This is a genomic window from Bradyrhizobium liaoningense, from assembly GCF_018130955.1.
In the GTDB taxonomy this organism is placed as follows: domain Bacteria; phylum Pseudomonadota; class Alphaproteobacteria; order Rhizobiales; family Xanthobacteraceae; genus Bradyrhizobium; species Bradyrhizobium liaoningense_C.
Genome location: NZ_JAFCJM010000024.1, coordinates 55,681 through 99,575, shown reverse-complemented (window position 1 = coordinate 99,575; position 43,895 = coordinate 55,681). Strand labels below are relative to the sequence as shown.

Annotated in this window: 45 protein-coding genes and 1 tRNA gene (1 of these 46 running past the window's edge); 25 read left to right on the top strand and 21 right to left on the bottom strand. The window is 64.7% G+C overall.

Annotation, left to right across the window (positions count from 1 at the left end):
* Positions 1-315: 315 nt before the first annotated feature.
* Together JQ632_RS20870 and JQ632_RS20865 are read right to left on the bottom strand one after the other, a co-directional pair.
* Positions 316-1,476 carry an acyl-CoA dehydrogenase family protein gene (locus JQ632_RS20870; protein ID WP_212404454.1) on the bottom strand — a complete coding sequence of 387 codons (1,161 nt, stop codon included), beginning with the start codon at positions 1,474-1,476 and terminating at the stop codon, positions 316-318.
* Positions 1,477-1,494: 18 nt separating this feature from the next.
* Entirely contained in the window at positions 1,495-2,559 is a 1,065-nt protein-coding gene (locus JQ632_RS20865; RefSeq protein WP_212404453.1) for an acyl-CoA dehydrogenase family protein, read from the bottom strand.
* A 248-nt stretch (positions 2,560-2,807) separates the two neighbouring features.
* On the opposite strand from JQ632_RS20865, the gene JQ632_RS20860 reads away from it, so the two are divergent.
* Positions 2,808-3,593 carry an SDR family NAD(P)-dependent oxidoreductase gene (locus JQ632_RS20860; protein ID WP_212404452.1) on the top strand — a complete coding sequence of 262 codons (786 nt, stop codon included), beginning with the start codon at positions 2,808-2,810 and terminating at the stop codon, positions 3,591-3,593.
* 170 nt (positions 3,594-3,763) lie between these two features.
* Here JQ632_RS20860 and JQ632_RS20855 read toward each other — a convergent pair whose 3' ends face one another.
* Positions 3,764-4,030 (bottom strand): GlsB/YeaQ/YmgE family stress response membrane protein, encoded by a 267-nt coding sequence (locus JQ632_RS20855; protein WP_212404451.1) that lies wholly within the window; start codon positions 4,028-4,030, stop codon positions 3,764-3,766.
* A 38-nt stretch (positions 4,031-4,068) separates the two neighbouring features.
* On the bottom strand, positions 4,069-4,662 hold the full coding sequence (locus JQ632_RS20850) for a YidB family protein (RefSeq protein WP_212404450.1): 594 nt from the start codon (positions 4,660-4,662) through the stop codon (positions 4,069-4,071).
* A 151-nt stretch (positions 4,663-4,813) separates the two neighbouring features.
* Between JQ632_RS20850 and JQ632_RS20845 the strand changes: the two genes are divergently transcribed.
* Complete coding sequence (locus JQ632_RS20845) at positions 4,814-5,818, top strand: 2-dehydropantoate 2-reductase (RefSeq protein ID WP_212404449.1); 1,005 nt, start codon at positions 4,814-4,816, stop codon at positions 5,816-5,818.
* A gap of 18 nt (positions 5,819-5,836) precedes the next feature.
* Positions 5,837-6,043 (top strand): hypothetical protein, encoded by a 207-nt coding sequence (locus JQ632_RS20840; protein WP_212404448.1) that lies wholly within the window; start codon positions 5,837-5,839, stop codon positions 6,041-6,043.
* A 147-nt stretch (positions 6,044-6,190) separates the two neighbouring features.
* Here the strand turns inward: JQ632_RS20840 and JQ632_RS20835 are convergent, their stop codons facing one another.
* On the bottom strand, positions 6,191-6,808 hold the full coding sequence (locus tag JQ632_RS20835) for a hypothetical protein (protein WP_212404447.1): 618 nt from the start codon (positions 6,806-6,808) through the stop codon (positions 6,191-6,193).
* Between the two features lie 208 nt (positions 6,809-7,016).
* Between JQ632_RS20835 and JQ632_RS20830 the strand changes: the two genes are divergently transcribed.
* From JQ632_RS20830 to JQ632_RS20815, 4 genes are all read left to right on the top strand, one after another.
* Entirely contained in the window at positions 7,017-8,039 is a 1,023-nt protein-coding gene (locus JQ632_RS20830; RefSeq protein ID WP_212404446.1) for an alpha/beta hydrolase, read from the top strand.
* Positions 8,040-8,181: 142 nt separating this feature from the next.
* The gene (locus tag JQ632_RS20825; protein WP_212404445.1) at positions 8,182-8,820 is read left to right on the top strand and encodes an RraA family protein; all 639 of its coding nucleotides are present in this window, start codon (positions 8,182-8,184) and stop codon (positions 8,818-8,820) included.
* An 18-nt stretch (positions 8,821-8,838) separates the two neighbouring features.
* Entirely contained in the window at positions 8,839-9,210 is a 372-nt protein-coding gene (locus tag JQ632_RS20820; RefSeq protein ID WP_212404444.1) for a cupin domain-containing protein, read from the top strand.
* Positions 9,211-9,264: 54 nt separating this feature from the next.
* The gene (locus JQ632_RS20815; RefSeq protein ID WP_212404443.1) at positions 9,265-10,221 is read left to right on the top strand and encodes a tripartite tricarboxylate transporter substrate-binding protein; all 957 of its coding nucleotides are present in this window, start codon (positions 9,265-9,267) and stop codon (positions 10,219-10,221) included.
* A gap of 99 nt (positions 10,222-10,320) precedes the next feature.
* On the opposite strand, the gene JQ632_RS20810 is transcribed toward JQ632_RS20815, so the two are convergent.
* Positions 10,321-10,614, bottom strand: coding sequence for a GYD domain-containing protein (locus JQ632_RS20810; RefSeq protein ID WP_212404442.1), 294 nt, complete (start codon positions 10,612-10,614; stop codon positions 10,321-10,323).
* A gap of 167 nt (positions 10,615-10,781) precedes the next feature.
* Complete coding sequence (locus JQ632_RS20805; RefSeq protein ID WP_212404441.1) at positions 10,782-11,135, bottom strand: VOC family protein; 354 nt, start codon at positions 11,133-11,135, stop codon at positions 10,782-10,784.
* Between the two features lie 159 nt (positions 11,136-11,294).
* Between JQ632_RS20805 and JQ632_RS20800 the strand changes: the two genes are divergently transcribed.
* A tRNA-Arg gene (locus tag JQ632_RS20800) sits at positions 11,295-11,371 on the top strand.
* Positions 11,372-11,589: 218 nt separating this feature from the next.
* Positions 11,590-12,729 (top strand): amidohydrolase/deacetylase family metallohydrolase, encoded by a 1,140-nt coding sequence (locus JQ632_RS20795; protein WP_212404440.1) that lies wholly within the window; start codon positions 11,590-11,592, stop codon positions 12,727-12,729.
* A gap of 60 nt (positions 12,730-12,789) precedes the next feature.
* On the opposite strand, the gene JQ632_RS20790 is transcribed toward JQ632_RS20795, so the two are convergent.
* On the bottom strand, positions 12,790-14,400 hold the full coding sequence (locus JQ632_RS20790; protein WP_212404439.1) for an ABC transporter substrate-binding protein: 1,611 nt from the start codon (positions 14,398-14,400) through the stop codon (positions 12,790-12,792).
* A 342-nt stretch (positions 14,401-14,742) separates the two neighbouring features.
* Positions 14,743-15,468, bottom strand: coding sequence for an alpha/beta hydrolase (locus JQ632_RS20785; RefSeq protein ID WP_212404438.1), 726 nt, complete (start codon positions 15,466-15,468; stop codon positions 14,743-14,745).
* A 160-nt stretch (positions 15,469-15,628) separates the two neighbouring features.
* On the opposite strand from JQ632_RS20785, the gene JQ632_RS20780 reads away from it, so the two are divergent.
* Positions 15,629-16,609, top strand: a complete 981-nt coding sequence (locus JQ632_RS20780; protein WP_212404437.1) for a helix-turn-helix domain-containing protein — start codon at positions 15,629-15,631, stop codon at positions 16,607-16,609.
* 132 nt (positions 16,610-16,741) lie between these two features.
* Here JQ632_RS20780 and JQ632_RS20775 read toward each other — a convergent pair whose 3' ends face one another.
* Positions 16,742-17,887 (bottom strand): acyl-CoA dehydrogenase family protein, encoded by a 1,146-nt coding sequence (locus JQ632_RS20775; protein WP_212404436.1) that lies wholly within the window; start codon positions 17,885-17,887, stop codon positions 16,742-16,744.
* A 126-nt stretch (positions 17,888-18,013) separates the two neighbouring features.
* On the opposite strand from JQ632_RS20775, the gene JQ632_RS20770 reads away from it, so the two are divergent.
* A complete protein-coding gene (locus JQ632_RS20770; protein ID WP_249152336.1) occupies positions 18,014-18,691 on the top strand; it encodes an alpha/beta family hydrolase in 678 nt (225 codons plus the stop codon).
* A 5-nt stretch (positions 18,692-18,696) separates the two neighbouring features.
* Here JQ632_RS20770 and JQ632_RS20765 read toward each other — a convergent pair whose 3' ends face one another.
* Positions 18,697-19,671: a ketopantoate reductase family protein gene (locus tag JQ632_RS20765; protein WP_212404435.1), complete on the bottom strand. Its 975-nt coding sequence runs from the start codon at positions 19,669-19,671 to the stop codon at positions 18,697-18,699.
* 167 nt (positions 19,672-19,838) lie between these two features.
* Between JQ632_RS20765 and JQ632_RS20760 the strand changes: the two genes are divergently transcribed.
* On the top strand, positions 19,839-20,636 hold the full coding sequence (locus tag JQ632_RS20760; protein ID WP_212404434.1) for an enoyl-CoA hydratase-related protein: 798 nt from the start codon (positions 19,839-19,841) through the stop codon (positions 20,634-20,636).
* A 13-nt stretch (positions 20,637-20,649) separates the two neighbouring features.
* On the opposite strand, the gene JQ632_RS20755 is transcribed toward JQ632_RS20760, so the two are convergent.
* Positions 20,650-20,904, bottom strand: a complete 255-nt coding sequence (locus JQ632_RS20755) for a hypothetical protein (RefSeq protein ID WP_249152328.1) — start codon at positions 20,902-20,904, stop codon at positions 20,650-20,652.
* Between the two features lie 154 nt (positions 20,905-21,058).
* Here JQ632_RS20755 and JQ632_RS20750 point away from each other — a divergent pair, with 154 nt between their 5' ends.
* From JQ632_RS20750 to JQ632_RS20735, 4 genes are all read left to right on the top strand, one after another.
* Positions 21,059-22,423 carry an FAD-dependent oxidoreductase gene (locus JQ632_RS20750; RefSeq protein ID WP_212404433.1) on the top strand — a complete coding sequence of 455 codons (1,365 nt, stop codon included), beginning with the start codon at positions 21,059-21,061 and terminating at the stop codon, positions 22,421-22,423.
* Positions 22,424-22,447: 24 nt separating this feature from the next.
* Positions 22,448-23,452: an ABC transporter substrate-binding protein gene (locus tag JQ632_RS20745; RefSeq protein ID WP_212404432.1), complete on the top strand. Its 1,005-nt coding sequence runs from the start codon at positions 22,448-22,450 to the stop codon at positions 23,450-23,452.
* A 112-nt stretch (positions 23,453-23,564) separates the two neighbouring features.
* Entirely contained in the window at positions 23,565-24,338 is a 774-nt protein-coding gene (locus JQ632_RS20740) for an ABC transporter ATP-binding protein (protein ID WP_212404431.1), read from the top strand.
* A complete protein-coding gene (locus JQ632_RS20735; RefSeq protein WP_212404430.1) occupies positions 24,331-25,155 on the top strand; it encodes an ABC transporter permease in 825 nt (274 codons plus the stop codon). Before JQ632_RS20740 ends, JQ632_RS20735 begins: the two co-directional genes overlap by 8 nt.
* Before the next feature lie 110 nt (positions 25,156-25,265).
* On the opposite strand, the gene gtdA is transcribed toward JQ632_RS20735, so the two are convergent.
* Complete coding sequence (gene gtdA, locus JQ632_RS20730) at positions 25,266-26,306, bottom strand: gentisate 1,2-dioxygenase (protein WP_212404429.1); 1,041 nt, start codon at positions 26,304-26,306, stop codon at positions 25,266-25,268.
* Between the two features lie 209 nt (positions 26,307-26,515).
* Here gtdA and maiA point away from each other — a divergent pair, with 209 nt between their 5' ends.
* Positions 26,516-27,148: a maleylacetoacetate isomerase gene (gene maiA / locus JQ632_RS20725; RefSeq protein ID WP_212404428.1), complete on the top strand. Its 633-nt coding sequence runs from the start codon at positions 26,516-26,518 to the stop codon at positions 27,146-27,148.
* Positions 27,138-27,650 (top strand): MarR family winged helix-turn-helix transcriptional regulator, encoded by a 513-nt coding sequence (locus JQ632_RS20720; RefSeq protein WP_212404427.1) that lies wholly within the window; start codon positions 27,138-27,140, stop codon positions 27,648-27,650. The genes maiA and JQ632_RS20720 overlap by 11 nt, the downstream gene beginning before the upstream one ends.
* A gap of 217 nt (positions 27,651-27,867) precedes the next feature.
* Here the strand turns inward: JQ632_RS20720 and JQ632_RS20715 are convergent, their stop codons facing one another.
* The 6 genes from JQ632_RS20715 to JQ632_RS20690 all read right to left on the bottom strand — a co-directional run bounded on the left by JQ632_RS20715 (position 27,868) and on the right by JQ632_RS20690 (position 33,340).
* Positions 27,868-29,481 carry a benzoate-CoA ligase family protein gene (locus JQ632_RS20715; protein ID WP_212404426.1) on the bottom strand — a complete coding sequence of 538 codons (1,614 nt, stop codon included), beginning with the start codon at positions 29,479-29,481 and terminating at the stop codon, positions 27,868-27,870.
* Positions 29,478-30,617 carry an FAD-dependent monooxygenase gene (locus tag JQ632_RS20710; protein ID WP_212404425.1) on the bottom strand — a complete coding sequence of 380 codons (1,140 nt, stop codon included), beginning with the start codon at positions 30,615-30,617 and terminating at the stop codon, positions 29,478-29,480. Before JQ632_RS20710 ends, JQ632_RS20715 begins: the two co-directional genes overlap by 4 nt.
* A 112-nt stretch (positions 30,618-30,729) precedes the next feature.
* On the bottom strand, positions 30,730-30,939 hold the full coding sequence (locus tag JQ632_RS20705) for a hypothetical protein (protein ID WP_212404424.1): 210 nt from the start codon (positions 30,937-30,939) through the stop codon (positions 30,730-30,732).
* Between the two features lie 140 nt (positions 30,940-31,079).
* Positions 31,080-31,922 carry a cysteine rich repeat-containing protein gene (locus JQ632_RS20700; RefSeq protein ID WP_212404423.1) on the bottom strand — a complete coding sequence of 281 codons (843 nt, stop codon included), beginning with the start codon at positions 31,920-31,922 and terminating at the stop codon, positions 31,080-31,082.
* Positions 31,923-32,089: 167 nt separating this feature from the next.
* Positions 32,090-33,091 (bottom strand): NADP-dependent oxidoreductase, encoded by a 1,002-nt coding sequence (locus tag JQ632_RS20695; RefSeq protein ID WP_212404422.1) that lies wholly within the window; start codon positions 33,089-33,091, stop codon positions 32,090-32,092.
* Between the two features lie 111 nt (positions 33,092-33,202).
* Positions 33,203-33,340: a hypothetical protein gene (locus JQ632_RS20690; RefSeq protein WP_212404421.1), complete on the bottom strand. Its 138-nt coding sequence runs from the start codon at positions 33,338-33,340 to the stop codon at positions 33,203-33,205.
* On the opposite strand from JQ632_RS20690, the gene JQ632_RS20685 reads away from it, so the two are divergent.
* Positions 33,324-34,622, top strand: a complete 1,299-nt coding sequence (locus JQ632_RS20685; protein ID WP_212404420.1) for a dicarboxylate/amino acid:cation symporter — start codon at positions 33,324-33,326, stop codon at positions 34,620-34,622. The two genes, JQ632_RS20690 and JQ632_RS20685, sit on opposite strands and share 17 nt — an antisense overlap.
* Before the next feature lie 9 nt (positions 34,623-34,631).
* Positions 34,632-35,558 carry an amino acid ABC transporter substrate-binding protein gene (locus JQ632_RS20680; protein ID WP_212404419.1) on the top strand — a complete coding sequence of 309 codons (927 nt, stop codon included), beginning with the start codon at positions 34,632-34,634 and terminating at the stop codon, positions 35,556-35,558.
* A gap of 210 nt (positions 35,559-35,768) precedes the next feature.
* On the opposite strand, the gene JQ632_RS20675 is transcribed toward JQ632_RS20680, so the two are convergent.
* Complete coding sequence (locus JQ632_RS20675) at positions 35,769-36,692, bottom strand: RimK-like protein (RefSeq protein ID WP_212404418.1); 924 nt, start codon at positions 36,690-36,692, stop codon at positions 35,769-35,771.
* A gap of 389 nt (positions 36,693-37,081) precedes the next feature.
* Between JQ632_RS20675 and JQ632_RS20670 the strand changes: the two genes are divergently transcribed.
* The 4 genes from JQ632_RS20670 to JQ632_RS20655 all read left to right on the top strand — a co-directional run bounded on the left by JQ632_RS20670 (position 37,082) and on the right by JQ632_RS20655 (position 41,419).
* Entirely contained in the window at positions 37,082-37,855 is a 774-nt protein-coding gene (locus tag JQ632_RS20670) for a ferredoxin--NADP reductase (protein ID WP_212404417.1), read from the top strand.
* A 373-nt stretch (positions 37,856-38,228) separates the two neighbouring features.
* Positions 38,229-39,107: a patatin-like phospholipase family protein gene (locus JQ632_RS20665; RefSeq protein WP_212404416.1), complete on the top strand. Its 879-nt coding sequence runs from the start codon at positions 38,229-38,231 to the stop codon at positions 39,105-39,107.
* Between the two features lie 340 nt (positions 39,108-39,447).
* Positions 39,448-41,073 carry an FMN-binding glutamate synthase family protein gene (locus tag JQ632_RS20660; protein ID WP_212404415.1) on the top strand — a complete coding sequence of 542 codons (1,626 nt, stop codon included), beginning with the start codon at positions 39,448-39,450 and terminating at the stop codon, positions 41,071-41,073.
* Positions 41,074-41,179: 106 nt separating this feature from the next.
* Positions 41,180-41,419: a PilZ domain-containing protein gene (locus tag JQ632_RS20655; RefSeq protein WP_212404414.1), complete on the top strand. Its 240-nt coding sequence runs from the start codon at positions 41,180-41,182 to the stop codon at positions 41,417-41,419.
* Positions 41,420-41,634: 215 nt separating this feature from the next.
* Here the strand turns inward: JQ632_RS20655 and JQ632_RS20650 are convergent, their stop codons facing one another.
* Entirely contained in the window at positions 41,635-42,930 is a 1,296-nt protein-coding gene (locus tag JQ632_RS20650; protein WP_212404413.1) for a hemolysin family protein, read from the bottom strand.
* Positions 42,931-43,258: 328 nt separating this feature from the next.
* Here JQ632_RS20650 and JQ632_RS20645 point away from each other — a divergent pair, with 328 nt between their 5' ends.
* Positions 43,259-43,895: the 5' portion of a sulfite exporter TauE/SafE family protein gene (locus tag JQ632_RS20645; RefSeq protein WP_212404412.1), read on the top strand. Its footprint extends 95 nt past the window's final position; the window shows 637 of its 732 coding nt (coding positions 1-637); it begins with the start codon at positions 43,259-43,261; the stop codon falls past the right edge of the window.

Sequence of the window (43,895 nt, the reverse complement as noted above, 5' to 3'; positions counted from 1 at the left end):
CTCGCCCTTCTCAACCGCCACCATAAAGCGCATCCGCTCGTCCACGGCACAGGTCTCCTTCCAACCCATCGGCAAAGCCCTCCTTGCCGACAGTTGACCTGTTACCCATGTCGCCGGTCTATTCTGTTACCCATGTAGCCGGTTAGGACCCGAAGAATCACCTCTCCCATGGGGAGAGGTCGGCGCGTAGCGCCGGGTGAGGGGTGCGGTCCCTCGATAAGGCATAGCCCCTCACCCGATTTGCTGGCGCAAATCGACCTCTCCCCATGGGAGAGGTGAACGGAGCGTGCGGCTGCAGCATCGTCCTCATTCGCGTTAGCGCAAACCAAGTCCGCGGGCGATGATGCCGCGGAGCACTTCGGTGGTGCCGCCCTGGATAGTGAGTTTCGGTGCGGTCTTGATGGCGAAATCAAGCTGCCGCTCCAGCGTCTCGCGGTTGGTCGCGGTCTCCTCGACGAAGGCGGCGAGATCGCGGACGCGGTGCGGCAGTTGTTGCTCCCACACGGTGCCGATGTCCTTGACGATGGAGGCTTCGACCACCGGCTCCTTGCCCGCCTGCAACATGCCGGCGACCGAGACCGACATGCGCCGCATGGTGTGGAGCTGCGCGACGAGGCGGCCGATGCCTTCGGCGCTGCGCGTGTCAGGGTTGGGGCCGACCGCGCGAACGAGCTCGGTCAGCACGTAGTAGGTCTCGAGGAAGCGCTCCGGGCCGCTTCGCTCATAGGCGAGTTCCGAGGTCGCCTGCTTCCAGGCGCCGTCGACCTCGCCGAGCACGTGGTCGTCGGGCACGAAGAAGTCGGTGAACACGACTTCGTTGAACTCGTACTGGCCGGTGATCTGGCCGATCGGGTTCACCTGGATGCCGGGCTGCTTCATCTTGACCAGGAATTGCGTCAGGCCGTGACGGCGGTTCTCCTTGGTCGGCGGCGAGGTCCGGAAGATCGCGATCATGTAGTCGGCGATATGCGCCGACGAGGTCCAGATTTTTGTGCCGTTGACGAGATAGCCGCCGTCGGTCTTGGTCGCGCGGGTCTTGGCCGCGAACAGGTCGGAGCCGGAATTCGGCTCGCTCATGCCGATCGCAAAGCAGATCTCGCCGCGGCAGATGCGCGGCAGAATGTCCATCTTGATGTGCTCGGGCGCGTATTTGAGCAGCACCGGCCCGCTCTGGCGGTCGGCGACGAAAAAGCGCCGCGTCGGCGCGTTGGCCACGCGCATCTCCTCGGTCACCACGTAGCGCTCGAGGAAGGAGCGCTCCTGGCCGCCATATTTCTTCGGCCAGGTCATGCCGAGCCAGCCCTTGGCGCCGACCTTGCGGGAAAATTCCGGTACGTCGGTGTCTTCGCGGTTGGGCTTGTGTGGATCGAAGGTGCCGGCGGCGATCTCCTCGGCGAGGAAGGCACGCACTTCCTTGCGCAGTTGCTCGCATTTTTCCGGCAGGCGGATCGGATCGAAACGGAGGGCAGCGGTCATCGTTGTCTCGTCCCCAAATCAGCGCGAAGCCACCAGCGGCCACAATTCATCGGCGCCGCGGTTTGCAACCAGCTTGCCGAGTTCGACCGCCCAATGGCTCTCGGAGCCAAAATCGTCGCGCCAGGCGAGCGCGCGCAGTGAATAGCGATGCAGGATGTGCTCGCTGGTGAAGCCGATCGCACCATGCACCTGGTGCGCGATGCCGCCGCCCTTCTCAGCCGCCTCCGCGCAGCGGATCTTTGCCGCAGCGGCTTCGAGGAACACTTCGTCGTTGAAGGAGGGCGCGTTCGCGATCGCATCGGCCGCCGACGTCGCGGCGGCGAGGGCCGCGGCGGACTCGCCGGCAAGGCGCGCGAGGTTGTGCTGCACGGCCTGGAATTTCGAGATCTTCTTCTCGAAGGCGACGCGCTCGTTGGAGTAGCGCACGGAGATGTCGAGCATCGATTCCAGCGCGCCCGCGATCTGCAGGCTGCGGGCGACACCGCCCATCAACATCAGCCGGGTCTGGTCAAAACCTCTCGGCGCCGGTTTGATCGTGATGGCGTGAGCCTTGTCCAGCGTCACGGTATCGCTGTGGTCATAACCGACATTGAGGCCGGCCTCGATACGCGCCTGGCCGGCATCGACCAGTACGATCGACACGCCGCCATTGCCGTGCGCCAGCACCGCAAAATGCTTTGCGACCTTGGCGAAGGGCACGCCGCGCGCGCGGCCGGAGAGCGAGCCGTCCGCATTCAGCGTGATCTTGTCCTTCGGGCTTGCCGGCAGCACGGTCATCTCGCCACCGGGCGAGGCGATCTTGACCTGGGCGAGCAGCCAGCCCGCGAGCATGGTCTCGGCCAGGGGAACCGCGACCGCGAAACGGCCGGCGGCGTTGAGCAGCGCAAAACCGTCGGCAAGGTCGGCGCCCGAGCCGCCGCAATCTTCCGGCACCCACGACAAGGGCAGGCCGGCATCGCTCAGCGCCTGCCAAAGCGGCGCCTTCCAGGCGTCCTTCTTGTCGTGATTGATGGTCTGCGGGTCGGCGAGATCGGCGAAGATTTTCTCCGCGGTCTCGACGATGATGTTGTCACTCTCCGCCACAGCGTTCCCCGTGTTTTGCTTGGGCAAGACCCGTCCGGCTGAAGGACGGGCATGCCAAGTCTTCTTAAGCAAGTCTTCTTGCGCCCGATGATCGGAAAAAGCCATCGTCCTGACAAGCGCTGTTCGCAAGCCCATCTGCGGCGGCGGCATGGGAAGAATTCCGCTTAGCGGAGTATGGTCGATTTGCAGGCGTCGCCAAACTCGCTAAACAAGGCGCCGCAAACAGAACAAGAGAGAGGATATCCCGGATGGCTAACGACGGCTTGTGCGCAATCGTGACGGGGTCCGCATCCGGGCTTGGGGCTGCGACCGCGGAAATTCTCGCCAGGGGCGGAGCGCGGCTTGTCATCAACTATTCGTCGAGCAAGAACGAGGCCGAGGCGACCGCCGAAGTCTGCCGCGGGGCGGGCGCGGCGGAAGTGCTCGTCGCGCAGGGCGACGTCTCGCGCGACGAAGACTGCCGCAGAATCGTCGCGGCGGCGGCCGGCTGGGGCCGGCTCGACGTGCTCGTCAACAATGCCGGCACCACCAAGCACGTCGCGCATGCCGATCTCGACGGATTGTCGGCGGAAGATTTCCAAAGGGTGTACGGCGTCAACACCATCGGCCCGTTCCAGATGGTGCGCGCCGCGCGCAGCCTGCTGGAAGCGGGTGCGAAGGCGTCGGGCCGGCCGTCGGCTGTGGTGAACGTGTCGTCGGTTGCCGGCATCAGCGGCGTCGGCTCGTCGATCGCCTATGCGGCGAGCAAGGGTGCGCTGAACACGATGACGCTGTCGCTGTCGCGCGCGCTCGCGCCCCTGATCCGCGTCAACACGGTGTGCCCCGGCTATATCGACACGCCCTGGTTCACCAAGGGCCGCGGCGAGGAAGCGGCAAAACAGGTACGCGACACCGTGGTTTCACGCGTACCGCTGAAGGTTGCCTCACAGGCCGAGGATATCGCGCAACTCGTCTGCTTCCTGGCGACGGCCGCCTCCAGCAACATGACCGGCGAGATCGTGCGCATGGATGCGGGGATGCACCTGATTACGTGATTGAACTCTCACCGTCGTCATGGCCGGGCTTGACCCGGCCATCCACGCGCCTCCGCGTGGGACGAAGAACGTGGATGCCCAGGACATCTAGCGCGAAGACGCGCTTCGCGCTTCTGCCCGGGCATGACGTTGGGAAGCAGCTTGCCGCTTCCCCGCGACGGCTTGCGCCGTCACCCCTTGATCACGCCGCTCGCTACCAGCCGGTGCCAGATGAACAGCACCACCACCGCGCCGATGGTGGCGGTGATGAAGCCGGCGCCCTGGTCGAGGCTGTAATGGCCGATGGCCTGGCCGATCCAGGTCGCGAGGAATGCGCCGGCGATGCCGAGGACGGTTGTGAGGATGAAGCCCTGGGGATTGTTCGGTCCCGGCGACAGCCATTTTGCGATGAGGCCGGCGACGAAGCCGACGATGATGATCCAGAGAATCCCGCTCATGTCCGCGCTCCCCTTGCTCTGATCAGATCGTATCTCAATCAGATTCTGCCCGACAGCTCGTTCTCGGTCGGCAGCCGTCCGTCCGGCGTCAGGTGGTCAACCACCTGCGGTAGATACTGGCTGAGACCGGCGAGCAGGTCGTCGCGCGACAGGCCGCTCTGCGCGGACAGGCTCTGAATCTGATCGGCGCCGAGCGCATTGGCGAGATCTCCCGGCGCGATCGCCTTGTTCTCGCCCTTGCCGACCCAGGTGCTAGCCGTGTCGCCATGGCCGCTCTGCTGCAACTGGTTGAGGAGATCGCCGAGACCGCCCGAGAGCACGCTGCCGGCCGCGCCGCCCGCGAGCAGGCCGCCGAGGCCGCCCTTGAGCAGGTCGCTCATGCCGCCGCCAGCCGCGACGGTCCCGCCGCCCGCATTCGCAGGTGTCTGCGGCGGCAGCGGAGAGCGTGGCTGCGGCGCAGCTTCGGGCTGGCCTGCTGTCAGATGCTTGAAGGCTTTCCAGGCGATCAGGCCGAGCAGCGCCATGGTCATCGGTGACATGCCGCCGGAGGATTCAGCTGAGCCCTGCGGGCTCGGTGCGCTCGGCCCGCGGGGGCCGTTCTGCATGCCGTTGAGGACGTCGAGTAGACCCATGGTGATCTCCTGCCGCTGAACATGCCCCTGGGACGAAAACATATTGGCCTCTCATGACGGTTACAAGGCGCCCTCTGGTACAACCGAACGATGGGCAGCAGGCACGACCTTTGCTATCGAAGTTGGGAACGACACCGAGGAGCAGGGACAGGTGGTGACGGATCGACCGATCGCGGTGGCGGGCGCGGGTGCCATCGGCTGCTTTGTCGGCGGCATGCTGGCCGCGCGCGGTCAGCGCGTGGCGCTCCTGGTGCGGCCGCGGGTCAAGACAGAGATCGAGCGGTTCGGGCTCCGGCTGACCGATTTCGACGGGTCCGAGCAAAGATTGTCCGCCGGCCGGCTTGCGCTGTCCGAGGATGCCTCGATCTTTCATAGTGTTGGCGCGGTCCTGGTCACCGTGAAGAGCGCCGACACCGCAGAGGTCGCCGACCTGATCGCGAAGCATGCGCCGCAGGATGCCGTCATCGTCAGTCTGCAAAACGGCATCGGCAATGTCGCCGTGCTGCGCGAGCACCTCCCGGGCCGGATCGTGCTGGCCGGTATGGTTCCGTTCAACGTCATCGCGATGGGCGAGGGGCGCTTTCACCGCTCGACCTCCGGCGATATCCATCTCGAGGGGGATGCGGCTGACACGGCGGCGCAGCTCTCGGTGCCGGGGCTCGCGATGCGCGCGAGCCAAGACATGGTCGGCGTGCAGTATGGCAAGCTGCTCATCAACCTGAACAACGCGATGACCGCTCTGTCCGACATGCCGCTGCGCGCGCAGCTCGCGAGCCGCGAATGGCGAAGATTGTTCGCCGACCAGATGGCGGAAGGCCTGGCCGTGTTGACAGCGGCCGGCATCAAGCCGGTGTCGTCGACGCCGATCCCGCCGGCCTGGACCCCGTTCCTGCTCAAGCTGCCCGATCCCATCTTCAACGCGATCCTGGGACGCACGATGAAGATCGACCCCGAGGCGCGCTCCTCGATGTGGCAGGACCTGAAACATGGCCGCAAGACCGAGATCGACTACCTCCAGGGCGCGATCATTGCGCTTGCAGAGCGGCATGGCGTCGACGTGCCGCTGTCACGCCGCATTGTCGCGCTGATCAGGCAGGCCGAGGAGGCGGCCCAGGGTCCGCCAAAACTGACGCCGCAGCAAATCCGGGGCGGTTAGGTCACGAGGAGACGTGCGATGAAGTTTCATCTGATCGCGTCGATGCTGGTCATGACGCTGGTGAGCGCACCTGCGCTGGTGCTGGCCGCGCCGCCGACGGTCACGCCGTCGCCCGGCTACGACAGGCGGCTGCAGGAGAGCCGCTCGGCGACGACCAGCATGCCGGCGACGGTCAATCCGGCGGTGACGCACCGCAAGTCCTCGAAGAAGAAGCACGCGAACTGAGCGATTGGTGCGTCGTTCGTGCCGATTGATCGGTGCGGTAGGGTGGGCAAAGCGAAGCGTGCCCACCTCATGCGTCTTCGATCCTTGAGCATGGCGGTGGGCACGGCGCTCCGCGCCTTTGTCCACCCTACGGCACCGTGCTGATGCTCAGCCCTTCTTCTTGCCCGAGGGCGGGCTGAACAGTTTCTTCAACTCGTTCAGCCCCTCGGACAGCCGCGGCCATTCGCAGGAGAACGAGCCCTTGGCGCAATTCTTCGGTCGCGGCCGCGCGTCGCTGCTTGCGGCGGGCTGTTGCTGCTGCTTGGGGCGCTCGACCGGCACCGGCACACGCTCGGTCTCGGTGCTGCGCAACGCGACTTGCTGGACCTGCTCCTGCTTTTGATGCTGCTGCTTCGCGGCGGCTTCCGCCGCGAGATTGCTGCGGCGCTCATTGCCGAGATAGCTGGCGTAGGATTCGTCGATCTTCTTCTGCTCTTCCAGCGTCGGATTGGGGCCGGCGATGTCGAACGTGCGATCCTGGAGGAAGTCGTAATAGGTGTAGCCGCCACCCACCTTGCGGCGGCCGGCATATTTCGCATTGCATTCAGCGAGCGCCGCCGTCTTCTCGGCTTTGGTCGGAGATTTTTCGGCGCGATCGGCGCAGTCCTCGAAATCGACCGGCGCGCGCTTCCACCATTGGGCATGGGCGTGCACAGGCAGCAGGACGAATCCCGCAGCCAAGCCAACAGCTAACGCAGTGCTACGCGATGCGATCACGGACGCCATTCACCAGATGCAAATGATATGGAACTCAACCCGAACTGAATCGGGCAAATTTTTGCCTGTTTCCCGGCGATTTGTCACCCATGGAACCGGTCTTTTTCAGGACTGTAGTGCTGACATTTTTTGCTTGACGTGGCCGCCAAGTCACAGCCGCAACCGTGGTCATGCGCATAGAGTTTGGAATAGCTCAAAGCGGCGGGGATTCTTGGACATGAGGTGGCCGACATATCTCGCATTCATCGCCCTGTTTGTCAGCCATGCTCAGGGCGCCGATGAGGACGCGCCCAATCGTAAGCCCGTGAAGGTCGTGGCGGATGCGCGGCTCGCGGTCGGCAGCCAGGGCATTCTGCCGCTCTATCTCTCCAGCGACTGGGCATTGCCGCTGCCTGCGATCTCGCGCGCCGTGATCGTGTTGCATGGCCGCCTGCGCAACGCCGACGTCTATTACCAGTCGGCCACGACGGCGCAATTCGCCGCGGGCGATGAGGGCAAGGCAACGCTCATGATCGTGCCGCAGTTTCTGGCGGAGATCGACATCGAGGCACACAAGCTGCCGGCCGATACGTTGCGCTGGTCGCTGGAGGGTTGGGAAGGCGGCGATGCCGCGCTCGCGCCGAACCCGGTGTCGTCGTTCGAGGCGCTCGATGCGATCCTGGCAAAACTGTCCGACCGGCGCATCTTCCCAAACCTCAAGCAGGTCGTGGTCGCCGGCCATTCGGGCGGCGGCCAGGTCGCGCAGCGCTACGCCATCGCGGGCCGCGGCGAGGCGACGCTGTCGCGCCAGCATATCGAGATCCGCTATGTCGTCTCCAACCCGTCGTCCTACGCCTATTTCAGCGCGGAACGGCCTGAGCGCGCGATCGCCGCATCCTGCTCGGGCTACAACAACTGGAAATACGGCATGGACGAACGGCCGCCTTATCTTGCGGACGCAACTCCCGCCGCGCTCGAGGCGCGTTATGTCGAGCGCGAGGTGATCTATCTGCTCGGCACGCTCGACACCAATCCGGAGCATCCGGCGCTCGACAAGAGCTGCATGGCAAAGGCGCAAGGCCCCTATCGCTACGCGCGCGGCCATGCCTATGCGGAAGCTATGGCCAAGCGCGACAAGGGCGCGCCCAATCACAAGCTCTGGGACGTCGCCGGCGTCGGGCACGACGGCGACAAGATGCTGACCTCGAAATGCGGGCTCGCCGCCCTGTTCGATCTGCCGGGCTGCACGGCGGATCGTTAGACCGGACGTACCTTGAAGGGACTGTTGCGGCTGTTACACTTCCGCCCGGTGTGGATGAAGGAAGCGCGCGCGTTTTTGCATTCTGCCGTCGACGACGCCTGCGCGCGCTGACTGAACGCTCGAACCCAAGGGAATTGCGTACATGACCATCACCATTGCGGCCACGAGCGTCGCAAAGCCGCAGAAGGATCTGCTCGAGGCCTTCCGGAGCGCCCCGACCTCGGTCATCTCTGACAATCTCGCGCGGCTGCCGGGCTGCGTGGGCTTGCGCCCCTTCCATCGCGGCGGGCCGCTGCTCGGCGTCGCCTTCACCGTCCGCACCCGCCCCGGCGATAATCTTGCGATCCATAAGGCGCTGGAGATGGTCGGGCCCGATGACGTCATCGTCGTCGATGGAGGCGGCGACGAGACGCGCGCGCTGGTCGGTGAGATCATGACCAATATCGCCCTGTACAGGGGCGCGGCGGGCTATGTCATCGACGGCGCGATCCGCGACGCCGGCGCGCTCGCGGCATCCGACTTTCCCGTCTATGCGCGCGCGGCGATCCATCGCGGACCCTACAAGAGCGGCCCGGGCGAGATCAACGTGCCGGTCTCGGTCGGTGGCTGCGTGATTGCACCCGGCGATATCATCGTCGGCGACGAGGATGGCGTGGTGTCGTTTCCGCAAAGCATCGCCGCAGGCCTGTTGGAGGCGGTGCGCGCGCAAGTCACGCGCGAGGAGGAGACGCTGAAGGCGATCCGCGAGGGCCGTTACCAGGGGTCTTATGGAAAATCCTGATCAGGAGGGGAGGACGCGGTGAGCCAGAAGGATGAATTCCACAATCTCGACAACCCCTCGGACGGCCTGTTCCGCGATCTCGCGCCGGGGCTCACCACGCGCATTTTCTCCGGCGAGCAGGCGATGCTCTCGGTGGTCACGCTGGCGCCGCACGCGGAAGGCACGCTGCATCATCATCCCGAGGAGCAATGGGGCGTGCTGCTCGAGGGTTCGGCGATCCGTGTCCAGGGCAACGAGGAGATTCCGGTGAAGAAGGGCGATTTCTGGCGCACGCCCGGCAACGTGCCGCATACGATGCGCGCGGGACCTGACGGCGCGCGGGTGCTCGACATCTTCAGTCCGCCAAGACCGGAATACAAGAAGGCGGGCTCAGGCTTCGGCACGGCCTGACGACAACGCTGCACAACAAGAACAACCGGCAGCAATCAAAAGGGGAGGGACGACATGACGATCACGCGACGAACCCTGCTGGCCGCGCCGGCCGTGCTGGCAATGCGGCCAGCTTTCGCGCAGGCGCCAAAAATCACGCTGGTGGTGCCGTTTCCGCCGGGCGGCTCGACCGACGCGCTGGCGCGGCTGCTGCAGACCAATCTGCAAACCAGGCTCGGCCGTGTCGTGATCGTCGAGAACAAGGCCGGGGCCGCCGGCGCGCTGGGTGCGGCGCAGGTCGCAAAAGGCCCGGCGGACGGCACGTCGTTCCTGGTGACCTTCGATTCCCATGCGGTGATCCCGACCATCCTCGACAAGCCGCCGGTCGACGTCGAGCGCGAACTGGTCCCGGTCTTCCTCGTCGGCACCGCGCCTTACGTGATCGCGGCGAATAGCGGCCGGCCCTACAAGAACTTTGCCGACGTGGTCGCGGCCTGCAAGCAAAGCCCGGGCGCGGTGAAATACGCCTCCGTCGGCATCGGCACGCTCGGCCATCTCGCGATGACGGTGCTCGGCAAGAAGGCCGGCGTCGAGATCCAGCACGTGCCCTATCGCGGCGGCGGCCCCGCCATGAACGACGTGCTCGGCGGCCATGTCGATCTGATCGCGGGCTCTGCGGCATTGGTCGCAGCCCAACTCGGGACCGGCCTGCTGCGCCCGATCCTGCAATTGGGCCGCGGGCGGCTGCCGAATCTTCCGGACACGCAGACCGCGATCGAAGCCGGCTTCCCGGATTTCGAGACGCTGGCGTGGTGGGGCATTTTTGCGCCCGCCGGCACGCCGACCGACATCACCTCGGCCATGGCAAAATCGGTGAAGGACATCTTGAGCGAGCCCGCGATCGCGGCCCAGCTCAAGGAAACCCAGCAGATGACGCTGCTGCTCGAGGACGCGGCCCCGTTCAAGGCCTTCTTCGACAAGCAGGTCGCCTATTGGGGCCAGGTCGTGCGCGAGAACAACATCAGGGCGTGAGGTGACGCCAGCCGCCAGCCCGGCTCAATCCCGATTCGTGCTCAGGCGTCGTCACGCGGCCGCCGACCGACAACGGGATCGGCCGCGCCGACGCGTCTCTTAGAGCATCTGGCCGACGATCTTAGTCATCTCCGGCGCCGAATAGGCGCGCAGCGTTTCGGTGCGAACATTGCCGAGCGCGCCGAGACTGAGGCTGAGCGACATGATGGATGCCTCATCCGGAGCCTCGACGAAGGTGACGACGTCATATCGCCCCTGTGTCCAGACGATCTCTTTCACCGTTGCGCCGAATGTCTTCGCCATCTCCCTGAAGGCGTCGGCCCGTTTCGGCGAGTCCTTGACGTTGCGGATTCCCTGGTCGGTGAAGTTCGCCAGTACGACATACGCTACCATGGTCGTCCTCCCTGGGTTGGACCTTGTGCAAACCGGCAAGAGGAAATCGTGGCGAGCTTGCCACAATTGCCGCGGCCGAGCCACGGAATCTCGGCGAAGGTCAGCGGGCGTGACTTATTCTGCCGTCCAGCAAGTATCGGGAGGGCGCGCAGCGAAAGCCGACCGCTTCAAGGCCGCAGGGGCCGCGCGAAGCTGAGCTCGTGGCCGTCGAGGTCGGTGAGGTGGAAGTAGCGCTCGCCCCATTCGGCGTCGCGCGGCGTCGTGCTCGGCTGCCATCCGGCCGCCAGAGCGCGTTCGTAGAGCGCATCGACATCGGCGACATAGAAGATGACGCGCCCCCACCAGGACCAGCGCTTGTCCGGCTGCACCGTCAGATTGAGATAGCCAGTGCCGGCGCGAAAGCTGGTGAAAGGCGCGGCTTCGCCGCCGTGCAGGATCTCGAATCCGAGCGAGCGGTAGAAGTGCACGGCACGGCGCATGTCATGAGTGGCGAATGTGATGGCGCTGATGCCCTCGATCATGATGGCGGCTCCTGGGCTGAGTTCGCACTCCGAGCCCATTGTATAATCGTCAAGCGCGGTATGACGATCAGCCGGCCGGCAGATAGCGGCCGGTCTTGCGACTGGCGATCCCAATTCCGCTCTGCTATGAGGGAGCCGAACCTGTCTCGCGGGTTCCGCGGTCCCGTAGCTCAGCCGGATAGAGCGACGGTTTCCTAAACCGTAGGTCGGAAGTTCGAGTCTTCCCGGGATCGCCATTTTCTTCATCGCATCGTCGCCACGTCCCGTCCTTTGGGCGGTGTTTCTCCGTTCTGCCAGCGAGTTCATTGTCCGGCTCCTGTGCCGTCGAATCCGACAAGCGCGGCGTTGCCGGTCGTTTGCTCGGCCGGTCCAAAACTTGCTAAAGCAAAGGCTCATTCCTTCCTGACGGTCGTTCGCCCGCCGTCCTGGCTCATTGCCGCACCCGGAGATGCTGATGCCTTTCGACTTGATCCTGCGCAGGGGACGCGTCGTCGACCCCTCGCAAAAGCTCGACGCGGTGACGGACGTCGCCTTTGCCGCCGGCAAGGTGGCCGCGGTCGGCAGCGGGCTCAAGGCGGATCCGGGCACGGAGGTGCGTGACGTCTCGCAGTTCATCGTGACGCCCGGGCTGATCGATCTGCACACCCACGTCTATTGGGGCGGCACCTCGCTCGGCATCGATGCCGAGGAGTTTTGCCGCAAGTCCGGAGTAACCACGGCGGTGGACACCGGCAGTGCCGGCCCCGGCAATTTCGCAGGGTTCCGCAAGCATGTGATCGAGCCGAGCCAGGTTCGGATCCTTGCCTATCTGCACGTTTCGCACGCCGGCATCTTCGGCTTCTCGAACCGTATCATGGTCGGCGAGAGCGAAGAGCTGCGGCTGATGAATCCGGTCGATGCCGCCGAGGTGGCGGACGCCAACCGCGACCTCATCGTCGGCATCAAGGTGCGGGTCGGCCTGCACGCCTCGGGCACGTCGGGCATCGTGCCGCTCGACATCGCGCTCGAGGTCGCCGAGGAGGTCGGCATGCCGCTGATGGCGCATATCGACCATCCGCCGCCGAGTTATGAGGAGGTGCTCGAACGCCTGCGCCCGGGCGACGTGCTGACACACGCGTTCCGGCCGTTCCCCAACACGCCCGCGACAGCGCAAGGCACCGTGAAGAAGGTGGTGCTTCAGGCGCGCGAGCGCGGTGTGATCTTCGACATCGGCCACGGCAAGGGCTCGTTCGCCTTCAAGACCGCGCGCGCGATGCTCGCCAACGGCTTCTATCCCGACACCATCTCGTCCGACATCCATCAGCTCTGCATCGACGGGCCCGCCTTCGACCAGGTGACGACGATGTCGAAGTTCCTCTGCATGGGCATGCCGCTGTCCGATGTGATCGCGGCCTCGACCGTCAACGCGGCGATGGCGCTGCGGCGGCCGGAGCTCGGCAGCCTCAAGCCAGGCAGCGTCGGCGACGCCACGCTGATCTCGGTCAGGGAAGGACGGTTCGACTATGTCGACGTCGTCGACGAGCATCTGAGCGGCGATCGCAAGATCGCCTCCGAAGGCGTCGTCATCGGCGGGCGCTGGTGGCATCCGAAGTAGGGGGCCGTCCACATATGGGTCCCGGTCTTCGCCGGGACGACATCGAGCGTGTGGTCGCAGCTACTCCTTCTTTTCGACATTCCAGAACATCGGCGCCGCCGGGCCGTCGATCACGCCGGTGAGCGATTTGCGCCATGCGCTTGGCGCCTGGAACTGGCCGAGCGGGATGTAGATCACCTGGTCGTAGGCTTCCTTCTGCACCTCGAGGGCGATCTTCTTCTGCTCTTCCGGTGAGGTGGCGCGCGCAAAGGCGTCGCGCAGCTCCTCGAGCTTGGGGTCCTCGGACCAGCCGAACCAGCCGCCATTCGTGCCCTTGCCGACCATCGCGCCGTTGACCAGTGGGTTCATCGAATCGGCGGCGCCCTGGTAGGTGAAGAACATGTTCCAGCCGCCTTCCTTGGGCGACTTCTGAATCGCCCTGCGGCTGACCACGGTCTGCCAGTCCATCGCCTGAAGATCGACCTTGAAGCCGGCCTCGCGCAGGAGCTGCGCGACCACGACCGGCTGCGCTTTCAGCAGGATCTGATCGGACGGTGCCAGGATCACGACGGGCGTGCCGTCATAGCCGGACTCGGCCAGGGCCTTCTTGGCCTGCGCCATGCCATTGCCCTTGACCAGGGTTTCGCCGCCCTCGTCGCTGGCGAGCGGCGTGTCGCAGATGAAGAATGCGCCGCAGAGCTTGTAATATTTGGGATTGCCGATCTGCGCGTCGAGCACGTCCTTCTGGTTGATCGCGAGCAGCGCGGCGCGGCGAATCTTCACATTGTCGAACGGCGGATGCAGAAAATTCATCCGGCCGAACGACTGGAAGCCGAACTTGTTCAGGATGGCGACGTTGATCTCCGGATTGGACTCGAGCATGGGCAGCAGGTCGAACGGCGGCGTCTCGACGAAATCGACATCGCCCGACTGCAGCGCGTTGAGCGCGGTCTGCGCGTCCGGCATCGTGATCCACTCGACACGGTCGACCTTGACCACCTTGCCGCCGGATGTCCACTCGGCGGGCTCCTTGCGCGGCATGTAGTCGGTGTTCTTGACGTAGACGGCCTTGACGCCGGGTTGGAATTCCGCCTGCATGAACTTGAACGGGCCGGAGCCGATCTGCTCCGGAATCTGCTTGTTGATCGGGGTCTCGGCGATGCGCTTGGGCATCATGAAGGCGCAGATCGACGACGGCTTGGCGATCGTCTCCAGCACCAGGCCATAGGGCTCCTTGAGCTTGAGCACGATCGTTTTGGCGTCAGGGGCTTCGATGCTCGCCGTAAAATCCATCAGCTTGCGGGCCATGCCGTCGACGCTCGAGCCCCAGCGCTTGAGCGAGGCAACGCAATCCTCTGCCGTTACCGGCGCGCCGTCATGCCACTTCAAGCCGTCGCGCAGGATGAAGCTGTAGGTCAGCTTGTCGTCGGAGATCTTCCAGTCGGCCATCTGCGGCCGCACCTTGAAGTTGGAATCGATGCCGAGCAGCGTGTCGTAGACCATATAGGCATGATGGCGGGTAATGATCGCAGTCGTGAAGCCGGGATCGGTGATGCGAAGGTCCGACTGCATCACGACGTTGAGGGTCTTGCCGGCGCTTGCGGCGAACGCGGGCCGCATCCGGGAGAGAGCGACCGCCGACGGCGCAACGGCAGCAAGCTTGAGAAGTTTCCGGCGTGAAACGTGATGCATTCGCAAGGCTCCTGACTTGACGCAAACGGGACCAGACGGTGACCGGCGATCGGGCACAGCCTACGGCCCGGTGTCACAAGCCGCAATACGAGCGTTGCTTCGCCAAGCCGATTTCGTTGTCGCCGTCGCCAAGCAAGCGCTGTGCCGCGTCGCGCATCGGATCAAACATGCGTCTTGTTGCATCAGGTCGCGCCGCTCTTTCAGCTCCACCGAGCGCCCTTGACAGTCATCGGGCCGTCGATCTTGATCCGGATGACAATGGGAGCTTCGCCACTCTCCTGGTGGCATTGTTCGGACATGCGCAGAGCATGCGCGCCGTCGCGTGGGCGGCGCGCATGAGGCTCAGTCGCGCCCCGCCTCCATGATCGCGTTGGCGAGCCGTGGCGGATCGGAGAAGCACAGCTCGTGGCTTCCCGACACCTGCACCAGGCGGAACAGGCCGAGCTTCTCCGACAGCCGGGGATGCCAGGGATAGCCATGCGGCAGCGCGGTATCCTCGGTGCAGTTGATGTAGGACTTTGCGATCTGCATCTCGGCCGGATTGGTCTTCAGCGCGATCGTGTCGCTGAAGGTTTTCAGCGGATGCGGATTGAGGATGTCGTAGGCGCGCTGTGCCAACTCCAGATCGGCGTCGTTGATGAAGGCCTCGCGCCAGATCGGGAAGGGCAGGACCACCGAACCGTCACCGCGCTCGGCAGCGATCATGTCGAACAGCCCGACATATTGCGGCGGCACCATGTCGTTGAGGCACTCGCCGTTGTTGGGCACGAAGGCGTTCCAGTACACGAGCCGCCGGATGCGCTCGGGCACGAGGTCGGCAACGCCGGTGATCACCATGCCGCCATAGGAATGGCCGAGCAAGATCACGTCCTTCAGATTGTTCTCGGCGAGATAATCGACAATCGACTGGATCGCCTCCTTCAAGCCCGTCGTCTTGGCGTCGCCGGGGCGATTGCCCCTGATGGTCGGCAAGTAAACCTGATGTCCGGCGGCGCGAATGGGGGCGGCGACGGGCTCGAGCTCGGCACCGGTATGCCAGGCGCCGTGGACGAGGACGTAGGTCGACATATTGTAGCTCCCTCACAGGAATGGTTAGATCAGCCCGGCAAGGGCCTCGCCGGGCTTGCCGACTTGATGTCGGTCGTTGTCCTTGTTGCAGCCATATTGAACCCATCGGCGGTTTGGGCGCTTGTCTGGCCCTGAACCGGATTGGTCTCGGAGCGCACTGATGGAGCAGGTCAATTCTGGAAGCCGGCCCCGCCACTTCATCTGGGATACCGGGGAAACACGCCCCGCCGAGCAGTTCTCCTATTATCGCGAGGCGATCTGCCAGGCGTTCATGAACCTGACGCCGGAATCGGCGACGACGTCTCGCTTTCCCGCCAAGGTCGAAACCATCAGGCTGGGCGCGGGCGCGATCAACCGCGTGGTGTTTCCCGAGCATACGGTCAACCGCTCGCGCGCCGATATTTCGGCGTCGACCGAGAGCTGCTTCTATCTCAACTTCAAGCTCGCCGGGCGCTGCCGCATGGTGCAGGGCGGACGCGACGTCAGCCTGTCGCGCGGCCAGGTCGGCATCTGCGACAGCGACCGGGAGGTGACGCTGCTGCACGATCGCGGGCCGACGCTCGAGGTGGCCTCGTTCTGGGTGCCGTCGCGCGCGCTGCGGGAACGGCTGCCGCCGTCGTTCGATTTTGGGGTCGAGCGCGTTTCCGACGATCCCTTTGTCGGCCACCTCATCGTCGAGACGGCACGCGCACTCAATGCCGGCGCGCTACGGATGACGGAGGACGAGGCCGTCGGCCTGTTCGGCGTGCTGCTCGACCTTGTCGCGCTCAGCCTGTCCCGCCGCAGCCGCGCGCAGACGGCGGAGGCCGCAGGCTTTGCCGATGCCACCGCGCTGGCGCTGCGTCGCGCCGTGCAGGAGCGGCTCTCCGAGCAGGGGCTCACGGTCGCGGCCGTCGCAGCAGTGGTTGGCATCAGCGAGCGCTACGTCCACAAACTGTTCGAGCGCGCCGGCACCACGTTCTCGGACTATGTGATGGACCGCCGCCTCGACGGCGCGGCACGCGACCTCAACGACACCGCGAAAACAGATCGCGCCATCGGCGCCATCGCCTTCGACTGGGGGTTTTCGGACCTGTCGCATTTCACAAGGCGATTCAAGCAGCGGTTTGGGTGCCGGCCGCGGGATTGGCGGGGGAGGTGAGCTACGCGTAAGACAGCCTCAGGCGCGACCACGAAAGTGCCAACCCCGATTCTTCGCCAAACCACTTCCTGTGGTTATGGGTCCCGGATCAGCGCTCGCTCTGCTCGCTTGTCCGGGACGACGAGTTGAGAGTTACAACGACCGCGCAATCAGTAGCTTCATGATCTCATTCGTCCCGCCATAGATCTTCTGGATGCGGGAGTCGATGAAGATACGCGAGATCGGGTATTCCTGCATGTAACCGTAGCCGCCGAACAGCTGGAGGCATTCGTCGGCGGTCTGGACCTGCTTTTCCGAGCACCAGTATTTCGCCATCGACGCCGTGACGGTGTCGAGGTCCTTTTCGATCAGGCGCTCGATGCACCAGTCGACGAACACGCGCGCGATCGTCGCCTCCGTCTTGCGCTCGGCGAGCTTGAAGGCGGTGTTCTGGAAATCCATCAGCGGCTTGCCGAAGGCCTTGCGCTCCTTGGTGTAGTCGGCGGTCAGCTTCACCGCGCGCTCCATCGAGGCGACGGCACTGACCGCGAGCGCGAGGCGCTCCTGCGGCAGTTGCTGCATCAACTGCACAAAGCCCTGGCCTTCCTCCTTGCCGAGCAGGTTTTCGGGCGGGACCGTGACATTGTCGAAGAACAGCTCTGACGTGTCCGAGGCGTGCAGGCCGATCTTGTCGAGGTTGCGCCCGCGCTTGTAACCATCAGCGCCTGCGGTCTCCACCGCGATCAGCGAGATGCCTTTTGCACCTAGCTCGCCGGTGCGGGCGACGACGATGACGAGGTCCGCGGCCTGGCCGTTGGTGATAAACGTCTTCTGGCCGTTGATGACGTAGGAATTGCCCTGCTTCCTGGCTGTGGTCTTGACGCTTTGCAGGTCCGAGCCGGTGCCGGGCTCGGTCATGGCGATGGCGCCGACCATCTCGCCCGACGCCATTTTTGGCAGCCAGCGCTTCTTCTGTTCCTCCGAGCCGTAGTTGAGGATGTAGTGGGCGACGATGGCGCTGTGCACGGAGACGCCGGTGGTGAGCTCCGGCACCGTGCTTTCGAGGTCCTCCAGCACCGCGGCGTCGTAGGCGAAGGTCGCACCTAAGCCGCCATATTCTTCCGGCACGCTCGCCAGCAGCGCGCCCATCTCGCCGAGCCCGCGCCAGGCGAAGCGATCGACCATCTTCTGCTCGCGCCATTTCTCCGCATGGGGTGCCAGGTCCTTGGCGAGATACTTTCGGAACTGGTCGCGGAAGACGTCGAGCTCTTCGGTCATCCAGGAGGAGCGGTAGGACATGGAAACCCCGGTCGTTGCTGCAATTTGCGTTGGTAAGCCAGCTCAAGCTGGCAATTATTGTGTTTTCAGGCTGCGCCGGTAAGGCTACCAAAGCAACCGGATTTGCAAGGCTCAGGGTGAGTGATTTTGACCGCCACGACGACAGAGCTCAAGATCGACATCGAGCGCATCGGCACGGTCTCCGCTATCCTGATGGAGCCGGCCAATCCGCGCGCCTGTTACGTGCTCGCGCATGGCGCCGGCGCCGGGATGCGGCATTCGTTCATGGAGAAGGCGGCGGCGGGTCTCGCGGCGCGCGGGATCGCGACGCTGCGCTACAACTTTCCCTACATGGAGAAGAAGCAGGGGCGGCCGGATACGCCGGCCGTTGCCCATGCCGCCGTCCGCGCGGCGGTGGCGGAGGCGGCGCGGCAATGCGCGGGGCTGAAGCTCATCGCCGGCGGAAAATCCTTTGGTGGACGCATGACCTCGCAGGCGCAGGCCAAGGCGCAGCTAGCCGGCGTGAAGGGGCTCGCCTTCCTCGGCTTCCCCCTGCATGCGGCTGACAAGCCGTCGATCGAGCGCGCCGATCATTTGGCTGAGGTCGGCATCCCCATGCTGTTCATCCAGGGCGATCGGGACAAGCTCGCCGACCTCGAATGCCTCAAGCCGGTGATCGCCGATCTTGGAACGAAGGCGAAATTGCACGTGATCGCAGGCGGCGATCATTCCTTCGCGGTCCTGCGGAAATCCGGTCGCAGCAATGACGAGGCGCTGACAGAGGTGCTCGATACACTCGCGGCATGGATCGACAAGCTCGCCTGAGCCGCTCAGCCCGCGTAAAGCCCCTTGTCGCGCGCCTTCTGGATCGCAAGCGCGGCCATCAAATCGAGCGTCGGTGTCGACAGGCGCGCGGCGCGGGCAAAGGCGGCCGGCGCCTTCACCAGCACGTCGATCTCCATGGCGCGGCCGAGCTCAAAATCCTGGAGCAGCGACGGCTTGTGGTTCGGTGCGGGACCGCTGCGCGTGACGCGCTTGACCTCGGGGATGTAGTGCTGCGCGATCTCGTTCGCTTCATCCAGCAAACGCGGGATGACATTGCCGAAGGTGGCATCGTCGCGCACGGCGCGTGCGGTTAGCCCGGTCAGGAGGCACAGCACCGACAGCGACATGTTGGTCAGGAGCTTTGACCAGATCGCCTCGCGAATATCCGAGATCGGCGAGGATTCGAGCCTGGCGTCGCTGAGCGCGGCGCGCAGCTCGGTGATGCGCTCGCTGGCGCGGTCGTCGCATTCGCCGATGACCAGCCGGTTGCGGTCCGGCGTCAGGTTTTGCACCACACCGGGCTCGACAATCTCGTTGGAGGAGAAGATCACCCCGCCGATGATCCGCCCGCGCGGGATCGCGGCGCGCAGGCGCCCGCCGGGGTCGAGGAAGGCAAGGTCCGGCGGCGCCGGATGCCGCTGCGGCAGACCGATATTGTACCACCAGGGAATGCCGTTCTGCGCGAACACGATGCCGGTATTTTCGTTCAGCAGCGGTGCAATGGCAGGGACGAGCCCCTGAAGGCCGGTTGCCTTCAGGGTACTGATCACGACGTCCTGCGGGCCGAGCTTCGCGGGATCGCCCGATGCGCGCACCTTGGCGGAGCACTCGGCGTCGCCGACGCGCAGCTTCAGCCCGTTGGCCTGTACCGCCTCCAGATGCGCCCCGCGCATCACGCAGGAAACGTCATGGCCGGCGCGCGCCAGCCGCACCGCAAGATGGCTGCCGACGGCGCCCGCGCCAAAGATGCAAATGCGCATGATGTGATGTCCCGTCCGAGGAAAAATCCCTGCCTTGGCCCGGCGCCAGCATGGCACAAGCCGCCATGCGATGGGCGCGACCGTCCCCACCGGAAAGATATGGATCAAGGCTCCGCGGTCTCGGTCATAGTGCGGCCTACAACGAACGAGCCATCGAGAGGAACGCCATGTCGGAAACCCCCGTCCTGTGGAGCCTTGACGAGCGCGGGGTCGCGACCGTCACGTTGAACCGCCCAGAGGTCAACAACGCCTATGACGGTGCGTTGATTGCCGGCGTGCTCGCGGCGATGGACGAATTGGGGACCAAGCCGAACCTGCGCGTCGTCGTGCTCAGGGGCAACGGCAAGCATTTTCAGGCCGGCGCCGATCTCAAATGGATCAATTCGGTGCGGCCGCAATCGGCGGAGGAGAACGAGGCGGCCTCGCGCGCCACCTTTGAGGCCGTGCAACGCCTCAACACGCTGCCCGTCCCGACTGTGGCGCTGGTGCAGGGCGGCTGTTTTGGCGGCGGCACCGGCGTGATCTCGGCCTGCGACATCGTGATCGCGGCCGACAATGCGCTGTTCTCGATCACCGAGGTGCGCTGGGGGCTGACCGCCGCGATCATCATCCCGCAGCTCGTCGATGCCATCGGCATCCGCCAGGTCCGCCGCTACGCACTGACCGGCGAGCGCTTTGGCGCCGAAGACGCGCGCCGCATCGGCCTCGTGCATGACGTCGTGCCGCTTGCGGAACTGGAGGCGGCCGGTGCGAAGACGGTCGACCTGTTGCTCGCCAACGGGCCTGAAGCCCTGGCGGAAACCAAGCGCCTCGCGCTGGAAAGCTCGTTCGGTGGCATGAGCGTCGATGACGCCGCCTATGCACGGCTCGTGCATCTGCATTCATTGAAGCGCCAGAGCGCGGAGGCGGCCGAGGGGCTCGCATCCTTTGCCGAGAAACGCGCGGCGAAATGGGGCGGCGGCTAGGCGGTGTTGTGGTTCAGCAGCCGCGGCAGATGCCGTTGATGCTGCGATAGACTGCCTCGTCGTCGCGCCGCATCTGCTGTAGCTGTTCGATCGTCTTGCTCTCGCTGGCCGGTTGCGGCTTGCGCTTGGCCGCAAGCTCGTCCTCCTGCCGCTTGTAGCAGGCCTCGCGATCGCCCTTGGCCTGGATGAAGCGGCAATTCTGCTCGATCGCCGCGGCGGGTGCGACGGAGATCATCAGGGCAACGAATGTGTGCAGAGCGTATTTCAAGAGCGTCAAATCCGTGTCGCCTGATCCGGCCCCGTTCTCGCAGGTCCGCATATCCCGAGCAACAGCCATGTTATGGCAGATGCGCCCGACAGGGGCTTTACATTGCCGATGCCTTTGACGAGATAGCGAAAACCCAATTGCCGGGGATGTCGTCGTGCCGCAAAAATCAATCCAGGAACCTGCCCGCGAGGTGCCGATCTACGGCGAATATGAAGTGGCCGTGCTCGGCGGCGGGCCGGCCGGCATCGCGGCTGCGGCGACCGCGGCGCGTGCCGGGAAGCGCACACTGCTGATCGAACGCTATGGCTTTCTCGGCGGCATGGGCACGGCTGCCGGTGTCACCAATTTCTGCGGCCTGCATGGCAACGTCCACGGCGAACATCACCGGCTGGTGCAAGGTATCGCCTCCGAGCTTCTGGCGCGGATCGACCGGCTCGACGGCTTGAACAAGCCGCACCTCATCCTCGGCAAGGTCTTTGCGCAGGCCTATGACACAGCGGCCTACAAGATCGCGGCCGACGATCTGCTCGCGACCCATAAGGTCGACATCCTCTTCCACGCGCTCGGCGCCGGCGTCGTGATGAGCGACGAACGCCGCATCGACGCGCTGATGGTCGAGACCAGGGCCGGCCGCCGCGCGGTGCGCAGCGAGATCTTCATCGACTGCTCCGGCGACGGCGACCTCGCCGCCTGGGCTGGCGTGCCCTTCGAGGTCGGCGACGAGCAGGGACATCCGCTCTATCCCTCGATGATGCTGCGCCTCAACGGCATCGATCCCGAAAAGGCGGGCGATGCCTGGCGCACCATTCCGCAATTGATGGAGCAGGCGACCGCTGCCAGGACGCACCGCTTTCCTCGCAGGAGCGCGATCGTGCGGCCGCAGCGTTCGGGCATCGAGTGGCGGGTGAATTTCACGCAAGTCGCGCGCGAGGACGGCCACGCCATCAACGGCATCGAGCCCGACGATCTCACCCGCGGCGAGATCGAGGGCCGCAAGCAGGCGCTCGCCGCGTTCGAGTTCCTGCGCACCGTGCCGGGCTTTGAAAAGTCCTACATTGTCGATCTGCCGCCGCAGCTCGGCATCCGCGAGACGCGCCGTATCAAAGGCGGCTACCAGCTCAGCGGCGAGGACGTGCTCGGCTGCGCCTCGTTCGAGGATTCCATCGGCGTCAACGGCTGGCCGATCGAGGCCCATATTCCCGGCGACGTCGTCTTCACCTTCCCGCCGATCCCGGAGTCGCGCGGCTTCAACGAATTGCCGTATCGCATGCTGCTGCCGGAGGGCGTAGACAATCTCCTGGTCGCTGGCCGCTGCGCCTCCATGACCCATGAGGGCCAATCGGCGGCGCGGGTATCGGGCGCCTGCTTTGTCATGGGGGAGGCGGCCGGTTCCGCGGCGGCCTTGGCGCTCGCCGGCAACCGGATGCCGCGTGACATCGCGGTCGAAAAGTTGCAGGAAACGTTGAACCAGCAGGGGGCTTTCATCGGGCGGGGCCAGGCCGTGCCCGAGGGGCTATAAGAGACGACAAACGGAGGATAGTGGATGGGTTGGGTTGGGCGGCTTGCTATTGCGAGCCTGATGGCGCTCTCGACGATCGGCGTGGCGAAGGCCGAGGACGCGCTGAAAGCCAAGATCGGGGTGCTGCGGCTGTCGTCGTCCGCGCCTGTCTTCATCGCGCAGGACAAGGGCTATTTCCGCGATGCCGGCCTCGACATCGAGCTGAAGTTCTTCGACGCGGCGCAGCCGATCGCGGTCGCGACCACCTCGGGCGACGTCGATTTCGGCATCACCGCCTTCACCGCCGGCCTCTACAATCTCGCCGGCAAGGGCACGCTGAAGGTGATCGGCGGCATGAGCCGCGAGAAGGCCGGCTATCCCCTGATCGGCTACTTCGCCAGCAACAACGCCTATGCGGCCGGCTTGAAGACGCCGAAGGATCTCGCCGGCAAGCGCGTGGCGATGACACAGGTCGGCTCCAGCTTCCATTATTCGCTGGGCCTGCTCGCCGACAAATACGGTTTCAAGCTCGCCGACGTGAAGATCGTGCCGCTGCAATCGCTGTCGAACGCGTCAGCCGCGCTGAAGGGCGAGACGGTCGACGCCGCGCTTCTGCCGATCTCCACCGCGCGAAAGCTGATGGACGAGGGTGGCGCAAAATTCCTGGGCTGGGTCGGCGACGAGACGCCGTGGCAGTTGGGCGCGGTGTTCGCCTCGCCAAAGACGCTTGCCAACAAGGCGCTGGTGACAAAGCTGCTCGGCGCGCTCGCCAAGGCCGACCGCGAATATCACGACGTCATCCTCGCCGCGATGAAGGACGGCGTGGCGCCGATCAACGACAAGACGAAGCCGCTGCTCGAGATCATCGCAAAATACACCAACCTGCCGGTCGAGCAGGTGGTCGGCAACTGCGCCTATATCGATCCGGACGGCAAGCTCGACGTGAAGAACGTCGACAACCAGATCAAATGGCTCCAGGAGCAGGGCTTTGCCGACAAGGGCTTTGACGCGGATGCGATCATCGCCAAGGAATACGTGAAGGCGGATTGATGTATTCTGTCGTTCCGGGGCGATGCGAAGCATCGAACCCGGAATCTCGAGATTCCGGGCTCGGTCCTGCGGACCGCCCCGGAATGACGAGCGGAGAGAGAGAAGAAGCCGAATGGACCTGATCGCCGACCACATCAGCCACCGCTTCGGCGAACTCGCCGTGCTCGACGACGTGTCGTTCACGGTGGGCAGCGGCGAGGTGGTGGCGATCGTCGGGCCGTCCGGTTGCGGCAAGAGCACGCTGCTGTCGATCCTCGGCGGGCTGCTACAGCCGACGTCGGGCGTGGCCGAGCTCCGCGGCGCACCGCCGGCCGACAGTCTCAATCCGCTGACCTTCGTGTTTCAGGATTTTGCGCTGCTGCCCTGGGCGAACGTGGAGGAGAACGTCGAATTCCCGCTGCTGCATACGTCTCTCTCGGCCCAAGCGCGGCGCGCGCAGGTCGACGATGCCTTGCGCCGCACCGGGCTCACCGATTTTCGCAAGGCCTATCCAAAACAGCTCTCCGGCGGCATGCGCCAGCGGGTCGGGATCTCGCGGGCGCTCGCGGTCAAGCCTGCGATCCTCCTGATGGACGAGCCGCTGTCGGCGCTGGATTCGCAGACCCGCGAGCTGTTGATGGAGGACTTCGTGCGCCTGCTCGCCGATGGCGCGATGGGCGCGGCCTATGTCACGCATAATCTCGAGGAAGCCGTGCGGCTTGCCGACCGCATCGTCGTGCTGTCGCGCCGGCCCGGCCGCATCCGCGAGGTCGTATCAGTCGCGATGACGCGCGCCGAGCGCGGCGAGGCGACGGCCCGCGCAAAGATGCTCGAGCTGCAAAACCAGTTGTGGTCGCTGATCCGGACCGAGGCGATCGACGCCGAGCGCGAGGTCCAGCATGCTTGACCGCGCCGCACAGGCCGGAACGCCAAAGGACGCCGCGACGCGGCGGGTCCGTTTCCGCGGCGCAGGCTTCGTTCCGGCGTCGAGCCGCTTCGGCGGCTGGATCGGGCTCGCGCTCGTCATCGCGGTCTGGCAGCTCGCCGGCAGCCTGCGCTGGGTCAATCCGCTGTTCTTGCCGGCGCCGTCGGCGATTGCAAAGGCGATCTACGAGCTCGCAATTTCCGGCGCGCTCTGGCAGCACGTGTCGGTGTCGCTGTTGCGCATCGGCGCCGGCTGGCTGCTCGGCACCGCGGCCGGCGTCGCGGTCGGCTTTGCCATCGGACTTTCCCGGATTGCACGCAGCGTCGGCATCACCTTCATCTCGGCGCTGTTCCCGATCCCAAAGATCGCGCTGCTGCCGCTACTCATTCTCTGGCTCGGCATCGGCGAAGAGCCGAAGATCGCGACGATTGCGCTCGGGGTGTTCTTCTCGACCGCGATATCGGTCTATAGCGGCGTCGATGCGGTGCCGCGCAACCTCATCCGCATGGCACAGAGTTTCAACGTGCCGTTTGCCACCATCGTGCGGAAGGTGATCTGGCCGGGTGCGCTGCCCTCGATCCTCGCTGGCTTCCGCATCACGGCGTCAGTGGCGCTGCTGCTCGTCGTCAGCGCCGAGATGATCGGCGCGCAATACGGTATCGGCGCCTTCGTGCTGCAGGCCGGCAATCTCATGCAGACGGATCAACTTTTGGCGGGCGTCGTGATCCTGTCGGTGTTCGGGCTGGCGGTTGGCAAGGTGATCAATCTGCTCGAGACCAAATTGCTACACTGGCGGTAGCCGCAATCGCCGCAGCCGTAGGGTGGGCAAAGCGAAGCGTGCCCACCATCTTTCCTCAACATATACAGAAGTGGTGGGCACGCTTCGCTTTGCCCACCCTACAAGATCGACTACGCATTCCCCCGATCTTCCCGGAACAGATCCAGCTTCTGCTGCACCGGTCGATCCGAAAAACTGAACAGCACAGCATCGGCATCGGCCTCGTGCGTGACCCAGTGCCAACTCGGCGCCACGAACAGGTCGCGCGGGCCCCACTCGAAAGTGTGGTCACCGATGCGGCTGCGGCCCTTGCCTTCGATGGCGCAGAACACGGTGGCGTCGGTCGAGCGGTAGCGCGCGGTCTTAAAGCCCTTTGGCAGGAGCTGGATGAAGGTGCCGATGGTCGGCATCGCGTAGTCGCCGGTTTCCGGATTGCTGAACTTGAGCTTGAGCCCGTGGCAGGCGTCCCATTCCTCGCGCAGCTTTGCCCTCTCCAGCGCCTCGCGCGTATGGGCGTAGGGATAGCTGAAGATCGGTGAGGTCTTTGAGGCCCGCTTAACGTCGACCGGCAGCAGGTTGTGACCGTAGCGCGCAAAGCTGTCGCCGGCGGGCTTTGTGATCTTCTGCTGGTCCTCCTTGGAGCCCTCCGCAAACGAGCAATCGAAGAACTGCACCAGGGGAATGTCGAGTCCGTCCAGCCAGAACATCGGCTCATCGGTCTCGTTGGAATGATCATGCCAGGTCATCGACGGCGTGATGATGAAGTCGCCCGGCTCCATCGCGGTGCGCTCGCCGTCCACGGCAGTGTGCGCGCCCTTGCCCTCCAGCACGAAACGCAGCGCCGACTGGCTGTGCCGGTGCGCGGGTGCGACATCGCCGGGCACGACCATCTGGACGCCGGCATAGAGCGACGTCGTGATTTTTGACTGTCCGCGCAGGCCGGGGTTCTCGAGCACCAGAACGCGCCGCTCGGCTTCCTTGGCGGTGATCAGCTTGCCTGCCTCGGTCATGTAGTCGCGGATAACGTCGAACTTCCACAGATGCGGCCGGCAGGCGCTCTTCGGCTCCGGCGTGATCAGGTCGCTCATCACCGTCCACAGCGCCGTGAGGTTTTCGCCGTCGATCTTCTTGTAGAACGCCTCGCGTTCCGGCGTCTTGGTCACGGCTTCCATCACGAGCCTCCCGTCATTCGTCTTTTGAGATTGACAGTATACTTACAATATAGGTAGCGTCAATCGACGTTGACACCGTCATTCCGGGATGGTCCGAAGGACAAGATCCGAAATCCTAGGATTCCGGGTTCTCGCTTCGCGAGCCCCGGAATGACAGACATGGCTAAACAAGACCTGGGGCAAACAACAAGATCCGAGGGAGGGTTCCGATGAAGCTGCACGGCTATTTCCGCTCCAGCGCGGCCTACCGGGTGCGGATCGCCCTGAACCTGAAGGGGCTCGCGGCCACGCACCTGCCGCATCACCTGCGCAAGGGCGAGCAGAGCGCGCCCGCCTATATCGCCATCAATCCGCAAGGCCTGGTGCCGGCGCTGGAGAACGATGCCGGCGCGATCCTGACCCAGTCGCTCGCCATTATCGAATGGCTGGACGAGACCCACCCCGCGCCCGCGTTGCTGCCGAAGGATCCGCTGTGGCGCGCAAAAGTGAGGGCCTTTGCGCAGGCGATCGCCTGCGACACCCATCCGGTGCAGAACCTGAAAGTGCTGTCGCGCCTGCGCGAGCTCGGCCTTGCCGAGGATAAGGTGCAGGAGTGGGCGGCCTGGGTTAATCGCGAAGGTCTCTCAGCTTGCGAGACGCTGGTGAAGGATGGGGCCGGCCCGTTCTGCTTCGGCGATGCGCCGACGCTGGCGGATCTGTGCCTGGTGCCGCAGCTCGGCAATGCGCGCCGCTTCGGCGTCGACGTCTCGGCCTATCCGCGCCTGCTCAAGGCCGAGGCGGCGGCCAAGGCGCTGCCCGCTTTCATCGACGCTGCACCGGAGCGGCAGCCCGATGCCGAGTAAGCCTCCGCCTCCGATCACGATGGACGCGGTCTATGCCGCGCCGGGCTATCTGTTCCGGCGCATGCAGCAGATCGCGGTGTCGATCTTCATGGAGGAGTGCCGCGACTTTGACCTGACGCCGGTGCAATACGCAGCCCTGGTCGCCATCCACACCCATCCTGGCATCGACGCCACGCGGCTGTCCGCCGTGATCGCCTTCGACCGCTCGACGCTCGGCAGCGTCATCGAACGGCTGCAAGCCAAAAACTACATCGAGCGAAAACCCTCGCCGGAGGACAAGCGGATCAAGCTGCTCTATTTGACGAAATCGGGTGCGGCGCTGCTCAAGGAGATCATCCCCGCGGTCGAGCGCGCCCAGGCGCGCATGCTGGAGCCGCTAAAACCCGCCGATCGCAAGACGCTGATGGCGCTGCTCGAACAGCTCGTCGATCTCAACAACGAAGCCTCGCGCGTGCCGCTGCGCGCGGAGGACGCGCTGGAGCATCTGGGGAAGGCGGGGTAGGAGCGACGCGTTGGATAAGTGGATGGATAAGCGCCTCACACTCCACTCGTCGTCCCGGACAAGCGCGCCCTAAGCGCGCGCTGATCCGGGACCCATACCCCCAGGGAGAAGTTTGGCGAAGACTCGGGGTTACCAGTCTCGCGCCACAACCACTCCCTGGGGTTATGGGTCCCGACCTTCGCCGGGACGACACTGCGAGTATGGCGGCGCCGTCATCTCACATCCTCAGCAACGCCTGCCGATCGATCTTCCCCGTGCCCGTCTTCGGCAGCTCGTCGATGAAGATCACCTCCCGCGGATATTTGTAAGGAAGCAGCTTGCCCTTGACGTAGTCCTGAAGCTTCCGCGTCGTCATGCCCTGATCGAAGCGGCGGTCGTTCATGACGACCACGGCCTTCAGCGTCATGCGGCGGTCGGGCAGCTCGGCGGCAAACACCGCGCATTCGCGGATTTCCGGGTGATCGGCAAGGCACAGCTCGACCTCCAGCGGATAGACCCACTGGCCGGAGATTTTTACGAGATCATCGGCGCGGCCACGGAAGAAGTGAAAGCCGTCGCTATCGCGGACGAAGCGGTCGCCGGTGTAGATCCAGCCGCCCTCGCGGATCGTCTCGGCCGATTTGTCCGGCCGGTTCCAGTACAGCGGCGTGTTGGAATCGCCGCGCACCCACAAAATGCCCTCTTCGTCGTCGCCGACCTCGCGGCCCTCCTTGTCGCGCAGCGCGACCTCGTAGCCGGGGACGCGCAGGCCGGCGGCGCCGAGCTTCTTCTTGTCGGGGCTGTTGCTGAGATAGATGTGCAGCACCTCGGTCGAACCGAGCCCTTCGACGATCTCGAGGCCCGTAAGCTTCTTCCAGCCGTTGAAAACTTCGGCGGACAGGACTTCGGCCGCCGAGAGCGCCATGCGCAGCGAGGAGAAATCGGTCTTGTCGGCACCTTCGGCCTTGGTCAGCGACGTATAGAGCGTCGGCAGGCCGAAGAAGACGGTGGGCTTGAAGCGTTCGATCGCCTGGAAAATCGTTGCCGGCCTGGGCTGGCCCGGCATCAACAGGGTCGCTGCACCTGCCGAGAACGGGAAGGTGACCGAATTGCCAAAGCCATAGGCGAAGAAGATCTTTGGCACCGAGAAGCAGATGTCATCGGGTCCGAGCTTCAGCACGTTCTTCGCAAAGGCAGCCTCGCTATAGGCCATGTCGTGCTGGAGATGCACGATGCCCTTCGGTCGTCCGGTCGAGCCGGAGGAGTACATCCAGAACGCCATCTCGTTGCGATGCGTATCGGCCTCAGCGAGCTCGGCCGAAAATTGCGCGAGCCAGCCGGCCGCGGCAATCGCCTGCGGCGCGGCGTGTTCACCCGCCTCGCCATTGACGACGATCAGCGTGCGCAGGCCCGTGTCCTTGCAGGCCTCCGCGTTGAAGCGCACGCAGAACTCGGCGTCCGCGACGGCCACGGCCGCGCCGGAATCGGCGAGATAGAATTGCAGCAGGTCCGGCGGCGTCAGCGTGTTGATGAGCAGCGGCACGAAGCCGGCGCGCACCGCGCCGAAGAACGCGGCCGGGTAGGCCGGCGTGTCGTCGAGGAACAGCAGCACGCGGTCGCCGCGTTTCAAGCCGAGCGATGTAAAGCCGTTGCCCCAGCGGCAGACCTCGGCGCACAATTCGGCATAGGTGCGCGTGCCGGCCGGGCCGAGCAGCGCGACCTTGTCGCCGCGGCCCTTGGTGAGGTTGTCGAACAGCACACGGCTTGCATTGTAGATCTGCGGAACGGCAAAGCCGATCTCGCGCGCGCCCGGGCTTTCCGCGGGCACCTGGTCTCGAATCTCCGCGCTCATGCCGCGCTCCCGCCGTTCTTCTCCGCTTCGTAGCGCGCCATGAAGGTGGGCGACATCGCGCGCAGCCGCGCATCGTCGATCCGTCCGGAGCGGGTAATGTAGCTGTAGGCAAAATCCATCAGGTCGAGCTTCATGTGCGCGGCGAAATGCTCGTACCAGCCGGCCGAGGTGCGGGCGGCGTCGACGAGCTTTTGCACAATCGGCTTGCGCTCGGCCTGGTAGCGGTGCAGCGCGGTCGCCAGATGCGCGTCGGACTCCAGCGCCTTCACCAGCGCAATCGCGTCCTCGATCGCGAGCCGCGTGCCCGAGCCGATCGAGAAATGCGCCGAGTGCAGGGCATCGCCGATCAGCACGATGTTCTTGAACGACCAATGCTCGTTCCACACCCAGGGGAAATTGCGCCAGACCGACTTGTTGGAGACCAGGCAGTGGCCGCCGAGCGTGTCGGCAAAGACCTCCTCGCACACGCCCTTGGACTGCTCCACGTCCTTGTAGGCGAAGCCATAGGCCTGCCAGGTCGCGTGGTCGCATTCGACCAGGAAGGTGCTCATGGTCGGCGAATAGCGGTAGTGGTGGGCGTTGAAGGCGCCGCGGTCGGTCTTCACAAAGGTCTGCGACAGCGTGTCGAAACGTTTTGAGGTGCCATACCAGACGAATTTGTTGGACGAATAGGACAGCGAGGTGCCGAAATCGCCCTCGAAGGCGCGCCGCACCAAGGAGTTCAGTCCGTCGGCGGCGACGATCAAATCGTGGCCGTTGAGTTCCTCGATCGCGTGGATCTGGGTGTCGAAGCGCGGTGTGACGCCGACGTCGATCGCGCGCTGCTGCAGGAGTTTCAGCAGGTCGAGCCGCCCGATCGAGGAGAAGCCGACGCCGTCGATGGCGACGCTGTCGCCGCCGAGATTCAGCGTGATGTTCTGCCAGCTCTCCATATGCGGCGCGATCGCGTCGACCGTCTCGGGGTCGTCCGCGCGCAGGAATTCCAGCGCCTGGTCAGAGAACACGACACCAAAACCCCAGGTCGCGTCGGCCGGGTTCTGTTCGAACAGGTCGACCTGGTCCTCGGGGTGGCGCCTTTTCCAGAGATAGGCGAAGTAGAGCCCGCCAGGCCCTCCGCCAATCACGGCGATCCGCAACGTCTGCCTCCCTTATTTGACAGTATACTTACTATCTGGGGCTAGACTAGTCTGCTCCGGCGGTTGGCGCCAGAGGAAATATTGGCAAGTCCGCCAACCAAGGTCCGTCAACTCAAACGCAGCGTTTGACCCAGACGCCGTCCACCAGCACGGTCGTGCACCTGACCGCGGGCACCGGCTTGCGCACCACGACGGCGGCGTTCGGTCCGGCGCAGCCGGCGCGATAGACGCCGCGGGCGCACACGACAGCATTGGCGTCGGTTGCAACCATGGTTGCGCCGAAGGCGAGGATCGCTGACACGATAAGCAGGAACGGACGCATGGCTTCCTCCCGGTCTTGACGTGATCGAAATCGAGATTTCGGAACGTGCTGCGGAGCGGCAAAAATGCGCATGCCATCATGTCATGCGCACGCCAGGAAGTCGACGCGCGCCGGGGCTGCCTACGCGGCGTCGCCAGGCCTCATCGAGCTGCAAACGGCGCCAGCACGTCCTTGCACGCGGGCGACAGCTTCGCGGCCTGGTTTGCAACGCATTGGATGATCCGGCCGCCGCCGGGCGCGACCCCGGCGCACAGCGTGCGGATGTCGGCGCTGCAGGCGGAGCGGATGATGAACAGCTCTTCGCGCGGCAGCAATGGACGCAGCACGATCACGGCCGGCTCAGCCGCCGGTGCTGCGGCCGGCGCTGCGCCTGCAGGCGCCGCTGTTGCTGCCGCACCGCCGCCACCTCCGGCCGCAGCGGTGACGGCCTTCTCGCAGGCCGGCGACAGTTTTGCCTTGTTCTTCTCCAGGCACTGCAAGGCCGGCGCGCCGCCTGGCGGCACGCTGGCGCAGACCTTGGGATAGTCGGAGCGGCATGCGCTCTTGACGGCCGAGATCTCCGCGCTGGTCGGCTGCTTGGCAGCAGCGGGTTTTTCGGCCGACGATTTGGGCGCCGCGGTGGTGGCGGCAGCGGGTTTGGCTGCGGGCTCGGCGGCCGGCGCCGTCGCAGCAGGCGTGGCCTCGGTCTTCGGCGCGGCCGGTGCGGCTTCGGTCTTCGGCGCCGCCGCCGGCTCGATCGCGCGCACCGCGCTCTGGCACGACGACGACAGGCTCGACATGTTCTTTTGCAGGCACTGCAACGCCTCCGCGCCGCCCGGCGGGACGCTCGCGCAATGCGACTGGTAGTCGGACCGGCACGCGGAGCGGATCGCGCTCTTCTGTGCATCGGTCGGCGCCTGCGCCAAAGCCGGTGCTGCAACTGCGAAGAGCGCCGCCGCCAGCAACGCCTGGCGCGTTGCGACACATTTCAACGTCTTGAACATCTGGGTGAGTTCCTGCCCTATCGGTGAAGCCCGGCAATTTGCTTCAAGGCTTCCGAAAATGATGCGCACGCAATCGTCGCGAGGGGATCTCGCGACGCGCATCATTTGCCGCTTTGGCCGCTACCGCAAGTAGAATAGGGTTTCGGCCGGATGTCGCGACGATGTCGTCAGAGCTTGACCATGCGCTTGCCGCGGTTTTCGCCGGCGAGCAATCCGATCAGCGCTTTGGGCGTGTTCGCAAGTCCGTCGATCACGTCCTCCTGCACCTTCAGCTTGCCCGACTTGACCCAGCCTTGCAGATCGGTGAGCGCGCGATCGTATTGTTTTGCGAAATCCATCACGATGAAGCCCTGCATGATCAGTCGCTTCACCACGATGAGGCCGGGCACCCCGCGCGGGCCGTGCGGGGATGGCGCGCCGTCATACTGCGAGACTGCGCCGCAGCAGGCGATGCGGCCAAAATTGGTCATCTGCGGAATGCAGGCTTCGAGAATGTCGCCGCCGACATTGTCGAAATAGACGTCGATGCCCTTGGGTGCGGCGGCGCGCAGCGCCTTGAACGTGGCGCCGTCCTTGTAGTCGACGGCGGCATCGAAGCCGAGCTCCGACATCAGCCAGTTGCATTTGTCGGCACCACCGGCGATGCCGACCACGCGGCATCCCTTGATCTTTGCGATCTGGCCGACGATCGAGCCGACCGAGCCTGCGGCCGCGGAGACGACCACGGTCTCGCCTTCCTTGGGCTTGCCGATCTCCAAAAGGCCGAAATAGGCGGTGAGGCCGGCGATGCCGAACACGCTGAGCAGATGCGTGAGCGGTTCGAGCTTCGGCATCTTGTTCAGGTGCTTTGCGGGCACGGCGGCATAGTCCTGCCAGCCGGTGTCGCCGAACACGATGTCGCCGGCCGCGAGCCCCGGCGCCTTCGAGCTGACGACCTCAGCGATGCCACCTCCCGCCATCACGCTGTTGGCTTCGACGGCAGAGCGATAGGTTGCGCCGTGCATCCAGGCGCGGTTGGCGGCATCGAGCGAGATGTAACGCACGCGCAGCAAGGCCTCGCCATCCTTCGGTTCCGGCACTGCGCCTTCCACCATCTTGAAGTGCTCGGGTCCGAGCTTGCCGCTCGGCTTTTCCACCAGAAGAATCTGGCGATTGACGGTCCCGCTCATGACGTTCCTCTCTGATTGCTTGATGATCTTTTGGCGATTGTTCTGGCGATTATCGGTGCAACTCGCGCGCGGAAAACGAGCAAGCTGCATTTGTTGTGCGCTGCATGAAGGCTAGATCGCCTGTTCCCATTTCGCAACGGAAACATCCCGCTGATCGCGCGGCACGCCAAGCGTGTTGCCGACCGCGAAAAACTGCGACACTATGAAGCGTCGGTGTCTGTGGGGGTACGCAATGTCGAACAGGTTCACGCAATACATCCTTGCCGCGATGGTGCTCGGCATCGTCATGGGCGCAGCGATCTTCAACTTCCTGCCCGATACGCGCGCCGAATGGGCGTCGTCGATCAACCTGATCGCCATGATGTTCCTGCGCCTGATCAAGATGATCATCGCGCCGCTGGTGTTCGCGACCCTGGTCGGCGGCATCGCGCATATGGGCAGTGGCGCGCGGCTCGGGCGCATCTTTGCCAAGACCATGGGCTGGTTCGTCAGCGCCTCCCTCGTCTCGCTGCTGCTCGGCCTCATCATGGTCAATCTGCTGCAGCCGGGTGCGAACTTCCCAGGCACGCTGCCCGCGGCGGGGCAATCGACGGGACTGCCGGTATCGGCCTTCTCGATCGAAAAATTCCTGACCCATCTGATCCCGACCTCGATCGCGGACGCGATGGCGCAGAATGAAATCCTGCAGATCGTGATATTCGCCGTGTTCTTCTCGGTGGCAATGGGCTCGATGCCCGAGCGGTCGAAACCGATTTTGGCGATGATCGACGACGTCGCTCACATCATGCTCAAGGTGACGAGCTATGTGATGCTGTTCGCCCCGCTCGCGGTCTGGGCCGCCATCACCGCAACGGTCGCCAAGAACGGCCTCGGCGTGCTCTGGAAGCTCGTGGTCTTCATGGGCGGCTTCTATCTCGCGCTCGCGATCCTGTGGGTCATCCTGGTGGTGGTCGGCTTCGTCGTGATCGGGCCGAGATACAGCCATCTCCTGAAGCTGATCCGCGAGCCGCTGATGATCGCGTTCTCCACCGCGAGCTCGGAGGCCGCCTATCCGAAGACGCTGGAGGGGCTGACGAAGTTCGGTGCGTCCTCGCGCATCTCGAGCTTCGTGCTGCCGCTCGGCTATTCCTTCAACCTCGACGGCACGATGATGTACTGCACCTTCGCCAGCATCTTCATCGCGCAGACCTATCACATCGAGATGTCGCTCGCGACGCAGCTCGCGATGCTGGCAACCTTGATGATCACCTCCAAGGGCGTCGCCGGCGTGCCGCGCGCCTCGCTGGTGGTGATCGCCTCGACGCTGGCGCAGTTCGGCATCCCCGAGGCCGGGTTGTTGATGATCATGGGCATCGACACCTTCCTCGACATGGGACGCAGCGCCACCAACGTGATCGGCAACTCGCTCGCGACCGCCGTGGTCGCGAAATGGGAAGGCGAGCTCGGGCCCGAGCATGAGCTCGGACCGGGCGAGCAGGTGACGCCGGACATGGTCCCCGGCGAGGTGCCCGCCATGGCCGGCCATGGTTAGGAGTGCATCATGGGCCAGACACTGGCGAGGTCATTGACCTCTGGCTGCCTGTGGCTCGCGGCATGCTTGCTCGCGACCGCGGCGTCCGCCCAGACCGGCAGCGAGGGGTTGAGCCCGACGCTGTCGGCCATCAAGAGCGCGCATGTCGTGCGGCTCGGCTATCGCGAAAGCTCGCCGCCGTTCTCCTTCCTCGATCAGGCCAACCGTCCGATCGGCTACAGCCTCGAGCTCTGCGAGGCCATCGTCGAGGAGATCGGCGTCGAGGTCGACGATCCCAATCTCAGGATCGAATACGTCAAGGTCACCTCGGACGACCGTATCGACGCCGTCCTGCAGAGGAAGATCGACCTCGAATGCGGCTCGACCACGGCGAACGCCGAGCGCGCCAAGCGCGTGGCGTTCTCGCCGTTGATGTTCGTCGCCGGTACCAAGCTGATGGTGCCGAAGGCGGCGGCCGTCTCCGGCGTTACGGATCTCAAGGGCAAGACCGTGGTGGTGACCAAGGGCACCACCAACGAGCAGGCGATGCACGCGGCCGACAAGAAGTTCTCGCTCGGCCTCAACATCGTGACCTCGCCGGACCACGAGCAGTCGTTCCAGATGCTCGCCGACGGCAAGGCGGACGCGTTCGCGACCGACGACATCCTGCTCTACGGCCTGATCGTGCGCCACAAGGCGCAGGACAAGTTCCGTGTCGTCGGCGACTATCTGTCCTACGATCCCTACGGCATCATGTTCCGCAAGGGCGAGCCGCAATTGTCGGCCGTGGTCGAGCGCACCTTCCGCAAGCTCGGCTCCAACCGCGACCTCGTCCCGCTCTACAACAAATGGTTCACCGCACGACTCCCCACCGGCGAACGCCTGAACGTGCCGATCTCGCTGCAACTCGAGGAAGCCTTCAAGGCGATGGACGATTCGCCGAGCGCGAATAATTAGCGCGGCATCGTTGATGCGCTGAGTGGCCGGCTCTTACCCTCCCCTGGAGGGGGAGGGTCGGCTCACTTTGAGCGCAGCGAAATGTGAGCCGGGGTGGGGTGATCTATCAACGCAGGAAGTGTTCCGTGTGGAGAGACCTTCACCCCACCCCGCTACGCATTCCGCTTCGCTGCATGCATAGCGACCCTCCCCCTCCAGGGGAGGGTAAGGTCACCGTGACGCTGTATTATCTTCAAACACCCGATCCAGTGCTGCGCCGTAGGTCGCATGCGCGAGCTCCGGATAGAGTTTGCCGAGCGCCTCCATCATCACGCCGGAGTTGATCTCCAGCACCTTCCAGGCGCCGCCCGTGCGGACGATGTCGATCGAGGCGAAGCGGATGCCGATGGCGCGGGCGGCAGCGATGGCGATCGCGACGCAGGCGGTGCGGACGTCCCCATCCTCGATCAGGACGGGTCTCGCGCCGGCGTCGAGATTGTGGCGCCAGTTCAGGATGCGGCGTTCGCCGGCCGGCACAATGGCGTCGAGCGCATCGGGTGCGACATCGCCGAGCCGCGCTTCGAGCGCGGTGGCGCGCGCCAGCTCGCGCAAGGTGTGCGTGCCGTCGCCGGTGACCGACGGACGCTCCTTGCGATAGACCACCATCGGGGTCTCTTCGAGAAGGATGACGCGGACCTCCTCCTCGATGTCGACGAAAGGTGAAATCACCAGCGCCTGGCTGGACGTGAAGATTTTTTCGACTGCAAGCTGAAGCTCGCGCGCGTTGGTCACCCGGATGACCAGCCGGCCGGCCGTTCCTTCATTGGGCTTTAGCACGAGGCCTTGCTGGTTGTCCGCGAGCAGCGCGCGCATCATCTCTTCGGCGCCGGGCGCGGGGACGAGTTTTGGATCGATGAAGAGACGATGGGGAATGCAGGGCACGCCGGACAAGGCCAGCACCTCCGCGGCCGCCGACTTGTCGTTGGCGAGCCGGTGCGCGATCGCGCTGTTGAGGCCGATGTCGTAGCCGAAGGCGAAATGGCGCTGTGGTCCGCGACGCATCGCGATCAGCCAGCCGTCGGCCCGCACGTCGATGTCGATGTCGTGGCGGGCGCAATAGTGCCGTATCGCCTGTACGAAGATCCGCTCGGGCATGTCCAAACCGTCTCATCCGCGCAAAAACCGCCGTCATGCGGAAATCAGCGGTCTGCCATGGCAGAAATCAGAACTATTCTTAATGAATTTTGCGCGAGCGGGATGGAAATTAAGTGCTGCGGGCGAGCCCTGCGGGGAAAAGAAATTGCCCGCTACGCGTGCAAGGCAGAAAATTCGTTAATTATGCTGCAGATCCGGCCAAAAATGCCGGTTTGACCGGCGTCAATGCGCCCGGGACGAGGTTGATTATCTGTCTCAATGGCGTAGATCACACACGCGAAATCATCCGCCATGACAGTGGTGTACGACCCCGTTTCGGGGCCAGGCCACCTTTGTTCAAGAGCCACCCTTTTGTTCAAGACCCGCATCAATTCGGAATATCGAGACACATGAGCGCGTTCTATCGAGAGAAGGTTCTTTCCGTCCAGCACTGGACCGACACCCTGTTCAGCTTCCGCGCCACGCGCGACTCCGGCTTCCGTTTCCAGAACGGCCAGTTCGCGATGATCGGCCTCGAGGTCGACGGCCGGCCGCTGCTGCGGGCCTACAGCATGGCGAGCGCCAATCACGAGGAAGAGCTCGAGTTCTTCTCCATCAAGGTTCAGGACGGCCCGCTCACCTCGCGCCTCCAGAAGATCAAGGAAGGCGACACCATTTTGGTCGGCCGCAAGGCGACCGGCACGCTGATCGCCGACAACCTGATTGCCGGCAAGCGGCTGTTGCTGCTGTCGACCGGCACCGGCCTTGCGCCGTTCGCGAGCTTGATCAAGGACCCCGACGTCTATGACCGGTTCGAGAGCATCGTCCTGGTGCATGGCTGCCGCCAGGTCTCCGAGCTCGCCTATGGCGAGCAGCTCGTCGCCGGCCTGCAGGACGACGAACTGTTCGGACCGCTGCTCTCCGAGAAGCTGGTCTACTATCCGACCGTGACCCGCGAGCCGTTCCGCAATCGCGGCCGCATCACCGACCTCATCAATTCGAACCAGTTGTTTGAGGACATCGGCCAGGGTCCGCTCGACATCGCAACCGACCGCATCATGATGTGCGGCAGCCCCGCCATGCTCGAAGAGCTCAAGGTCATGTTCGAAGGCAAGGGCTTTGCCGAAGGCAGCGGCAACACGCCCGGCCACTTCGTGATCGAAAAGGCGTTCGTGGAGCGCTGAGCTCCGCTGAAGCGATCAATCTGAGTTGTCGTCCCGTTTTGTGGGACGACATTGCCCCATGCACGTCGTCCTGGACAACCGAGCGGAGCGAGCGCTGATCCAGGACCCCTAACCACAGGACGTGGTTTGGCGAAGACTCGGGGTTATCAGCTCGCGTAACGACTCCTCCCTGGGGTTATGGGTCCTGGCTTTCGCCTGGCTTTCGCCAGGACGACAGCGGAGGGTGGGCCGGCCTCCCTCGTCACTCGCTTACGCACTCTCTCACCCCCACCCAATTTTGTTATTGGCTCGCTTTCCGCGCGCACTGCTATAATTTCCCCCAAAACCTCGCGGGCCGTAGCGCAGCGCGAGAGCAGGGGGAGAGCCGCACGCCTTGACCGTGATCGATCATGTTCGCTCGCCAAAGCCGACGGCCTTCGTGCTGGCGGGCGGCGGCAGCTTTGGGGCGATCCAGGTCGGCATGATGCATTCGCTGGCCAAGCATGGCATCACAGCCGACCTCGTGGTCGGCTCCAGCGTCGGCGCGATCAACGGCGCCTATTATGCCGGCGATCCCACGCTAAAAGGCGTGCTCGGGCTCGAAGCGATCTGGCGCGGCCTCAGGCGCCATGACGTCTTCCCCATCACCTGGCGCACCATGCTCGGCTTCCTGTGGCGGCGCGACTTCCTGATACCCCATGACGGCATCCGCAAGCTGATCGACGATCATCTGCCCTATCGCAATCTCGAGGATGCCAAGCTGCCGGTGTACATCGTCGCCACCGACATCATCTCGGGCGACAGCGTGGTGATCTCGGAAGGTTCCGCATCGGACGCGATTGTCGCCTCGACTGCCATCCCCGGCGCCTTTACGCCGGTTCGCTACCACGATCGTTATCTCGCCGACGGCGCGATCTCCTCCAACACGCCGGTGCGGGTCGCAGTGAAGCAGGGCGCAAAGCGCCTGATCGTACTGCCAACCGGACATGCCTGTGCCGTGACCGACCCGCCGGTCGGCGCGGTGGCCAACGCGTTGCATGCGCTGACGCTTCTGATCGCGCGGCAGTTGGTGGCGGAGCTCGAAGGGCTCGATCCGGAGATCGAGTATTTTGTGGTGCCGCCGCTCTGCCCGCTGGTCGGCTCACCCTACGATTTCTCGCGCACCGAGGACCATATCGAACGCGCGGTGGGGAGCACCGATGCCTGGCTCGCCCAAAGCGGCCTCGAGCAACAGGGGCGGATTCCGCACGAGGCGCGCCCGCACAGTCACTGACATGTCATTTCGGTGCGCTCTATTGCACCGCAATAGAGCATGATCCGGACCCGAAGGGCCGCGTTAGCGCAAAGCGTGTAGCGGTTTTCCGGAAAGATCATGCTCAAACAAAGAGCTAGAGCGCGATCACGATTCAACCTGATCTCATCGCGCTCTGGTCCTGCTCATCTGATGGATTGATTTGAACGGTACGAATTCGGTAGCCTGAAACTCGAGCCGCGTCATATCCGTAGACGAGGCGCGGGCGGATCGTACCCCCGTCATTCGACGAGAGGATGTGACTGTGGCCAACGTCAACAAATCGCATAACCAGCCCAGAGGACCTCTCGAGGAAGGGATCATGGAGACCCTCCTGCTTCCCTTCTCGCCACGCTTCATCGTGCTGACGATCTGCGCGGTCGTGACCGCGCTGCTCGTCGGCATCGGCATCGCCGATCGCAAGATCTTCGACATCCTGCTCGTTCCGATCATCATCTTCGGCGGGCTGACTCTGCTCGGCGTGCGCGATCTGCTCCAGAAGGGCCACGCGGTCCTGCGCAACTACCCGATCTCGGCGCATATCCGCTTCCTGCTCGAAGAGATCCGCCCGGAGATGCGGCAATATTTCTTCGAGAGCGAGAAGGACGGCATGCCGTTCTCCCGCGACATCCGCGCGGTGGTCTATCAGCGCGCCAAGATGCAGCTCGACAAGCGCCCGTTCGGCACCCAGGAGGACGTCTACCGTGAGGGTTACGAGTGGATGCACCATTCGGTGTCGCCGAAGACGCGCGTCGACGAAAAATTCCGCATCACCATCGGGGGCCCGGACTGCAAGAAGCCGTATTCGGCCTCGGTGTTCAACATCTCGGCCATGAGCTTTGGCGCGCTCAGCCCCAACGCGGTGCGCGCGCTCAATGCGGGCGCGAGGAAGGGCGGCTTTGCGCACGACACCGGCGAGGGCGGCGTCAGCCCCTATCACCGCGAGATGGGCGGCGACATCATCTGGGAGATCGGCTCCGGCTATTTCGGCTGCCGCAACAAGGACGGCAGCTTCAATCCGGATGAGTTCGCGCGCATCGCCGGCGAAGACCAGATCAAGATGGTCGAGCTCAAGATCAGCCAGGGCGCCAAGCCCGGCCATGGCGGCGTGCTGCCTGCGGCAAAGGTGTCGGAGGAGATCTCGAAGATCCGCGGCGTGTCGATGGGCGAGGACTGCATCTCGCCGGCCTCGCACCGCGCCTTCTCGACTCCGATCGGGATGATGCAGTTCATCGCCGAGATGCGGCGTCTCTCGGGCGGCAAGCCGGCCGGCTTCAAGCTGTGCATCGGTCATCCCTGGGAGTTTCTCGCGATCTGCAAGGCGATGCTCCAGACCGGCATCTATCCGGATTTCATCGTCGTCGACGGCAATGAGGGCGGCACGGGCGCGGCGCCGCTCGAGTTCATGGACCATCTGGGCATGCCGATGCGCGAGGGCGTCAATTTCGTCCACAACGCGCTGGTCGGCATCAATGCGCGCGACCGCATCAAGCTCGGCGCCTCCGGCAAGGTCGCGACCGCCTTCGACATGGCGCGCGCGATGGCGATCGGCGCGGACTGGTGCAATTCGGCGCGCGGCTTCATGTTCTCGCTCGGCTGCATCCAGTCGCTGAGCTGTCACACCGACCGCTGCCCGACGGGCGTGGCGACACAGGACCCGACGCGTGCGCGCGCGCTCTACGTGCCGCTCAAGATCGACCGGGTCTACAATTATCACCACGCCACGCTGCACTCGCTGTCCGAGCTGATCGCGGCCGCCGGCCTCGAACATCCGCAGGAACTGCGCCCGATCCACTTCACCCAGCGCAACTCGACCACCGAGGTGCGTTCCTTCGCGCAGCTCTATCCCGCGCTGCGTCCGGGCGAATTGCTCGACGGCACCGAGGACGAGCGCTTCCGCGACGCCTGGCGGATGGCGCGGGCGGACACGTTCCAGCCTGCGATGTGAGGCGGCGCGGCCGCAGGCGCCCCCGGTTGCCGCAGACGTCTGAAATTCATCGCGAGCGGGCTCGCGCATTTAGCGATTGATTGAGGTTTTGGTGTAGGCTTGCCGCATGGACGAGCGGCGAGACAAGTCGCGGCACCGCGTATTGAAGGCCGGAACGATCGAGTTTGGCGGCGGCGCGATCGACTGCACCATCCGCAACTATTCCGAAGCCGGCGCCGCGCTCGACGTCACGAGCCCCATCGGCATTCCCGATCGCTTTACACTCTTTGTGCCCGCCGACGGAAAGCACCTGCCCTGTCGCGTCGTCTGGCGCAAGGAAAAGCGCATCGGCGTGAAGTTCGATTGAGTCTCTCTTTCCCTCTCCCCTTGTGGGGGGTGGCTCGCCGCTCTTGCGGCGAGACGGGTGAGGGGTCTCTCTCCGCAGTAATTCACTCGCATTTGGATTCGCGGATAGAACCCCTCATCCGGCGCCATAGCCGATGCAAAGCATCGGCGTTCTTGAGAACGGCGGCCGAAGGCCGCCTATGCCACCTTCTCCCACAAGGGGAGAAGGAAGAATGATCACGCCGCCGCCTGCTCCCTGCGTGTCGCAAGGATCTTGTCGATCCTCCGGCCGTCGAGGTCGATCACCTCGATATGCCAGCCGCCGAGATCGAAGGCATCGCCGACATTGGGCAGCACGTTGAACTGCTGCAGCACGAGCCCCGCCACGGTGTGGAAGCGGTGATGCGGCGGCAGCTCGATGCCGAGCAACTCGCCGAACTCGTCGACCGGCATCCAGCCCTCAATCAGCAGCGTATCGTCTGATCGTTTGACGTAGGCCGGCTCCGGCGGTCCCTCCTCGGAGTGGAAGGCGCCGACGATCGATTCCAGGATGTCGGCCGCAGTGACCACGCCTTCGAAGCCGCCATATTCGTCATAGACGAGGCCGACATGCACCGGCGCAGCCCTGAGGATCGCGAGCACGTCGCGCGCGTCCGCCGAGGCCGGGATGCCGGGGGCCTCGCGCACCAGGGCCCGCAGATCCGGCGTGCGCTCGTTCATGTAGGCGACCAGCAGATCCTTGGCCTGGAGCACGCCGATCGGCTTGTCGCGGTCGCCGTCGGAGGCGGGAAAGCGCGAATGCGGGCTTTTGGCGATGATCGCGCGGATGGTCTCCGGATCGTCGCTGAGATCGATCTCGTCGACCTCGGTGCGCGGCGTCATGACCGCGCCGACCGGCCGGTCGCCGAGCCGCATCACGCCCGCGATCATCTCCTTCTCGCCGGGCTCCAGCACGCCGGCGCTCTCGGCTTCGTGGACGAGGTGATGGATCTCGTCCTCGGAGACCGTCTCCTCCGCCTTGCCGCCGCGGCCGAGCAGCGTGAGGATGACCTTGCCGGAGAGGTCGAGCAGCAGCACCAGCGGCAGTGAGATTTTTGCCAGCAGCTCCATCGCCGGCGCGACCTTCACGGCGATGCTTTCGGGATCGCGCAGCGCCACCTGCTTCGGCACGAGCTCGCCGACGATCAGGGTCGCATAGGTGATCACGGTGACGACGATGCCGACGCCGACGATGTCGGCGACCCTCGACGACAGCCCGAGCTCGACAAGCCATTGCGCCAGCCGCTGCCCGAGCGTCGCGCCGGAGAACGCACCCGAGAGCACGCCGACCAGCGTGATGCCGATCTGAACCGTCGACAGGAACCGTCCGGGATCCGACGCCAGGGCCAGCGCGCGATGGGCGCCGCGCACGCCCTTGTTGGCGAGGATGGTCAGGCGCGCCGGGCGCGACGAGACGACGGCGAGCTCCGACATGGACAGCAGGCCGTTGACGACGATCAGGACGACGACGATAGCGAGTTCGAGAGAGAGCATTGCACGCGAATAGGTTGGGGTCCCCGGTCGGGCGGTCGCCGGACCAAAGCCAGTATATAGGCATTCGACGCCGGGATTGCCGGGTTCCGACCAAATTGCCGCAGGCGTCAGAGCGTTTTCGAGCGAAGTGGATACCGGTTCGCGTCAAGAAAACGCGTCAGAACAAGAATCTAGAGCCCCGTTCCAATGGAATCCGAACGGGGCTCTAGTCCCGCGCGTTGCCGGGGGAACCGGTTTCACCTAGGGTTAAAGGCTTCGGGGGTGTCGCAGCCTCCCCGTGAAGTGGCGATCCCACGCAAGCGCTGCTCGCTGAACCATGGAGCGAGCAATGGATGGGATCGCACTCGAACTTGCTGTTTTCCTGTTGGCCACGTTCGCCGGTGCCTTCGTCGCCGGCCTGTCCGGATTTGCCTTCGGCCTGGTCGCGGCCTCGTTGTGGCTCTACGTCCTGACGCCGCTGCAGAGCGCCAGCCTGATCATCGGTTTCGGCCTGTTGGTGCAGGGCTACTCGGTCTGGAAGCTGCGCGCGGCGCTGGACTGGCGCAGGCTGTGGCCGTTCGTGATCGGGGCAGTGATCGGTGTGCCCGCGGGGGTCACGCTGCTGACCTCCGCCGATCCGCGCAACGTCCGCATCGCCGTTGGAATCATCCTGATCGCCTACAGCCTCTATGCGCTGTTCCGGCCGCAGCTCAAGCTCGCTGCCGCCGTGCCGCCCGCCGCCGAAGCGGCGGTCGGATTTTTCAACGGCGTGCTCGGCGGGCTCACCGGCCTTGCCGGCATCATCGTCACCATCTGGTGCAATCTGCGGGGCCTGCCGAAGGATGTCCAGCGCGCGACGTTCCAGCCGGTCGCGGTCGTTGTATTCGCCATGGCCGCGCTGTGGCTCGGCGTGAAGGGATCGCTCACGGTCGAGACGGCAAGACTGTTTGTGCTCGGCCTGCCGTTTTTGTTCGCGGGCACATGGC

Coding starts and splice junctions, on each gene's coding strand:
- JQ632_RS20835 (WP_212404447.1), bottom strand. CDS start 6,808: ATGGCGTCCGTGATCGCATCGCGTAGCACTGCGTTAGCTGTTGGCTTG.
- JQ632_RS20715 (WP_212404426.1), bottom strand. CDS start 29,481: ATGAGCGCGGAGATTCGAGACCAGGTGCCCGCGGAAAGCCCGGGCGCG.
- JQ632_RS20655 (WP_212404414.1), top strand. CDS start 41,180: ATGGACGAGCGGCGAGACAAGTCGCGGCACCGCGTATTGAAGGCCGGA.
- JQ632_RS20660 (WP_212404415.1), top strand. CDS start 39,448: ATGGAGACCCTCCTGCTTCCCTTCTCGCCACGCTTCATCGTGCTGACG.
- JQ632_RS20805 (WP_212404441.1), bottom strand. CDS start 11,135: ATGATCGAGGGCATCAGCGCCATCACATTCGCCACTCATGACATGCGC.
- JQ632_RS20850 (WP_212404450.1), bottom strand. CDS start 4,662: ATGGGTCTACTCGACGTCCTCAACGGCATGCAGAACGGCCCCCGCGGG.
- JQ632_RS20815 (WP_212404443.1), top strand. CDS start 9,265: ATGACGATCACGCGACGAACCCTGCTGGCCGCGCCGGCCGTGCTGGCA.
- JQ632_RS20650 (WP_212404413.1), bottom strand. CDS start 42,930: ATGCTCTCTCTCGAACTCGCTATCGTCGTCGTCCTGATCGTCGTCAAC.
- JQ632_RS20685 (WP_212404420.1), top strand. CDS start 33,324: ATGTCGAACAGGTTCACGCAATACATCCTTGCCGCGATGGTGCTCGGC.
- JQ632_RS20760 (WP_212404434.1), top strand. CDS start 19,839: ATGTCGGAAACCCCCGTCCTGTGGAGCCTTGACGAGCGCGGGGTCGCG.
- JQ632_RS20720 (WP_212404427.1), top strand. CDS start 27,138: ATGCCGAGTAAGCCTCCGCCTCCGATCACGATGGACGCGGTCTATGCC.
- JQ632_RS20670 (WP_212404417.1), top strand. CDS start 37,082: ATGAGCGCGTTCTATCGAGAGAAGGTTCTTTCCGTCCAGCACTGGACC.
- JQ632_RS20795 (WP_212404440.1), top strand. CDS start 11,590: ATGCCTTTCGACTTGATCCTGCGCAGGGGACGCGTCGTCGACCCCTCG.
- JQ632_RS20740 (WP_212404431.1), top strand. CDS start 23,565: ATGGACCTGATCGCCGACCACATCAGCCACCGCTTCGGCGAACTCGCC.
- JQ632_RS20705 (WP_212404424.1), bottom strand. CDS start 30,939: ATGCGTCCGTTCCTGCTTATCGTGTCAGCGATCCTCGCCTTCGGCGCA.
- JQ632_RS20790 (WP_212404439.1), bottom strand. CDS start 14,400: ATGCATCACGTTTCACGCCGGAAACTTCTCAAGCTTGCTGCCGTTGCG.
- JQ632_RS20785 (WP_212404438.1), bottom strand. CDS start 15,468: ATGTCGACCTACGTCCTCGTCCACGGCGCCTGGCATACCGGTGCCGAG.
- JQ632_RS20830 (WP_212404446.1), top strand. CDS start 7,017: ATGAGGTGGCCGACATATCTCGCATTCATCGCCCTGTTTGTCAGCCAT.
- JQ632_RS20860 (WP_212404452.1), top strand. CDS start 2,808: ATGGCTAACGACGGCTTGTGCGCAATCGTGACGGGGTCCGCATCCGGG.
- JQ632_RS20680 (WP_212404419.1), top strand. CDS start 34,632: ATGGGCCAGACACTGGCGAGGTCATTGACCTCTGGCTGCCTGTGGCTC.
- JQ632_RS20775 (WP_212404436.1), bottom strand. CDS start 17,887: ATGTCCTACCGCTCCTCCTGGATGACCGAAGAGCTCGACGTCTTCCGC.
- JQ632_RS20735 (WP_212404430.1), top strand. CDS start 24,331: ATGCTTGACCGCGCCGCACAGGCCGGAACGCCAAAGGACGCCGCGACG.
- JQ632_RS20840 (WP_212404448.1), top strand. CDS start 5,837: ATGAAGTTTCATCTGATCGCGTCGATGCTGGTCATGACGCTGGTGAGC.
- JQ632_RS20810 (WP_212404442.1), bottom strand. CDS start 10,614: ATGGTAGCGTATGTCGTACTGGCGAACTTCACCGACCAGGGAATCCGC.
- JQ632_RS20695 (WP_212404422.1), bottom strand. CDS start 33,091: ATGAGCGGGACCGTCAATCGCCAGATTCTTCTGGTGGAAAAGCCGAGC.
- gtdA (WP_212404429.1), bottom strand. CDS start 26,306: ATGGAAGCCGTGACCAAGACGCCGGAACGCGAGGCGTTCTACAAGAAG.
- maiA (WP_212404428.1), top strand. CDS start 26,516: ATGAAGCTGCACGGCTATTTCCGCTCCAGCGCGGCCTACCGGGTGCGG.
- JQ632_RS20675 (WP_212404418.1), bottom strand. CDS start 36,692: ATGCCCGAGCGGATCTTCGTACAGGCGATACGGCACTATTGCGCCCGC.
- JQ632_RS20780 (WP_212404437.1), top strand. CDS start 15,629: ATGGAGCAGGTCAATTCTGGAAGCCGGCCCCGCCACTTCATCTGGGAT.
- JQ632_RS20765 (WP_212404435.1), bottom strand. CDS start 19,671: ATGCGCATTTGCATCTTTGGCGCGGGCGCCGTCGGCAGCCATCTTGCG.
- JQ632_RS20700 (WP_212404423.1), bottom strand. CDS start 31,922: ATGTTCAAGACGTTGAAATGTGTCGCAACGCGCCAGGCGTTGCTGGCG.
- JQ632_RS20855 (WP_212404451.1), bottom strand. CDS start 4,030: ATGAGCGGGATTCTCTGGATCATCATCGTCGGCTTCGTCGCCGGCCTC.
- JQ632_RS20870 (WP_212404454.1), bottom strand. CDS start 1,476: ATGACCGCTGCCCTCCGTTTCGATCCGATCCGCCTGCCGGAAAAATGC.
- JQ632_RS20745 (WP_212404432.1), top strand. CDS start 22,448: ATGGGTTGGGTTGGGCGGCTTGCTATTGCGAGCCTGATGGCGCTCTCG.
- JQ632_RS20825 (WP_212404445.1), top strand. CDS start 8,182: ATGACCATCACCATTGCGGCCACGAGCGTCGCAAAGCCGCAGAAGGAT.